We start from the raw sequence: 57,671 nt of genomic DNA, 5'->3' as shown, positions 1-57,671 counted from the left end.
TCTGGTGTTATGGCGCCAGTTAGCCGATTTGTAACCACCAAAAAAGTATATGGACCACAAGCGATTGGACGTTTTAACCTCTTTACTGCTGTTGGTGTTAACGGAACGCCGAATGCTGGTTACAGTTCTGGAGATGCGATTAATATCGTAAAAGAAGTTGCAGCAGAAACTTTGCCAACTGGTTACGGTTATGAGTTTTCTGGTTTAACACGTGAAGAAGTTAACTCAGGAAGTCAAACGGTTTACATCTTTATTTTATGTTGTGTATTCGTGTACTTCTTGCTTGCGGCGCAGTATGAAAGTTATATTTTGCCATTTGCGGTAATGCTGTCCTTGCCAGTAGGTCTTGCTGGTGCGATGATGTTCTCTAGCTGGATTGGTAAATCTAATAATATCTATACTCAGATTTCTTTAATTATGTTGATTGGTCTCTTGGCGAAAAATGCGATTTTGATTGTGGAATTTGCTTTGGATGCACGTAAGAAAGGCTTTACTATTGGTAGAGCTGCAATTTCTGGAGCTAAACAAAGAATTCGTCCGATTTTAATGACGTCATTTGCATTTATTTTCGGGTTAATACCTTTGGCAACAGCAAGTGGTGCAGGTGCTATCGGTAACCAATCTATTGGTATTGGTGCAATTGGAGGTATGTTGGTTGGGACTATTTTTGGTGTACTTTTCATACCAGTTTTGTTTGCGATTTTCCAATATTTACAAGAGCGTGTATCGAGCAAGAAAGTTTTCGAAGAAGATTATGGAAACAGACTTAGCGAATAATCTCAACAGAAAATCTATTACAATGAAAATTAAAACTTCACATATCGTTTCCGCAATTGCTTTGGCAGGACTAATGCAGTCTTGTAAAGTCACGGAAACCTATCAAAAGCCAAATGTAAAGTCGGATTGGGACAAATCTTTGTTTAGAAAACAAACCAATTCGGATTCACTTTCTATGGCGAAAGTAGCTTGGAATCAGATTTTTTCTGATGAAAAGCTACAAGCTGTTATTAAAAAAACAGTCGAAAATAATTATGACTTAAAAATAGCGCTGGCGAGAATTAACGAAGCAGATGCGGTTTTCAAACAATCGCAGCTTAATAATTTGCCAACGTTGGATGGAATAGCTTCTATTAAAGATACCAAAAACAGTGCAGCAGCGCAGGGAAGCAACTTCCGAATTCCTGATGTCACTAATTTTCAACTTGGCATTTCGGCAGGTTGGGAAGTTGATATTTGGGGAAAGATGGCTGCGATGAAGCGTTCTGCTTATGCCGGATTTTTGCAAACCGATGCTGCTAAAAGAGCGGTGCAAACGCAGTTGGTGGCGCAAGCTGCTAGTTTGTATTATCAATTGTTGTCTTTGGACAAGCAGTTAGAAATTACGCAGCAAACCATCGAAATTCGTAAAAAGAATGTCGAAGCTGTGCAGCTTTTAATGGATGCGGCGTACTTAACTGGTGCTGATGTTGAGCAGAGTAAAGCCAACTTGTATTCGACGCAGTTGATGGTTCCAGATTTGGAAATCCAAATCCAGCAAACCGAAAATGCTCTTAATACTTTAATGGGCGAAACGCCAAAATCAATTGATCGAAATAGCATTGATTCGCAAACAATTTCAGCTGATTTCAAAACGGGGCTTCCGGCTTCGTTGTTGCAAAATCGTCCCGATGTTTTGGCTGCAGAAATGGCATTTCGTCAAGCTTTTGAAAACAAAAATATTGCTTTAGCACAGGTTTATCCATCCCTTAATATTACGGGGACTTTAGGCTTGTCGTCGAAGAATATTTCGGACTTTTTCAAGGAGTCTTTGTTCTACACTATTGGTGGAACACTTACCCAAAATATCTTTCAGCAAGGCAATCGTAAGACGCAAGTCAAAATTATGGAAGCTAGAAAAGAGCAGGCTTATTTAGGTTTCGAAAAGTCATTGTTAACGGCAGGTTCGGAAGTTTCGAACGCTTTAGTAACTTACGAAAAAGCAAAATCCAAAGAAGCAACACGTCAATTGCAAATCGAATCTTTGCAAAAAGCTGTTGACTTCAGTAACGAGTTGTTGACTTATTCATCTAAAGTAAATTACGTTAACGTTTTGACGGCAGAGCAAGCCTTGCTACAAGCGCAGCTTTCCGCAGTTAATGACAAATTACAACAATTACAAGCTATGACCGAATTCTATCGTGCACTTGGTGGCGGACAATTCTAGAATTTGAAAATCAACATATTTAAAGCCTGACTTTTTGGTCAGGCTTTTTATTTGGAGCTATTGACTCCGTCGAAAAGCTTTTTAGTATTTTTTTTGGAAGCTTTTTCCCGCTATCCACTATATCTTTTGTAGTATCGCTCGGACGACTCCGCTACGCTCCGTCGCCTCGCTCCACCACAAAAGGATGCCGTTTCTATCGGGGCTAGGGACTACTAATTGTTTATTTGATATTTTAAATTCTTACAAAAATTTCTATTCCAATCCTAAAGAACCTGAGTTAGGAATAAGAAAATTGACGTCAGTTGGAGTGGTTTTCGAAGAAAACTGTATCGAAAACAAGTGAATTTTCTTATTATCAAATTTTCTCGATACAAAATCTTTCAAATTTATACTGCAAGTTATGCTTCGTATAAGTAAAAGTGCCTTATCCCGAACTGACGTTAAAATAAGTAAAGTTCTAGAAATAAGAACATCAAAATTTAGCGAAACTAAATTTGACAAGCATTTATAAAAATTAAGTGAAAATTTTCAAACACATTTTTCATTTTTTAACGAATTTTAGCAGTTTCAAAAGGCTTTGCCATACTTTCCTTTCAAATGATTTGTTTATATTTACGTACAGAATTTTTTAAATCAAAAAACACTTAAAACGTAAACATTTATGGCAATTAATTTACAGAAAGGTCAGAAGATCGATATTGGCTTAACGAAAATGACAATTGGATTAGGTTGGGATCCAAATGAGGGAACTGGTGCAGATTTCGATTTGGATGCATCTGCATTTATGATTGACGAAAACCGTTTAATTCCTGCCGAGCCTTTCTTTGTTTTTTATGGAAATACAGATTCTCCCGATGGTGCATTACATCATACAGGCGATGATCCAACAGGAGGAAACAGTGCAGATGGCGATGACGAAAGTATCGAGGTAGATTTGTCAAAAGTTGATGCACGTATTAACGAAATTCTTTTCGTAGTAACGATTCACGAAGCTTTGGACAGAAAACAAAATTATGGTCAGGTTCGTAATTCTTACATCCGTATTGTGGATGATTCTAACGGACAAGAAGTTGCAAAATACGAGTTGGGTGAAGATTTCTCTATTGAAACTGCCGTAGAATTTGGTCGTCTTTATAAAAGAAATGGCGCTTGGAAGTTCGAAGCATCAGGAATTGGTTATAGAGAAGATTTAGCATTTTTCTTGGCAAAATATTACAAAGGTCAAATCATTAAATAGTTGATATGGCAATTAACTTGCAAAAAGTAACAATTGAGAAAACTGGCGACACGCACTCGATTGATTTAACAAAAAGAGATAACTCTAACAAAGAGATTGTTATCAACCTTAATTGGTCACAAGGACAACAAGCTAAAAAAGGCGGTTTCTTGTCTAGCCTTTTTGGGGGGAATAAAGACATCGACTTGGATCTTGGTGTTTTTTATGAATTAACTGACGGAAGCAAAAACTGTATCGATGGTTTGCAATTTTCGAAAGGTCAAGGTGGGCCAAGAGATCGCAAAACAAGACAAGGTTGTTACACAGATGCGCCTTGGATTTGGCATACAGGTGATGATCGTGGTGCTGCTGCAGGTTCGGGAGAGAATATTATTGTGAATCCTCAATCTTTGGAGAAGATTAAGCGTATCATTGTTTATTGTTTTATTTATGATGGTGTTGCGAGATGGGCAGAAACAAATGCGGTTGTGACGATTAAAGTTCCAGGGAATCCTGATATCGAAGTGCAAATGGGACAACAAAATGATCCTAAAAAGTTTTGTGCAATTGCAGAAATCCTGATTTCGCCAACCAACATGCAAGTGAAAAAATTAGTAAGCTTCCACAATTCGCATGGCGATTGTGACAAAGCTTATAATTGGGGAATGAAGTGGGCTGCAGGTTCTAAATAAAAAACTGAGTGAAATTTAACAACAATTACGAGCATTATTCATTTGATTTGTGGATGACGATTATTCGGTCGAATCCCAATTTTAAACCTCAAAGAACCGAATTACTAAAAAATGTTTTCTCTTTGGACAAAACAACGGAGGAGATAGATTCGGTGATTCGATATTATGATAATTTGTTTAATACTATTTCGGAGAAAACAGGAAATCATATTGAAAGAGAAGAGGTTTTTATGTTGATTTTGGATAAACTCGGAATAGATATTCGAGATATTTCGATTGATGATTTAAAACTGTTTTTTGAAAAATCAGATGCGCTTTTCGTAGAAAATGTGCCATTAGTTATTTGGGAAGACATTCATGACTTTTTAGGAAAGATAAAGGACAATGGAAAAACGGCGAGTATTCTTAGTAATACCGCTTTTATTCATGGAGATTCTATCCGAAAAGTTCTGAAAAAATTGGAATTGGATAGCTATTTTTCGTTTATGATTTTTTCTGATGAAGTTGGAATTTCCAAACCAAATTTTGAAATATTTGAATATCTTTACAAAAACACTCAACAACTAAAAACTATAACCAAATCTCAAATTATTCATATCGGTGACAATCCTGTGGCAGATTACCAAGGAGCCAAATCTTTTGGAATTGCCGCAGAATTAGTGAAATTTAATTAATGATGAATAAAAGATATAGTTTACATAAAATCCATGATGAAGCCAATTGCCCCTTTGATGAAGCGGGATACAGTTGGTTCAAATTTGGAGATACACAATTCGCCCATATTTTTGCCGAAGATTTATTCAATGGATTTATAAAAGAATTTGGTGACGAAATACTGGAGCAGGAGGAGATTATCCTTTTTCCGAGTCCATACCATTCGATTCCAACGGCGTCCAATTTCTTGTGCGCTTTCTTCAAAGAGCATCTTAACTACTTCCTTTTCGAGCATGGTAAATCGGCTTGTGTAGAGGGGAAAATCCACAGAAAACAAACTTATGTCCAAGATTATGGTAACATGAGTTTTGAGGAAAGAATGACTTTGATTGCGGGCGATACTTATTATATTGACAAAAGCTTTGTGGATGGCAAGTTTTGCATTTTTATTGATGACATCAAAATTACAGGAAGCCACGAAAAAACGGTTGACAAAATATTGAAAGAATACGATGTTAATGGTGAATTTATCTTCGTGTATTTTGCTGAATTAATGAATCCTGACATCCATCCAAGAATCGAAAATCATTATAACTATTTTAAAATTAAAACGGCTAAAGATTTGGTAGAGGTGATGAACTCGGACCATTTTAGTTTTAATACAAGAATTACAAAGTATATTCTGTTGATGGAAGACGGCGATTTTGATTTTGTGTATCAAAATCTTTCCAAGAAAATGCTGTCGCAAATGTTGCTTTTGGCAATTAGTAACAACTACCATCAAGTCGAAGAATACAAACGAAATATTAATAAATTAAAAAATAATTTACAATGGCAATTAACTTACAAAAAGGACAACGACAAAATATTAACGCACCAAAATTCACAATCGGTTTAGGTTGGGATGCTAACGCTTCGTCAACGGGCGGTGCTTTCGATTTGGATGCTTCAGTTTTTGTTTTAAATGAAAATAAAAAATTAATCGCGGACGATTTCTTCGTGTTTTATAACAACCTACAATCTCCAGACAAAGCGGTGACACATACTGGTGATAACCTAACAGGTGACGGCGATGGCGATGATGAGCAAATCAAAATTGATTTAACAGGAATTGATTCTCGTGTTAAAGAAATTATCGTTGTAGTAACAATTCACGAGGCAGACGACAGAAAACAGAATTTTGGACAAGTTCGTAATTCGTTTATCAGAATTTTCAACACAGATACTAACGAAGAAATCTTGAAATACGAATTGGACGAGGATTTCTCAATCGAAACGGCAGTAGAATTCGGAAGAATCTACGAGCGTAACGGCGAGTGGAAATTCGAAGCGGTAGGAAATGGTCAAAGAGAAGGCCTTGCAAAATACGTAAGTTTATATCAATAAGTCATGGAAGGAGAAATTGTAAATGCAGCCATTGATAAAAATGGTAATGTAGATCTTGCGCAGATTAACACGTTAGATGTGCAAAAGTACGATGGAATGGCAAATTCTATCGACGAGCAAAACCCAAATTCGATTATTAATTTCGGTTCGGAGTTGCAGAACTCTTTGGCTAATCAAAGTGATTCTTTTTTAAATAATGTAAGAAAATCTAACTCAGGCGAAGTTGGTGATTTAATCAACAAACTTTTGGTAGAGCTTAACTACGTTGATGTTGATGAGTTGGAAGGCAATTCGGTAAAGAATTTTTTAAAGAAGATTCCTTTCCTTAAAAATATGGTGACTTCGGTAGAAACGATGTTTGTGAAGTATGACAAAATTGTCAACAATATTTCTGATATTTCCAACAAAGTAAATGCTGGGATTATCACTTCTACTAAAGATAATGCCGTTCTTCAGACGATTTTTACAAGCAATATCGAATCAGTAAAGAAGATTGAAGATTACATTATTGCGGGAACGATTAGACAACAAAAAGCGAGCGAAGAGTTGGCGCAGATGGAAACCAATCCAGCAAATTATCAGGATTATCAAATTTCGGATAAAAGAGATTTCGTTAACAGGTTAGACAGAAGATTGGCGGATCTTAAAGTGGTAAGATTTATCATTTTGCAATCGTTACCACAAATTCGTTTAATCCAAAATAACAATGTTTCTATTGCAGAAAAGGCGCAAACGATTCTTACGACAACACTTCCAGTTTGGAAGAACCAGTTGACCTTGGCAGTGGCGATGTACAGACAACAACAAAATATTGATGTTCAGAAAAAAGTGTCTTCCACAACAGAAGAAATCTTGAGAAAGAATGCACAAAGACTGCAACAGAATACCATCGATGTTGCCAAAGCTAACGAGCAAACAATTGTATCAATCGACACTTTGAGAGACACAACAAGTACGCTTATCAATACATTGAACGAGGTTAAACAAATCCAACAACAAGGAGCACAAAGCAGACAACAATTGGATGTTGAGCTGAAAAACCTTGAAGATACTTTGAAAAAGCAAATTCAAAATTCTTAATTAACAATTGGAGCAAGATAACGAGATATTAAAAAACAGTAAAAAAAGATTACAAAAACTAAAGCTTCTCAGTAAATTTTTTGATAAAGCAGATCTTATCAATATCATTATTAAAACTGAACTGATTCAGTCTTATTTTGACACCAATTCGCCCAACGGTTTGGATATCAATAAACTCGAATTATTTCATCTACAATACACCGATAGTTTGATTGTTTTGCTGGAAAAAATCAAAAAACAAAAAGAGGCTAATATTCTTGCGATTTATAAAGAAATTGATGCAAACGAAGATTACATAGAAAGTTATGCTGCTGCTAACGCCAATGTAAAGAATTTTGCATTAGACAAAAAATACCAAAATGCCCTTATGTCAGATTATTTAAGGGCATTTTATTATAATTTGACGGATAAAAGAGTCGAGCTGAAAATCAATTCTATCCGCGGTTTGTCCAACGATTACGCGATGGAATATTATCGGAAAACTTCAAAGATTGAATTTTTGTTAAGTCTTCCCGATACCAAATATTACGAGTACGAAAATGTCGTTATGGAGCGCAAACTGGTTGGTAAACTAAATGCTACCAACTTCAAAGTTCGCTTTGTTTGTGGATATAATGTCGACAATCAAATGTTCGAATTGTACAAAATCGTTGGCACCGAAGAAGACTTTATTTGGAATCTTCAAACCAACGAGTTTTATTTTTTAGCTTCTGATATCGAAAAGCTGTTGGATACTTCTCCCAATGTGTCGAATAATAAAAACATTATCGACGATCTTTTGAATAGAAACAAAGAACTGGAAGGAAAAGTAGAATCCATAAAAACGGAGCTTCCGGACGATATTATTGATCTGCTGAAAAAGTACCGCGAAACGCTGGAAAAGCAAGAAATGATTAATCAAGTAATCAATGTAGATGAGGAGATGAGTATTCTCAACTCGATGTTAAATTTAAACCTAAATAACAAAATAGAATAATATGGCAATTAACTTACAAAAAGGACAAAGAATAAATCTTCAGAAAGACAACGGAAGCACTTTACATAATGTTTGTGTTGGCGTTAACTGGGGCGCAATCGAGAAGAAAGGATTTTTTGGTACCAAAAAAGAAGCGGTTGACTTAGATGCAAGTTGTATTTTGTACGACGATGGCAAAAATGAGTTGGACGTAGTATACTTCGGACAATTGAAATCTAAAGATGGTGCTGTTAGACATAGTGGCGACGATTTGACTGGTGATATGTCTGGTGATGATGGTTTGGACAATGAAGTAATTACCTTGGATTTGTCAAAACTAAACCCGAATGTTAGTCATGTTGCTTTTGTACTGAATAGCTACAAAGGTCAGGATTTTGGAACGATACCATTTGCTTCTATCAGAATCTACGAAGGAACACCAACAAGAGTTTCAGAAGTTTTTGCAACTTACAATATTGCTAAAGGCGATAATTTCGCTGGACACGTTTCTATGGTTATGGGAATCTTTTACAAGAGAAACGGCGAGTGGAAATTCAATGCGATTGGCGAACCTACACGCGACAGAAAATTACAAGAAACTGTGGAAACAGTAAAACAAAACTACTTATAAAATTACTTAACTGAAAAATACAATTTACGATGGCGATTAGTTTACAAAAAGGTCAAAAGATTGACTTAAGAAAAAGTACAGGCGAAGCATTAACTAACTTTTGTGTTGGTGTTAACTGGGGTGCAATTGAAACAGTAAAATCAGGCTTTTTAGGCTTCGGTTCCAAAAAAGTTGTGGAAGATGTGGATTTGGATCTTAGCTGCATCATGCTTAATGCAAATGGCGATTTAATCGATTGGTTGTATTCTCCAGATTACAATGCTTGGTTGTCTCAAAATAATATTCCGTTAGGGAAGTTGACTTCTAAAGACGGTGGACTTCGTCACAGTGGTGATGACAGACAAGGTGATGTTGGTGGCGACGATGGTCTTGACAACGAAATTATTTCGGTGGATCTTAACAAAGTAAGTCCAGATGTTGATAAAATCTTTTTCTTTCTAAATATTTATCTTAATGAAGGTCAAAATTTTGATTTTGCACAAATTCCATTTGCTAAAATTAGAATGTATGAAGGAACGCCGACAAAGGTAAACAGTGTACATTCCAACTACGATATTGTTACTGATGCTAGTTATAGAGGCAAAGGTGCGCTTATCTTGGGTAAATTATACAGAAGAAACGGCGAATGGAAATTCGATGCTATTGGAGAACCTGCTGATGACAAAATCTTCGTACAAACCATCCAAAGGATTTTAGAAAATTACAAATAAAGCTTAGATACTATGAGAAGATTACCTGTATATCTTTTGTTAGATACATCTGGTTCTATGACTGGCGAGCCTATCGAAGCTGTGAAAAATGGTGTACAAATGATGTTGCATTCTCTTCGTCAAAATCCACAAGCGATCGAGACGGCGTATGTTAGTATCATTACATTTGATAACGAAGCAAAACAAATTGTTCCATTAACAGATTTGGCATCGTTCCAAATGGTGGATATCAAAGCGCAAAGTACAACGTCGATGGGCGCTGCGTTGTCTTTGTTAGCCGACAGAATGGAAACTGAAATCACAAAAACAACGACCGAACAAAAAGGCGATTGGAAACCTTTGACGTTTATCATGACAGACGGAATTCCGACCGACGACTGGCAGCTTGGATTTAACAAATTAAAGCAAGTGAATAAAGGTCTTATCGTTGGATGTGCAGCAGGATCAGGCGCTGATGACAAAATCCTAAAACAGATTACCAACTCGGTGGTTAGATTGGACAATGCAGATTCCGAAAGTATTTCTAAATTTTTCCAATGGGTAACAGCGTCCATTTCGACAACATCAACCAAAGTTGAAGAAACGGGAATTGAGTTATCAGGCTTGGATCAACTTCCACCACCACCATCGGAATTGGTAATAGTATCATAAATTATGAACAGAAGATTATTAGCATATTTCCTGCTGGACACTTCGGGATCAATGCGAGGTGAACCCATTGTTGCGCTTAATAACGGTTTCAATGGATTGATTAGCATGTTACGATCGGATCCACAAGCGATGGACTCTTTGCACATTAGTGTCATTACTTTTGATAGAGAAGTCAAGAATCTTATTCCGTTGACGGATTTGGCGAGTTTTCATCCTGTGGAAATCAAATGTCCCGATAGCGGACCGACGCACACAGGCGAAGCTTTAGAAATGGTTTATAATCTTGTGAATAAAGAAGTTATCAAAGGATCTACCGAAAGAAAGGGAGATTGGAAGCCTTTGTTGTTTGTTTTCACCGATGGCAAACCATCCGATTTACAAAAATACAGAGAGGTAATTCCTAAAATCAAATCTTTGGATTTTGGCGTTATTGTAGGTTGTGCTGCGGGACCAAAAGCCGAAGTTAACTTCTTACAAGATCTTACGGATAATGTGGTAAAGCTGGATACAACGGATGCCACAACTTTAACGACATTTTTTCAGTGGGTAAGTTCGTCCATTGAGATGGGAGGGAAGTCACAAGGAACGGGCGAGTCTATGACGCTTCCGCCACCGCCGACAGAACTCAACATTATTGTATAAAACACTAAGCTATGAGAAGACTACCTATTTATTTCCTTATTGACGTTTCCGAGTCAATGGTGGGAGAGCCTATAGAGCAAGTTCAGGATGGAATTGCAACAATTATCAAAGAGTTAAAAACCGATCCGTATGCGTTGGAAACGGTTTGGATTTCGATTATTGGTTTTGCGGGAAAAAGCAAAGTCATAACGCCTTTGCAAGATGTTATAACATTTTATCCACCAAAAATCCCAATTGGAAGTGGAACGTCTTTGTCTAAAGGTTTGGAAGAATTAATGAATTCTTTCGATAGAGACCTTGTAAAGACAACCTACGAAAGAAAAGGAGATTGGAAGCCAATTGTATTTTTATTTACAGATGGTATTCCGACGGATAATACCGATCAAGCGATCGACCGTTGGAACGCCAGTTACCGCAGCAAATGCAATTTGATTGTGATTTCAATTGGTGATAATACCAACTATAATCTTTTAGGAAAAATATCTGACCAAGTTTTGTTGTTTAACAATACAGATTCCAACGCTTACAAAGAGTTTTTCAAATGGATTACAGCGTCTATCAAAGCGACGAGCGAGAACATCAACAATACTAATGTTGAGGGAATTAATCTTAGCAAGTCCGATCCAGACGTTATTGAGAAAATTGATTTGTCCAAAAATCATTCTTTGCCCGATAATAATTTTGTGGTGCTTAGCGGAAAATGTTCTTCTAATGACAAATTGTATTTGTTGAAATTTAAGAAAACCACGCATGAATCAAGTATTCCCGGTTTTAGTACTCGCGTTTACAAAATAGATGGCGCTTACAAAATCGACGAAAATGCGTACCGAGAATATTCTGATGGCGCGGTTAATGCCAACAAAATCTTTAGTGACGAGCTTTACGGAAATCCAAGTTGTCCATCTTGTGGCAACAATTATGCGTTGGCAACTTGTCAATGTGGCGGCATCCATTGCATAAGTGGCGATGGTCCTGCGACTTGTCCGTGGTGCGGAAATACAGGTTATTACGGAATGTCCGAAGGCGGTTTTGATATTAACAGAACTTTAGGCTAAAATATGGAGAAAATTTTAAATGAAATCCTAAAAGAAAATAATATTGAAAGTTCTAAAGTCGTCAATGCTACGATTTCAAAATTAAGTGAGAACGTAAAAGTTAACGAAATTTCGAAGTCGATTTTAGATTTAAAACTTCAAATACTCCAAATTTTTAATATGTATAAAGAAAAGGAAGAATTTATCGAAGCGCAATTGTCCATTCCAAATGCGAATGTCAAAAAGGAATACAATTTTTGCTTTGATACCAGCATATTTCCCGCCATTAAAATCACGGATGTTAAAAATTTGGATCAAGTCGGTTTAGAATTTAATCCTGAAACCGTTTGTATATCTGGGATTCCGACAACTGCCAACCAAATCGAAATTCAAATTGAATTTTTTAGCACTAATGACGAAAACATGGAAATCGATTTTAAGACGATTCCTTTCATCGTGAATGCTGATCCCAAAGATTTATGGCTTAACAAACCAAGTCCGCAAGATGAAGTTTTCCCAAAAGAAGATAATGTAACTTTTAAATCTAAATTTTTAGATAAAAAGATTGTTGTAGCGTCTAAAAGAGGACGTTCTCATGCACATGAAGGAAGTTTTCGCGATGATGATTTTGTAGTAAAACAATTAGCTGATCATTGGAGTGTTGTTGCTGTTGCAGATGGCGCAGGTTCTGCAAAGTTGGCGCGCGCAGGTTCGAAATTTGCGACCGAAAATATTGTTAAAAGTTTAGAGGACGAAGCTTTTTTGCTTGCGCTGTCAAAGGAAGTTGAGAATTATTTTTCAGCAGAAAATAATGCTGAAACAAATGTAACTTCAAATATAGAATCTTCTGAAACCGAAAATCATTTAGAAGAAAATGCAATTGAAACCGAAGGCAAAAATTCTAAATTGGATAGTAAAAGGTTTATCATTAACTCTTTGTATACAAGGGTTAAAAAGCTGAATGCCGATTTGGATGCTTTTGCAACTTCCGAAGGTGCGACGCTTAAAGATATCCATACCACACTTATTTTTACTTTGCTAAAGAAATTTGAGTTTGGTTATGTCGTACTTTCCTTTGGTGTGGGCGATTGTCCAATTAATATTTTACAAAATAATGATACCGAAGTTAAGTTGCTCAACTTCCTCGATGTTGGCGATTTTGGAGGTGGAACACGTTTTATCACCATGCCCGAAATTTTTGGTAAACCAGATATGGTTAATCGTTTTGGAATCAATTGTTTTAAAGATTTTTCTAAACTTTTCCTAATGACAGACGGTATTTACGATCCAAAATTTGTCGTAGAAAGTAAGCTCGAAAATATGGAAAGCTGGAAGAACTTTTTAAGAGATTTAAACGGCGAAAATGAAGACGGAATTCGCGTAGATTTTGCCAACGATGCTGAGGTTGATAAGCAATTATCAGACTGGATGGATTTTTGGAGCAAAGGAAATCACGATGATAGAACTTTAGCAATTATATATTAATCGGATGAGTGTTATAAAAGTAAATTCTATTATAGATCCTACGAAATCCTACGAATATGTAGATGACGGCAATCCCAAAAGAGGAGGTGTTAAAGACGTTTATTTTGCGCCAAATCGACAATATGTGGTTGCTTTTTTCCGCGAACCTTTGGATTTTAATCAAAAGGAAAGGATTAAAAAAATTGTTTCGCTCTATTTAGAAAATATAAAAAAGGGAAATGCGGCCGATTATTTCTTAGACGAAATTTTTAGGTGGCCGTATGATGCAGTTGAGAAAGATGGAAAAACGGGTGTCGTTGTTCCGATTTATAATTCAAAATTCTTTTTTCAAAAAGGTTATGCTACCAATGAAACCATCAAAGGTGGCGAAAAAGTAGGGAAGTGGTTTACAACGCCGTCTTTCCGTAATAATCAATATCCTTTAGCTTTGGATAAAACCGAACTTGGCGATTGGCTTAGCTATTTCCAAATCGGAATTAATATCTCGCGCGGTGTCAAAAAAATGCATCAAATGGGATTGGCGCATTCTGATCTTTCGTACAATAATGTTTTGGTAGATCCAGTGTCTAAAGCTGCTGCCATTATTGATATCGATGGATTGGTGGTTCCAGGTTTGTTTCCGCCAGAAGTGATTGGTACAGCAGATTTTATCGCACCTGAGGTTTTAAAAACCAAACATTTGCCACTCAACGATCCGAATAGAATTTTGCCGAATCAAAAAACAGATTTGCATGCTTTGGCAGTTTTGATCTATATGTATCTTTTGCGCAGACATCCTTTGCGCGGAGGTAAAATTTGGGATTTGGATGCCGAAAAAGATGAGGTTTTATCCATGGGCGAAAAGGCTACTTTTATCGAAAGTCCTACAGATACCATCAACAGAGTAAAAGTTGATCAGTTAAGAAAGTGGGATGTTTTCTGGGGCGATCCTAGCAAAATTCCTTATTCGGCGACTGGCCCCTATTTGGAAGAATTATTCAAAAGAGCTTTTATCGATGGACTTCACAATCCAATGTTGCGACCCATTGCAAATGAGTGGGAAACGGCTTTGTTAAAAACAGTTGATCTGATCCAACCTTGTAGCAATCCGCAATGTAACGAGAAATGGTATGTTTTCGATAATACGTCGAAACCAAAATGTCCATTCTGTGGAACGCCACATCAAGGGACTTTGCCAGTTGTGGATTTGTATTATAAATTCAAAGAAGGGGTTTGGAAACCCGAAAATCATCGCTTGATGGTGTATCACAATCAATATCTTTTCAAATGGCATGTTTCCCGAAAAGTTATCCGTAATGAAAGTTTGACGGCGGCGGATAAAAAGCCTGTTGGATATTTTACATTTTATCAAAATAGATGGGTTTTGGTTAACCAAAGTTTGCCCAATATGAAGGATATAACCGAAGACAAAATGATCCCAATCAACTCGATGGTCGAGTTAACAGATGGGAAAAAAATAATGCTTTCCGACGAAGACGGAGGGCGATTAATGTATATAACTTTAACAAATAAATAAACTTAAAAAATGGATAAAAGTATTATCGATTTACATCCCGGCTTGATAATAGGATTTGCTGTCGTCGTGCTTGTAATGTTGATGTTGGATCTTGGTGTTTTCAATAAAAAAGCACACGAAGTGTCGTCAAAAGAAGCTACAATTTGGACAATTGTTTGGATATCATTAGCAATGGTATTTTCGGGCGTTGTCTATTGGGTTTTCAACCAAGATGCAGGTGGACACGAGCTTGCGATCGAAAAGTTTACGCAATTCCAAGCAGCATATTGGATAGAAAAAGCACTCTCCGTTGACAACTTGTTTGTCTTTATTCTCGTATTTGGATTCTTCAAAGTTCCGAGACATTTACACCACAAAGTTCTGTTTTGGGGAATTATTGGCGCCTTGATATTCCGTGCTATCTTCATTTTTGCAGGTGTCGGAATCATCAACCTAACTTATTTGCCAGAATGGGTAATCTTCGGAACGCCAGTTCGTATTAATGTTGTGATGACGTTATTCGGGTTGTTCTTAGTCTATGCCGGAATCAAATCTTGGGGCGGTGGTGACGATGATGAGGATGAAGATTTCAGCGAAACTGCAGGTGCACGTTTGGTTAAAAGATTCTACAAAGTTGCCGACAACTATGATGGTGACAAATTCTTCACAATCCAAAATGGCATTAAAATGGCGACGCCTCTATTGGTCGTTGTTGCCGTTATCGAGTTCACAGACGTATTGTTTGCAGTGGATTCTATCCCAGCGATTTTTGCAATTTCTAAAGATCCATTTATTCTTTATACTTCTAATATTTTTGCAATTTTAGGACTTCGATCATTGTATTTCTTGCTATCCAATTTCATTCATATGTTTAGCAAATTACCTTATGGATTGGCAATTATCCTAAGTTTTATCGGTGTAAAAATGTTGATTTCACCATGGTTCCATATTCCATCGCCAGTGTCTTTAGGAATCGTTGGTGGTATTTTGGTACTATCCGTAATCGCATCAATTATGTTCCCAGACAAAGATGACGACAAGGACGAGGCTGAAAAAGCTTAATTAATATCTTTAAACAAAAGCATTTACATTGTTGAATTTAACGGTGTAAATGCTTTTTGTTATTTTTAACTTCTACAAGATTATTTGCGTATGAATGAAAATTCTACTACTTCTCCAATTATAAATGATTCATCGATAATAGATGTTTCGGGACAAAATGTTGTGCCGTTGCCACGTTTTGATGAGAATGAATTTGAAAGTTCTAATTCAAATCAATATTGGAAATTAGGTCAAAAATTTTCAAAGAAATTAAGTTTAAATTCCAATCAAGTTGAATTGCTTAATAAGCTAAACTTTGCTGATAATGTCTTTAATGAAATTCCATTTTGCAGAATACAGATTTTAAAAGAATTTATTCGTGCTTATGATTTTTTTGTCGAGAAATGTAAACCAGTCAACAAAGCTTATGCAACGGTTTTTGATGAAATGGCAGAAATCATCATTTACAATAAATACAATTATCGGAAAGAAAGCCTCAACTACGTTTATGCAATAGATTCTATAAAATCCGAAATTTATAATCAAATTCTTAAATTTTGTGAAAATAATATTAGAGAAGTTTATGCGATAAAACGAAAAATCAATACAGATTTAGATTACAAACATCCAGATATTGAAAGGCTTTATGAGAAGAAAATCCTGTCAAAACTTCCGGATTTCTTACTTTATGATAGATCAAAAGTTTTGGATGCAGATTCCAGAACCAATTTAATTCTCAATGAAACCAATACCAATCGTTGGAAAATAAAGTTCGATGATGTTACAACGCATTATTCAAGCCTTATTGGATTCACTTGGGAAGTCGATCGTTTGGTTGCTGTTAATGAGAAAAATCCATCGGTTAGTCACATTTTTTTTGAAGCAGCGAAGTTTATCACAGATTTTGATAAAATAGTTGCTTTGGAATTGTATTTTAAATATTTGGATAAGGATATTGTTTCAACAAAATTTGAAAATAAACAATTTCCAAAATTAACCCAGAAACAGTTATTTAAAAATCAAAATGAAGTTGACAATTTTGTCGTGTTGATTAAGAATTTTATAAACGACAGAAATTTAACAGAAGCACTTGGAAACATTCCGAGAATATTTGAACCGAAGCGAAAGAAAATTAGTATTGATAGAAGCGCAATTGCAGATATACAAAAGCAAGATTCGTTAACAGTCGAATTGTTAGAGGAATATCTAAATGACGAAGAACCAATAGACATTATTGAAACAGAACAAACGTTAACCGAAGAATTTATAATTCCGGAAGTTGAAACCATTTCAGAAATTAAATTTAAACCTGAACTTCAATTATCAAATATTCAAGTAAGTATTTTGGAAATGTTTGAAAAATCTAGTTTTTCAATGCTTCAAAACGAGCTCGAAGATTATATTAAATCTAAAAATTTGTTTCTCAATTCTGCCATTGAAGCAATCAATGATAAATGTTTCGAAATGCTCGATGATGTTTTGATTGAGGAAGATGATGATTATTACACTATTTACCCAGATTATTATAAAAAACTATTACTAAATGATTGACAATATTAAACCTAAAGAAGTAACTTCCATCGTTAATTCGCTTGTGAGCGGTGTTGTTCCTAAAATTGGTGTGCAACATATTACTGTTGGACGTTCCGAAGAAATTAACGCTTTTATCAGCTCTTTAGAAGATGTTAAAAATGGTCACAGCCTTGCGAAATTTTGGATTGGAGATTTCGGAAGCGGAAAATCCTTTATGCTACATTTGCTAAATACGGTTGCGTTAAAACAAAAATTTGTCGTTGCCAATGCAGATTTTACTCCAGAAAATAGAATATATTCCAATGATGGAAAAAGTGTTTTGTTGTACGCGGCAATTATGGATAATATCGCCATCCAAACAAAGCCAGAAGGCGGAGCTTTACCAACGCTTTTAGAAAAATGGATTGAGCAAGTTATCACAAAGGTAAGTGAGAAACAAAATATTGCGTTAACAGATATCAGAAATGATGAGTATTTGCCCTTAGTTCAAAACGCAATTTTGAGAACCGTTAACGAGATTACAGAAGTTGGTGGATTCGATTTTGCTTCCGTAATTATCAAATATTACGAAGGTTATATCAAAGGTGACGAATATCTTCGCCGAAATGCGCTAAAATGGTTGAAAGGCGAGTACAAAACTAAAACGGAAGCACGACAAGATCTTGGTGTTCGAGAGATTATTAACGATGCCAATTATTACGATATGCTCAAAAACTTTTGCAAATTGTTCGTGAGCATGGGCTATAGCGGATTTATGATCAATCTGGACGAAGCGATTAATTTGTATAAAATCACAACTTCGGCAGCACGTGAGAAGAATTATGAGAAAATTCTTTCTATTTACAACGACTGCTACCAAGGGAAAGTTTCAAATTTCTTTGTGAATTTTGCAGGAACAGGAGATTTTCTTGAAAATGAAAGACGTGGTTTGTTCAGTTATCAGGCATTAAAATCTCGTTTGGAACCTAATAAATTTGAAAGTTTAGAAATAAGGGATTTTGCACAACCTGTCATTAAATTAAAACCTTTAAATCATAACGAGATTTTTGTTTTGTTGAAGAAACTGAAAGCCATTTTTGATATGAATTATAAAACAGAATTAAATGTTTCAGATGAAGATATTACTTCGTTTATGGAAGAAATGTTTAATAAACCTGGCGCTTCCGAGTTTTTGACACCTCGCGAAGTGATTAGAGATTTTCTAAATATTCTCAACATTATTCGTCAAAACCCTGAAATTGATAAAAGAAAATTGTTTGGCGAAATCGAGATTTCTGATGAAAGACCAAATGACCTTGTTGCTTTAGATTCTATCGAAGAAATATGACGACCTATGAAATGCTTTCCGAACCAATCCGAAGGTACATAAGAGATAAGCGTTGGGATAGTTTTCGACCGATTCAGGAGACTGCTATTCAGAGAATTACTTCTACGGATAACAATTATGTTCTTATTTCGAGGACTGCTTCTGGAAAGACGGAAGCAGCTTTTTTACCGATTTTATCAAAAGTGAATTTTAAAGAACCTGGAGTGAAAGTACTTTACATTTCACCACTAATAGCTTTAATTAATGACCAATTTTTGCGAGTAGAACAACTTTGCAATTATTTGGATGTTTCGGTCACAAAATGGCATGGCGAGGCAAATAAAAGCGGGAAAGATCGGCTTTTGAAAGATCCTAATGGAATTGTTCTCATTACGCCAGAATCTATTGAGGCAATGTTTTGTAATAAACCTTACAATGTTGTTCAGCTTTTTTCCTCATTAGAATATGTTGTTATCGACGAAATACATAATTTTTTAGGTTCAGATAGAGGACTACAATTACAATCTTTGATTCACAGATTACAACAGAAAAGTTCTAAAAAAGTATCTGTAGTAGGACTTTCTGCAACGGTAAGCGATGTTAATCAATATGAAGAATTAAAAACTTTTTTTGGTGATCCAATCAACACCAAAATTATTAGAGATATTACACCAAAACCTATCAATGCAGATTTTAGATATTTTGACTCGCAATCCACGGAACTGCCTTTAGATCTTTTAAAAGATTTGTATAAGGAGACAAGAGATTGCAAAGCATTGGTCTTTCCAAACGCAAGAGGACGAGTAGAGGAAGTTGCTGTGAAGCTAAAAAAAATATCCGAAAAAATTGGTGGACATCAGAATTATTTTTCTCATCATTCGGCAGTTGATAAGGAAACTCGAGAATATGTAGAATTTTTTGCGAAAAATACAAATCAGCAAAATTTCACTATTTCTTGTACATCTACTTTAGAATTAGGAATTGATATTGGCAACGTCGATAAAGTTGTTCAGATTGATGCTACGCACAGCATTGCGTCATTAATACAACGAATTGGAAGAAGCGGAAGAAGAGAAGGGAAATCAAGTAATTTGGTTCTTTACTCAACAGATTCTTGGAGTTTTTTACAATCTTTGGCATCTTGGCTTTTGTATCAAGAACATTTTATAGAACCAGTTTTTATTACAGAAAAACCTTATGATGTTCTTTTACACCAAATTTTATCTATTGTTAAAAGTTCTTCAGGAATTGAAATTGAGAAGATATATTTACAAATTTCAAATAATCCAGCTTTTTTAAAGATTAGCAAAGACGAGATTTTATCTTTAATTAGTCACCTAATTGGTTTAAATTTTTTAGAAAAAATCGGAAACGAAATTATTCTTGGTATCGACGCCGAACCCTTGGTAAACTCTAAAGATTTTTATTCGCTTTTTAAAACAGATACTTTTTTAAAAGTTGTAAACTCGGGTAATAAAATTGGAGAATTGCCATTATCTTCTCAATTAATTGTTAACGAAAATGTCTTTCTCTCAGCACGTATTTGGAAAATAATAGACATCGATTTTAAATCAAAAAAAATTGAAGTCATTCCCGCAAACGACGGTAAGAAGCCTTTATTTTTCGGAAGTAGTGCTGATGTTGCAGCCAAAATTAGAGAAAAGATGTTTGTAGTTCTTCTTTCAAAAGATGGTTATGATTTTTTAGATGAAAAAAGTCAATTTGCTTTATCCGAATTACGAAAAGAGTTTTCTTTTTTCAAAATTGAAAATATCAAACAGCAACGACCAGTTTTGGTAAAGGATAAATCGCAAATTTTCTACACATTTTCAAGCACAAAAGTGAATAGTACAATTTCCTTTCTTCTTAGCATGAAAAATATTGATAACCATATTGAAGATAATAGTTCTGCTATTATCGTAAACAATATTGAGTTATCAATGGAAGAGTTTTCCCGTATTTTAGCAAATATCGACATGCTGGAAATAGATAGACGACTTCAAATGCTATTAGCTTTTGATGAAGGTTTAGATATGTTAGAGTTTTCAAAATGGGCTGCATATCTACCACTTGAAATGCAAATTGATTTAATTAAAACTAAATACTTTGATTTTGATAGTGTAAAAGTTTTTGGAGAGGAGATTGATTTTGTAGTATAATAATTCTAAAACATAATTAGAAAACCCACAAAAAATATATTTGTGGGTTTTTGTTACTTTTAAACCTTACTACTAACTGTTTATTCCTTTCTTCTAGCTTTCCATTTTTTCCAAAGGAAAATTAACACTGGAATAATCAATAAGAATGGCCAGAATGAAACCAAGCCTAAAATAAAATCTACAAAATTATTCCAACCTTGAGATATAGAATCCACGAACTTGGTTCCGAATCCTATTTTGGAAGTTACCGAGTTTTGAGGTTTTATTTTCGCAATCGTCATGTTGATAGTGCTGTATTTAACACGATCATCAATAAATTTTAGTCGACCTTCCGCCGAGTCGATTTCTTCTTCCAAGCCTCTTATTTTCTCCTGAATCTCAAGAATGTCTTTTGTGGAGTTGGTTTGTTTCAGAAGATCTCGATACTTGTCAAGGAAAGCCATTTTGTTTTTTAGCCTTATTGCAACATCTGTATATTCCTCAGTAACATCATCAGTTTTTACATTTTTAGAAATCAAATCTCCCAAACCTGTCGAAAACGAATTAATCAACACATCAAAGTTTTCGTTCGGAACTTTTATAAAAAACGAAACCACATCTCTGTCAGTTTGTGAGCTAAAAGTTTCACTTTGGATATAGCTGTTATTCTTTTTCAGGTTTTCCTGAATATTTTGCTTCGCTTTTTCAATATTAGAAACCTCAATATCGAGGTCGGCACTTTTAATAATCTTTTTCTCAATATTTATGTCAGGACTTTCTGATGCGTTTGGCGGTGGTGGTGGTGTGCTATCACTTGCCGGATTTTCGGCTTTTGCTGCAGACATAACTTGTGTTACTGCTTCGTCTGCACTCATTATTTCGTGCGAACTTTGTCCACAAGAGAGAAGTAATGATAATATGAAAAGTAAATAGATTTGGCGCATTTTTGTTTTTATTTAAAAGTAGTGTTTTTTTTCTTGATATGATCGTAAAAATATTTCAAACTACTTCTAGTTATTTTCTCCATAAATAAGAATCTTAGCGATGTTTTTGATATTTAAATTATTTTCATCATTTACTAATTCAAGTTTTTGTGAGAATGTTTTAAGCTCTGTTTTGGCAGTTGCTACTGCATCTTTGAGATCTGAAATTAGGATTACTACACTACTGTGCAAAATTGGGGGACAAAAGCTTTCATTTGTTTCTGTGTTTTCAAAATCAAAAAGTAAACTATTTTCCATTTTGCTAATCTGTGGAGAAGGGTGACCAGAATAAAAAGAAATCGTCTCAGAAGTAGTAAGATTTTCCCATTCTTGTATGTCTGCTAAATTTGAGCAACATTGCGGAAATAAAATGTTTTCACCCTCTATTTTAAGGATATAACCTCCCTCAAATGAACATACCAAATCACATATTTCTTTTTCTTCTTCAGTTTGTTGCTTTTCAATTTCTAGCAAGATCAATTTTAATAGATCGCTCTGATTAATTTTATTTATTTCATAAAATGAGGATCCTACCAAATATGGCGTCATATTTTCAGAGAGTCCGACTCTTCTTAAACATTCAGTATTATAGTTATTCCAATCTTTTTGATACTCCCAATATGGTCCATGAGAAGGAGATTTGACCTCCGCATTAGAAATAAAAATATCTATAACAGGAATTAGTTGTATAATTTTTGACTCCATTAATTATAATTTATTTTTCGAGTTTTAAATTGTCTGGTACCAAAATATCGATTTCATAACCTAAGTCTTTTAAGTAATCGAGTCCATTTTGCTTGTCAAGTTTGACACTAGCGTTCCAAGATTTTTTTTGACCGAGCAGAATAAGTTCTTTTATAAATTTTGGCTCGTTAAGGTTAACCACTTCTTCGACTGACTTTATGCAGTTTTTTAGTTTTATCCCCGAATTAAGAAGTTGTCCCATGTAGTAATCGTCGCGTGTCAGAAATTCGATAATCAGCGGTGTTTGTTTATGACCACTTAGAAAGACCTTAACTGTTAAAGTATTGGTTTCGGTTCCCAAATGATATTTATCGGTGACCAAATACAAATACTCTAGCTTATCGATTGTAATTTTTCGTAGTTTGTTTTTCATCTTTCTAGTTGCATTTCTAAATGCTAGTAATCTTTAAGCCATTTTATGCAAATTCAATATGACGAATTCTAATTTTTAAATACTTAAAAATTTTCGATTGTTGTAAAGCGCTAGATATTACTCAATTCTATAGATCTCGACTTTATATTGTTTATCCTTAACTTTTACTGGTTTTTCAAGGTAATAAAGCTCGTTATTTGCGTTGATAATGTTGTTTATAAATTTATTTTTAAGCTTTGTTAATCCAACTTTGCCACGTGTTCGGACTTGGTAATAATACATGAAAAGCGGAACTGTTTTAATAACAAAAAGCGGACTGTTTTGTGCACCATCAACTTTATAGTCTTTGTCAACAATTGCTTTGTCAAAGAGGTAGGGTTTATAAAAAACAGTGTCGTCATACTCGAAACTTGCAACTTTATCGACAAAATTTTCTTCCTTGAGATTCGGAATTGAATCAAACTTTAGATAATCTGATTTTGCAAAATATTTGGTTTTGCCAATCGTGATATCATTGTTAAGAGAATCAATTTTAAAGTTAAATGCAAAATCATCATCATTGCGTTGTTTGCTCATAATCTTGTCACCTTTAATGACCGTGAGGTTGACAACAAAGGGATCTTTTTTGGTAGGATGTTCCATCATTCCTGTGTTTGATGTGAAAATGACAATTCCCAATACTGAGTCCTTAACGATATATCTCGTGTTGAAATGTTGACCAAATTCATCATCATCGAAGTCAAAAACAACTTCGTCGATTTTCGTCATTTTGAGCTGATCATTTTTAAATTTTGGAAATTCGGGAATGTCAGGATATTTGTCTTTTTCAACCTTGAAGTTCTTGCCACAAGAGTGAAGTATAAAAAGTACAGGAATTAATAATAAAATCTTTTTCAATTTGTGTTGTTTTAGTTAGAATTTCTAAGACAATAAGCGCGAAATGAATGTCATATAAATCGGTACAAATAATATGCAGATTATAAAGATGCTTTGTCTTTGATAATACCGACTAACATACAGTCCCAAAAGAATCATAAGTTGGTCATTATCTTTATAATTAATGTCGCCCGAGCTAAAATTAGCTTTGTATTCGGCTTTGTTTCCGTTACTGCTTTCGATGTTCCATTTGTTATTAAGGAGGTTGTTGTAACGCCAAATATAACGCTGATTATCAATGCGAATATTGGCTTTGTTACTCCAAATATTGAAATTAATATTCCCTAAAGGTCCTGAATCTTTGGTCTTTCTAAAAGTAATTGAGTTGTCAACGATGTTCTTTTTGTAGAAGACATATTCTTCACCGTTAATGTTTCCGATAACTTTTCCAGAAAAGAAATTTTCTTTTTTTAAACTTCCGATTTTTTGTCCTCCATCATATATTGAATAGTCACTTGACATATTTTTTTTCCAAGTTAGCTTCATAGTTTTTAATTTCGATTATAATTTTTTTAGTTTAGCAACAATAGCTTCAGTTTCTTTATCCTCAATGGCGTTGATATCTAATTTTTCATCCCAAAAATAGTAGCCTTTTTTATCCTTTGCAAAACATCCACAATCATCGCAAGTGCGGAAGCTGTGATAATCAAAGATTGTGTCTGCTTCCATATTTCGTTCTGTAAAGATTTTGTTTTTGTCTTTTGCGTAACAATTTCCCAAAACCTGAAAAGTCTTAACATCTGCATTGTCAACGGTCCAAAAATTACCACCATCCGCCATCGCATAATGCGTGTAGACATGGTTTTTGTCTTTATAGAATGAACTACCAAGATAGGAAAAAGTTGCAGAATCGATTACAGATTTTAACGCTTGACCATCAGCCATTTCTGTGATATATTTTTCTATGATAATGCCTTCTTCGGTACCTTCACTAGTTTTTAAACCCAAATCCCCATTTTTTGATTTATAAAGTCCAAAACTGGTTTTGGTCCATCCGAGATTCTTGTTGATGCTATCAAGTGATTTTTTATAAGCTTTTATATTTTCGATTCTTGCGGTTTCTTCTTTGTCAGGCTTCTCTTTTTTGTCAGGTAATTTGCAGCTTAACAATAATATGGCAATTGCAAAGAAGTATAATAAATTAAAACTTTTCATTTTATTTCTTTTTATAAAATTGATAGAATCTGTTCTCGGAGTAATAGAGTAGTGTATCTTGGTCAGTCTTTGGCGAGTTAAGTTCATCAAAATAGGTGAATGAATTGTAATATAAATTGGTTTTAAATTCTACTTCTTCATTTTTTAATTTCATTTTAAAGAAATAATTTCGACTTTGTGTGAAAATACCTTTGCTTTTTTCGAAAACGACTGGACGTCCTTCGACACCCGAAGATGGTGTAAATCCATCTGCGAGCGCGAACATTCGATGGTGATAACATCTGCGTCCATATCTGCAATGTTTTGGATAATATCATTAAACTCGGAATAGCACATATGTGTGTGAATCTGAGTAGAATCTTCAACACCACTTGCCGAAATTCGGAAACACTCGATTGCCCACTTCAAATATTGGTTCCAATCTTCTTTGCGAAGTGGTAATCCTTCTCTAATAGCAGGTTCGTCGATTTGAATAATTTTAATCCCTGCCTCTTCCAAATCCTGAACTTCATCACGAATTGCAAAGGCAATTTGCTTGCAAGTTTCGGATCTCGGTTGGTCATCACGTACAAATGACCATTGCAAAATAGTTACAGGACCTGTCAACATTCCTTTCACCCATTTTGAGGTTTGCGATTGCGCATATTTTGACCAATAAACCGTCATTGGCGTTGGTCGCGAAACATCACCAAAAATAATGGGAGGCTTCACACAACGGCTTCCGTAGCTTTGTACCCAAGCGTTTTTGGTAAACGTAAAACCATTTAGTTGTTCGCCAAAATACTCGACCATGTCATTTCTTTCGTATTCGCCATGGACAAGGACGTCGATGCCAATTTTTTCTTGCCATTCGATTGTACGTTTTGTTTCTTCTTTTAATAAAGTGTCATATTCCTGCTCGCTAATTTCTTTTTTCTTGAATTTCGAACGCCAATTTCTAACTTCTGTAGTTTGCGGAAACGATCCAATCGTAGTTGTGGGAAATAATGGAAGATTTAGAAGCTCTTGTTGCGCAACTTTACGAACGTCAAAATTGTTTTTCCTTTCAGCATCTTGTTTCGTGTAATTTCCGACACGATGTTTTACAGATTCGTCATGAATCAATCGAGAGCTACGTTTTAGTTCGGCTGCTTTTTTATTTTCATTAAATTCTAAAAGCAATTTTTCGTCATCACTTCCAATAGCCAAAGCTTTTAGGCTTGCAAGTTCTTTAACCTTTTGTTTGGCAAAAGCCATCCAATTTTTAATTTCAGGATTTAACTCGGTTTCAAAATCCAAATCGCATGGTGAATGCAATAACGAGCAAGATGGTGCTAAAAAGATTCTTTCGCCACCGATTTTTTGGACGGCTTTGTCAATCAATTTTAACGAAGCTTCATAATTATTTTTCCAAATATTTCGTCCATCGATAATTCCTAATGAAAGCTGAAGCGAATCTGGAATAACTTCCAAAACATCTTCCAACTGCTCGGGATTTCGTACAAGGTCAATATGCAAAATATCGATTGGTAGGGAAGTAGCCAACGAAAGATTATCTTTTAATCCGTCAAAATAAGTGGCGACAATCAATTTAAGTTTTGGGAATTTTTTGCGAAGTTCAGTATAAACCAATTGGAAAGCCGCTTTTGCCTTTTCTGATAAATCCAAAGCCAAGAAAGCTTCATCAAACTGAATGTATTCCGCGCCTTGCTCCTGAAGTTTGGATAAAATTTCTGTATAAACAGGAAGTAAATTTTGGACTAAATCCAATTTGTCAAAACCTTCTTCTTTTTCCTTACCCAACAAAAGATAAGATACCAATCCGATAATTACTGGTTTAGCGTTAATCCCAGCTTGTTTTGCACCAGCAAATTCATTTACGATTTTGTTAGAAAATAGTTGGAATTTTTGATTTTTATAAAATTCGGGAACAATGTAATGATAGTTAGTATCAAACCATTTTGTCATTTCCATTGCGGTGATGTCGAGGTCGTCTTTTTGGTAGCCACGCGCCATTGCAAAATAAAGATCCAGTTCTGTATTGGATTTGTTTAGCAATATTTGTTGGTAGCGTTTTGGGATTGCGCCAAGCGTCAAAGTCATGTCCAAAACCTGATCGTAATACGAAAAATCATTACACGGAATTAGGTCTATGCCTGCTTCCTGTTGGATTTTCCAATTGTCGTTGCATATTTTTCGACCAACATTAAGAAGTTCCTGAAGAATAATCTTGCCGGACCAATATTGTTCGCAAGCTTTTTTTAGTTCACGTTTGCTACCAATACGCGGATAGCCAAGGATGTGTGTTTGCATTGTATTTAACTTTAATTATTTATTTTTAAATTTTAAATAATGCTACACGAAGAGTCTATTGAATTGCAAAGCACAATCTGACATTCGATTTCTGTAAAGAAACCAAGAGAGATTGCATCTTAAAGGATCAAAAGCTTCTAATCGCGAAAGCATTGACATTGCAATAAAGGCAGGTCTCCTGGCTTGTAACCGTTTTATTTTCCTTCCCATTTCTTTGCCGAAACAGTGGATTTATTTAATAAAACGTTCGCATTACTTACAGTTGCGCGACAGCTCGTGATTTGCACACGATTCCCTATTAATTTACTTTACGTAAAACCAATATTGTTTAGATGCGGTTGATAAAATTGATCAATTTTATTAACAGTATTTAAGTCTTTGTAAAAATAGATAAACAGAATTTTAAATTGAATAAAATGTAATTTTTAAGCAAATAAAACTTTTATTATGTATTTTTAAAGTTTAATATACTTTATATTTGTTTAAAATTATTAACCAAAAGAATATTATTCTATGGATCAATTGGATGACAAGGATCTTAACATCTTACGATTGTTGCAAAATGATGCAAAACTCACCATAAAAGAGCTTGCTAAGGAAGTTAATCTTTCCGCTTCACCCGTTTTCGAAAGGGTAAAAAGATTGGAGCATGAGGGATTTATCAACCGATATGCGGCGGTTTTGGATGCCGAAAAACTCAATCGAGGTTTCACTGTTTTCTGCCAAGTAAAACTAAAAATCCATGACAAATCTGTTGGAAACGATTTTGTCAACGAAATACGAGAAATCAACGAAGTCGCCGAATGTTACAATATTTCTGGCGATTATGATTTCTTGCTAAAAGTCCAAGTCAGAGACATGAAGCATTACCAAGATTTTGTATTTAACAAGCTGGGTTCGGTGGATTCGATTGGCAGCACGCACAGCACTTTCGTGATGGCCGAAGTCAAAAACATCCACGGATTAATGATATAATTTTTCTGGTAAGTTGATTGAATCAAAAGCTTGTTTTTTAGGAGCTTTTTGACTATGTCGATTGCTTTTTAGGAGCAATTAATTTCGCCGAAAGCCTTTTTAGTTTTTTAGAAGCTTTTTCCCGCTATCCGCTATATCTTTTGTTGAATCGGGTTGCTGAGTGGAGCCGAAGTATCCGCATCAACAAAAGGATGCCGCTTCTATCGGGGCTAAAAAGAGATGATCAGAAAAGAATTTAATAAGGAATATTCAGCTTTTTCAGGATAAAACTCAAAAGCCAAGCTGGACCAACCAATAAGAATTGTAAATCTTTCAGAAAGCTTGGTTTTTTACCTTCAATTTTATGACCGTAGAATTGACCAATCCACGACAAAACGAAAACAGACAAAAACACGATCCACGATTTTGACAAAAAATGAATGTTCACTTGATAGCATAAATATTCCATAATCAACATCAAAACGACCATAAAAAGCATGATAACAGGTGATAATCTCAAGTAAAATAAACATACTAAAACCATAGCGACCATACTTACAACACTAACACAACCTAAATAATTTGAACAAATATGAGGTGATGGAATAATCGAAATAAAACCCAAAATACTCCAGAATATCAATGGCACACAAATCCAATGTATCGTTTTGTTGGTGTGGTTTTGGTGACTTTCACTATATTCTGCAAAGAGTTGGTCGATTTTTCTCATGTTGTTTAATTTTCGAAGTTTTAAAATTAATAAAAAAGTTCCCAAAACAAATTGTCATGAGAACTTTTAATTATTTTGATTGAAAAAAGGGATTCTGTAAATTTTACAAGTTTAGAAATTTTTCTAAAACGAGTCCATACTATCCCATTCCATATTTTCAGCTTTTACGTAAGCTAATTTTCCTTTCACTTTTATTTTATACCATCCATTTTCTAAACCTAAACAATTAAAAGTTTCAGGTAATTCACCTTCGGCATAATTAATTTTAGCAATGATGGGAGAAGAAGTATTTGGCTCTTTTCTGACATTTACAGCTCCAAAGTTCTTAGGAAAAACAATACCTTGACCTTTGCTTGCGCTATACAAAACAACCTTAAGCCCTTTTTTAGGCTCCCAAGCTTCATCTTGCACGGAAATGTGATATTGCGTTTTATTTTCTCCAATATATCGTCCAACCACCTCGCCATTTGTATCAACAACAACTTTTCCAGAAGTTTTTTGTCCGAAACTTAATATTGAAACAAAAGCAATAAGGGATATAAAAATTTTCTTCATTTTTTATGTTTTTAAATTTGATAAAATTGTGATAAATCTAATTGAATCACAAATTTAAAACAAATTCTTACCCTACGTCAATCCCGTTTTCTACGGAATCGTCAGGAGTCACAAAAGAAAGCTTTCCATCGGGTTTTGATGTCAACAATAACATTCCTTGAGATTCGATACCGCGGATTTTTCTTGGTGCTAAGTTTACCAAAACCATCACTTGTTTTCCAATTAATTCTTCTGGTGAAAAACTTTCTGCAATTCCTGAAACAACCGTTCTTACATCGATTCCTGTATCTACTTTGAACTTTAAAAGTTTGTCGGCTTTTTCTACTTTTTCAGCTTCCAAAATAGTTCCGATTCTTAAATCTATTTTACCGAAATCGTCAAAAGAAATCTCCTCTTTCATAGGTTTTGCGTTAGGATTTGTTTTTTTATTGTTTTGTTTTGTACTCTCTAATTTTTGGATTTGCGCTTCAATCACATCATCTTCAATTTTTGAGAAAAGAAGAGAAGCTTCATTGATTCTGTGTCCGCTTTCGATTAATATAGGTTTTGTTATCAACTCATTCCAATTTAACTTATCAATGTTAAACATTTTCAACAGTTTTTCAGAGCTAAAAGGCATAAAAGGTTCACACAATTGCGCTAAACCAACTGCAATTTGAGCGCCTACAAATAAAGATTGAGCTGCTTTTTCTGGATTATCTTTAATGGTTTTCCAAGGTTCTTCGGTTTGAAGATATTGATTCCCGAAACGAGCTAAATTCATTAACGCCGTCAATGCATTTCTAAACTCAAATTTTTCTAAAAATTCATGAATTTCTTTTGCAGATTTCGAAACTTCATTTAACTCAGGAGCGTTTACATCACCATTCGGAACAACACCATCGTAATATTTATGAATTAATACCGCAACTCTATTGATAAAGTTTCCGAAAATCCCCACCAATTCTGAATTGTTTTTGGTTTGGAAATCTTTCCAAGTAAAGTTGTTATCCTTAGTTTCTGGAGCCGAAGAAAGCAATGCATAACGCAAAACATCTTGCTGACCCGGGAATTCTTCAACATATTCATTTGCCCAAACTGCCCAATTTCTTGACGTTGAAATCTTATCGTTTTCAAGATTTAAAAATTCAAAAGCAGGAACGTTGGTTGGCATAATGTAATCGCCGTGAGCCTTCATCATTGCTGGGAAAATAATGCAATGGAATACAATATTATCCTTTCCGATAAAGTGAATTAAATCTGATTCTGGGTTTTGCCAATAATCTTTCCAATCTTTTCCGTTTTTCTCCGCCCATTGTTGCGTGAAAGAAATATATCCAATTGGTGCATCAAACCAAACGTAAAGTACCTTTCCATCAGCATCTGGAAGTGGAACAGGAACGCCCCAATTCAAATCTCTTGTCATGGCACGAGGTTTCAAACCATCATTTAACCAAGATTTTACTTGTCCATAAACATTGGGTTTCCAGTCGTTTTTATGACCTTCGATAATCCATTCATTTAGGAAGTTTTCATAGTCATTTAAAGGTAAATACCAGTTTTTTGTTGGTTTAAGAACGGGAACATTTCCACTCAACATTGATTTTGGATTAATCAATTCTGATGGCGAAAGTGTAGAACCACATTTCTCGCATTGGTCACCGTAAGCATTGTCGTTGCCACAATTTGGGCAAGTTCCAACGATGTAACGGTCTGCTAAAAATTCGTTTGCTTGTTCATCATAATATTGCTCTGAAACTTCTTCTGTAAACTTTCCGTTTTCGTACAAAGTTTTAAAGAAATCTTGACTAACTTCATAATGTTTTTTGTCCGTTGTTCTTGAATATTCATCAAAAGAAATCCCTAAATCTGAGAACGATTTTTTAATGATTTCATGGTATTTATCAACGATATCTTGAGGTGTAACACCTTCTTTTTTTGCACGAATCGTGATAGGAATTCCGTGTTCATCGGAACCACAAATAAAAGCAACATCGTTACCTAATCTTCTCTCGAATCTTGCGTAGACATCCGCAGGAATGTAAACTCCCGCCAAATGCCCTATATGAACGGGTCCGTTTGCATAAGGCAAAGCCGCCGTAATCAGTTTTTTGTTTGACATTTATTTAAAAATAATTTTAAGATGCAAAGATATGATTATTTAAAGAAAAATACTTTGTAAAACGAAGCCTATTATTGTGTTTTTGAAGATTTTATCTTTTGTTTTTTACCTCTCTTTAAGAGAATTGTAAAAAAAATAAACTGTCATATAAATGATTACCAATGGTATTTTAAATTGAGAAATGATATTTGAGAGTAATGATAGTTTTTTTGGAAAAAATAAAAGTCGGAAGATTGTCCTTCCGACTTAAATAAGAGATAACTTTAAGTTAAGTTGTTTGAATTAAAAAATATTACTATTGTTTAATTATTTTTGTAGTTTCTCCATTGACATTAAAATAATATACGCCTGATGGGAAAGAAGAAATATCAACTATGTTAGCCTTATCTTCTTTTATTTTTTTACCAGATATGTCATAAATTTTAATATCCACCTTCTCTTTTGTGTTTATTTTAACAATCCCATTCGTTGGGTTAGGATAAAGTTGTAATCGGTTGTGGTTAGTTTCGGAAACAGCTAGCATGTTACAAATAAGACTATAAACTACCTCTACAGAACCAAAACTTTCTTCCATTATTTTCCATTCCTGATTAGTGTCAGGACCTTTCATAGCGGATGCTCTCCCTAAAGATTTATCGACAACGGCATTCCAGGTATATACATCTGATTTTAATTCCAACCAATATCGTTTATTTGAGTCTAGGTTTAAAGCGCTATTAAATCCAATTTTATAATTGTAAAATTTATTTCCAAGAATTTCAGCAAAAAGAGTCTTCTCTAAAACTGTACCTGTAACACTTTTTATTATATTGCCTGGAAGTTCATTCTGCTCATCGTATAAATTGAAATTGAAATTATTTCCATCTTGTGCAACAATATTGATTCCGTAAAAAGTGAAAGCACTTTCTCCTACAGGAATATCAAAAGCAATAGATCTAGCATTGTTTAGTACAACGGGCATATCAATGCTTTGTGATTCAACCTTCATGTCAGAACAAGAGCCTGTAAACGTATCAGGGTTACTCCATATTTTCATAGTAAAATCACCAGCATTAAAGTAATATCCATCAACTTTAATATAATATGTCGATTGGCCATCTGCTTTGAAAGTTACCTGAGGCTGCTCTCCACAATATCCTGAATTTTTAGCAATTAAATTTTTAAATGAGCAATCTTTAGCAATAAATAAAGTCGAAGGTAATGAAGATCCACATAGAGAGATTGTGACAAAATCTCCGGCCTTCGCACCTGTTAATTTATAATAAACATCATTTCCTAATTCGTTACTTTCTGGATCTCCGCCACTATCAGTCGCGTAAGTGGTGCTACCATTAATTTCGTCACCTACATGTACTTCAATTGATTTATCGCATGTATCATTTATGGGTGTTAAATCTGGATTGAAACATTCGATTTTTTTTGTTCTAATATTTGAATCAGTTTCGCATGCTTCATTTTTGTGGATGTAATATCGAATAGTTTCATTTGCTTTAGCTGTCCAAATTACATTTCCAGTACCAGATGTATATACTTGTGAGGCATTTTCATTGGTTATAGTTATGAAATCTGAAGCTATAGATGTGGAAAATTTATATGTTTTCCCTTTAGTTGTATTGACGAAAGAATACTGGCTGGCTTTTGCGTCAGAGGTAATTATTTCTGGATTATATGAGCAAGCAGGAGTAAAGATGGATGATGGAAACTGGCCATTACTAGATGTTGTACAACCTGATCCAGTTTCTTGGATATCTAAAGTGTAATCTTCCGCTTGTCCATAGCCATGAGCAGAACATGCTATTCCTAATGCGAAATCCCAGTGTTTAACAATTCTTAATCGAGTTTTTCCCAGCTTAGCATCGTACGGTATTTGAATATAATTTATGTACTTAACACCATCTTCTCCATTAGATCCTTGAAAAGCAGTTCTATACATATATATTTCACCTTCATCGTCGTCTAAAACACCATTTTGATTCCAATCTATAAAAACACTTGCATTAGCAAAATCATTATTTGTATTTCCTTCTAAATAAATTGGATATACTGTTCCTCTAGTTACTTTTCCTACAATTGATGTAAAATCTTCATGTGCAGGAGAATTATTGACTACCGGATCTGATGAGTTGTCAATGTTACTAAAACGAACTCTTGTAATTGGTTCTACATCATATAGGATGTCAACTTTGCAATAAGGAAAAGGAAATGGTTCGGATTGTTTTGATGAAAGACTAAATGAATCAATTCCGATATAATATCCATTTTCAGCTGAAAATAATCCTGCATCTTGAACATAATGTATCATTGCAAAATTAACTGGCTTTTTGACAGGACCTACACCCGAAATGGTTAGCGAGATTTTTGTCCATACTTTAGGGTAGCCGTTAATATTTTGAAAAGGATTTATTTCATGTAGAAGATTCGTGAAAGACCCAAAATTAGTGCCATTAGTGGGAGGTGTGTAAGAATTACCAACACTCATCCGTACTTGCAGTCTGTCTGCCTTATCGGAATCGGCGGGTGTTCTAGTATAGAAACTAAGAACATCCCCATCTTTAACCATATAATTAGGAGTGATAAGCCAATTGCTTAATAAACCGATCATGTTGACACTTTGATGTGGTGACGCAATATATGATGTTGCATTACCTTCTTGTGAGGACATATAAGATACTTTCCCTTGCTCCCAAGTTCTCGTGCCTGCGCTCTCACTAACGTTTAGAATTTTCCAACCTTTTTCTGATAAGGTTGTAACATCGTCGAAATTTTCAGATACTACTGAATCTTGAGCTGTGATCGCAATTGAGAACAGGCTCAAGCTTAAAAAAGATAAAATTTTCTTCATAAAAAACTTATTATATAATTAAATTTGGAAATGCAAAATTACGTAAAAAATAACAAAACAGCAATTTTGATGTTTATTGTTTATTTTTTTGTGCTTTTTTATGTTTTTATAGTCTTTGTTTTTGGTTTTTTATTACCTTTGTTTTAAAGAGAAATTTTAGATAAGAATACCAATTACGTATTAGTTTATAATTATTTTTAAACAAAAAAATTATGAAGTTTAGAAACTTAATCAGTTTGTGTTTTGTTGTATTGTTTTCGCTTGGACTTTCTGCTCAGAAAGTCAAGTTTTCAAGTGATGTCGAGCGTCAGAAAATTGACGACTTGTTATTGACTTTTAATACTTCGGCAGCAAAAGCAGATTTCAAAACTTACTTTGATTGTTTTGCGAAAGAATCTACTTTTATTGGAACGGATGCTACTGAAGTTTGGAACAAGAAAGCTTTCATGGATTGGGCGAAACCTTTTTTTGAGGCTAAGAAAACTTGGGATTTCACATCTCTAAAACGAAATGTTTATTTTAGCAAAGATGGGAAGTATGCTTGGTTTGATGAGCTTCTTGATACACAAATGAAAATCTGTCGTGGCTCTGGTGTTTTAGAAAAGATAAATGGACAATGGAAAGTGAAACAATATGTACTGTCAATGACCATTCCAAATGATGTCGTTACTGAAGTTGTTAAAGTTAAATCTCCTATTGAAGATGGATTACTTAAATCTTTAAAATAGTATCGATTACAATGTTTATCTTAAAACTACTTTAAATTTGTTCTGATGCAATTTTCTTTATATAATAAAAAAATAAGCTGAGATAATTTAAGTTTATTTTTTATCATCGAAGTAAAAATTTTAAATAGAAAGTCGCTTTACAAAGGCGACTTTTTTTATTTCATTTTAATAAAATATAATTAATGTTAATTTTGATTGTTGACTTTCGAAAAAAGCTAAATTAGTTTTATAAAATTATTTTATGTACGACATCATCATTATCGGAAGTGGCGCTGGAGGCTCAACAATGGCTTACAAATTGGCGGACTCTGGAAAGAAAATTTTAGTTATCGAAAGAGGCGATTTTGTTCCCGTCGAAAAAGAAAACTGGGAATCCGAAGAAGTTTTTGTAAAGAATCGATACACCACAACCGAAACTTGGTTGGACGAACATAATAAAGAGTTTCGTCCAGGGATGCATTACAAGGTTGGTGGCAATACCAAATTTTATGGTGCTGCTTTGTTCCGATTGCGAGAAGATGATTTTAACGAAATCAAACATTATGGTGGTGTTTCTCCAGCGTGGCCAATTAAATATAATGATCTTCAAAAGTATTATCTAGAAGCGGAAAAGCTTTATTCTGTGCACGGTTGGCGCGGAAGTGATCCTACAGAGCCGCCAGAAGCTGAAGCTTATCCTTTGATGCCGTTACCTCACGAACCAAGAATTCAAGAGATTTTTGATGAGTTGACAAATTACGGTTTACATCCTTTTGAGTTGCCAATTGGGGTTAATTTTAATCCGCATTCTGCGGCAAATGCACCTTATACTTTGGATAGATTTGACGGATTTCCAGATGCGGCAGAGCGGAAAGCTGATGCGCATATTTGTGCTTTAAGCAAAGCTTTGCAATATCCAAATGTAGAATTGCTAACCAATGCAAAAGTGATTCAGTTGTTAACGGATGAAAATGGTGTTAAAGTTTCGGAAGTCGTGATTGAGCAAAATGGAGAACAGCAAAAACTACAAGCGGATTTATTTATTTTATCAGCTGGTGCCGTTAACTCTGCAGCTTTGCTTTTGAACAGTGCTAATGTTCACTTTACACGAGGTTTAGCAAATCGATCGGATCAGGTTGGGCGCAATTATATGTTTCACCAAAATACTGCTTTAATTGCACTTTACACAGAACCGAATCCAACTAAATTTGGAAAAACCTTTGGTATAAATGATTTCTATCGTGCGACAAAAGACTACGAATTTCCGCTTGGGCACATCCAAATGTTAGGAAAGTCCGACGAAAAGCAGATTGCTGCCGACAGTCCTGTGCCTGCTCCTGGATTTACATTCGAAATGATGGCACAACACGCAGTCGATTTTTGGTTAACCTCTGAGGATTTACCTGACGAAAATAATCGCGTTACTGTCGAAAACGGCAAAATAAAAATTACATACAAACCAAATAATCAAAAGGGACACGAACTTCTAAAAGACGAGCTAATAAAGGCTCTTAAAGCTTCTGGAAAGTTTGATAGCTTTTTGTTCAAAGGATTTTATTTTAGCAAAGGGATGAGCATTGCATCGCCAGCGCACCAAAACGGAACAACCAGAATGGGCACCGATCCGTTGACTTCTGTTGTCGATACCAATTGCAAAGCCCACGATTTGGATAATTTGTACATTGTTGATGGTGGATTTTTTGTGTCGAGTGGTGCGGTTAATCCTGCGCTGACGATTATCGCAATGGCACTTCGCGTTGGTGAGTATCTTAAAAATTCTGTTTTAAAGTGATTTCTGATAACCGATTCAAAATAGGGATTGTCTTTGCCTTGGCTTTTTTGACGGGACTTAACTTTGTTATGTTTCCTGCTTTATCGCCTGTGTTAATGAGTCCTACTTATTTTGGCTTAAAAGCGTCGGCATTTGGATTTCTATTTGCGCCCCAAGTTATTTTTATTGCTTTGGGTTGTTTGTTTGCGCCATTTTTAGCAAACAAATTTGGAGCAAAATTGATGTTGATTAGTGGACTCATTTTAATGCTATTGGTGACATTTGTTCTTGGCTTTCTAGGTTTTCGAGATTCGGTTTTTCAAAATTTCCCAAAGGACAGTTTGTACAAAATATTGCTGTGTTTGGTTGCATTAATGGGATTCGGGTTTGGTACAAGTGTTACCATTCTCAATCCATTGGCTGCAAGCTTTTTCCAAAATAACAAAGCGTCAGCAATTTTGATGTTGCAGTTTTTGGTCGGCTTGGGAACTTCTGTTGCGCCTTTCTTAATGTTTCTATTAAAAGACTTAAGCGATTGGTACTGGATTCCGAGTTGTATCGCTGTAGTAATGTTTGTTCTGATTTTCGCATTGGCTTTAACCAAAATTGAAGAAGGTGACTTTTTCAAACTACCAAACAGTATCCAGATTCCGCACAAGCTTTGGATGTTTATCATCATCATTATTATGTATGGTTTTTTGGAAGGTAGTTTTGGAAGTTTTGGCATTCCTATTTTAATAGGCAAAGGATTAACAAGTCAAGAAGCTTCATTGGGATTATCTTTATTTTGGGCGGGAATTGCACTTAACAGATTGTTGTTTGGCATTTTTGCACCTTTAAAAGATTTGTCCAAAATTTTTATTTTCTCACCTTTAGTAGTGGCGCTGGGCTTAGTATTATTTCTTTTAGTAAATGCCAATCTTGCAATTATAGTTAGTTTCTTTTTAATTGGATTCTTTATGGGAAGTATTTTTCCAGGATCCATTGGTTGGGCAACCGTCGAATTTCCGAATCTCGCTGTTTTGGTTTCTGGTGTTTTGATGGCGGCGAATCAAACAGGAACAGGAATTGTTACCAATCTTTTAGGCGTTTTTCAAAATGAAATTATTGGAAGTCCAATTATTTTTGGTCTGATCTTGGTTTGCGTTTTGATATTCATTTTAATATTTAAAATAAGTTTAAAATCAAAAATTAAAGAAGCTTTTTAGTTTCGAAAACGAGAATTATCGTTCTTATCACACATCAATGCAAAGGCTGATTTTTTTGCGGAAATTTGTCCTAACAAAAAGAAATTATTATGAAAACAACATTTTATAAAGCAGATAGCAGAGGTTTAGCAAATCATGGTTGGTTAAAAAGTAACCACACTTTTAGTTTTGCAAATTATTATAATCCAGAACGTATGAACTTTGGTGTTCTTCGTGTTATCAATGACGATTTCGTAGAAGGTGGAATGGGCTTTGGTCGTCATCCACACCGTGATATGGAGATTATCTCAATTCCATTGGAAGGTCGTTTAAAACATGGCGATAATATGGGAAATCTTGGTTTTATCGAAAAAGGTGACATCCAAGTAATGTCGGCTGGGACTGGTGTTATGCACTCCGAAGAGAATGGTAACGATACCGATCCAGTTAAGTTTTTACAAATATGGGTTATCCCTAACAAGCAAGATGTTACACCGCGTTACGACCAACAAAACTTCGAAGACAAGTTAGTTCCTAACCAATTTTTGCAAATTTTATCACCTAATGCTGATGACGAAGGCGTTTGGATTCACCAAGATGCTTGGTTCAATTGGGGAAGATTTACAGAAGATACTGTTGTTGATTACAAAATGCATAAAGAAGGAAATGGACTTTACGTTTTCGTTTTGGAAGGTGGCGCAACAGTTGGAGAACAAGTTTTGGAACGCAGAGACGCCATCGGTGTTTGGGAAACCAATAATGTCGATTTAAAAATTAATAAAGGTTCCGAAATTTTGTTAATGGAAGTTCCAATGCAGCTTCCGCAGTAGTTTTAAGAAATATTTAAGCCTTGTAATTTTAGAATTTTAGAGCTTGTTTTAATTTTATTGCTAAAATTTTCGTAGCTATTTTGAGATTATTTTTCTGCTTCGTATTTGAAGATTTAGCGGGCTAAATCAAAAATATGAAGTGGAAAATTGGCTTAAAAGAGAATTAGAATTTAGCAAAGAATGTTTCGAAGTGCGATTATAAAAAACTTCGCTAAAATTTTTAAACAGGCTCTAAGGCTTTTTTGCCGAAAAATTATTATTTTTGGCAGAATAAATTTATAATAGTAAAATAACAACATAACACAATGAGAGTACTTATCGTTGGAAACGGAGGTCGTGAATCTGCAATTGCACAAAAACTTAGTGAAGATCAACGTATTACACAAATGTATTTTGCGCATGGTAATGCTACAACAGAACAATTAGGAGAGAACATTTACGAAAAAGATATTAACAAACTTAAGCAGTTTGCTATCCAACATAAAGTAGACATGACAATTGTAGGGCCAGAGGCTCCTCTTGTTGAAGGTCTTGTTGATGAGTTCAAAAAAGCCGATTTGTGCGTATTTGGTCCATCAAAAAAAGCAGCTTCTTTGGAAGGTTCAAAAGCTTTTTCTAAAAAGTTCATGCAGACATATAACATCAAAACTGCAAGAGCCAAAATCTTTGATTCTTACACAGATGCTGTAGATTATGTTAAGGATGAAAAATATCCTTTGGTAATCAAAGCTAGCGGACTTGCTGGTGGCAAAGGGGTTGTAATTTGCGAAAATGAAGAAGAAGCAGAAGCAACTTTGCACGATTTTATGATCAAAAGAATCTTTGGTGATGCAGGAATCCAAGTTGTTGTAGAAGAGCATCTTAAAGGTTTCGAAGCTTCTATCATTGCATTTTCTAATGGCGAAAAATTATTCCCTTGCATCTCTGCAAAAGATTACAAAAAAGTAGGAAACGGAGACAAAGGTGCTAACACAGGCGGTATGGGATCTGTGGCGCCAAGTCCAGAATATACAGCTGAGCACGAAGCAGACTTCGAAAAAAATATCCTTGCACCAACTGTGGAAGGTCTTAAGAAGGAAGGTCTTAGCTTCAAAGGATTTATTTTCTTTGGGTTGATGGTGACCAAAAACGGAACTTATCTGTTAGAGTACAACATGAGATTGGGTGATCCAGAAACGCAAGTGTTGTTGCCTCTTTTGGAGAACAACCTATTGGACGTTATCCAAGATTGTATCGATGGCAAAAACATCGACCTAAAATTCAAAAACCAAAAAGCAGTTTGTCTAGTGATGTGTTCTGGTGGTTATCCTAAAAATTTCGAAACTGGTTTCGAAATCCGTGGTACCGAAAAAGTTAAACACAGCCAAGTGCTTTTCGCTGGTGCAAGATTGCAAGGCGACAAGGTGCTTTCGGATGGTGGACGTGTCCTTAACATCATCGCGACGGGTGACACTTACGACGAAGCTCGAAAGAAAGTATACGACGACGCTGTGCCAGTGGACTTCGACTACGGCTTCTACAGAGACGATATTGGCAAATTCTAAATACAGAATAAGAGATGTTGGGCAACCAATGTCTCTTTTTATTTGGAGCTAATCCCGCTTTCCATTACAATCTTTTTGGATGCCAAAGCTGCAAGCCATGTCATCCAAAAAGGATTTTCATTGCAATCGGGGCTAGTTTACAAAATACCGCTAAACTAAATTTTTAGTTTGATGAGCAATTGCAAATTAATTTTGAATATGACAAAGTTTAAGCTCTTAATTTTAAAAACGAAGTTTATTCTTTTGATCATAGTTTTAAAAATCTTAATTGCTTAATGTTAAAAATTAGCACCAAAGAAAAAAAAGTTTAGTTTACAAAAACCTAAAAATAAAATTATTTCAAAACAATTATAAAACCTATGCAAAACGGAATTATCATATTGGACTTCGGTTCGCAGTACAATCAACTTATTGGACGTCGTATTCGCGAGATGGAGGTTTATTCAGAAATCATCCCATTCAACACACCTTTAGAAGAAATCTTAGCCAAACAACCAAAAGGAATTATCCTTTCTGGAGGACCGAGTTCTGTTAACGCAGAAGACGCAAATCTAGTGGAGAAAGCTTTGTTCGAGCAAGGTATTCCAGTTTTTGGGATTTGTTACGGCATGCAGTTAACAGCGCATCTTTTAGGAGGTAAAGTTGACAAAGGTCAAAAAGGCGAATACGGAAAAGCAAATTTAGAAATCGTAAAAGAAAATGCCTTGCTTAATGGCGTTTCTCAAAATTCTGTTGTGTGGATGAGCCACTTCGACGAAGTTTCAGCTTTGCCAGAAGGTTTTGAACTTAACGCTAAATCTGGTGTTATCGCAGGAATTTCAAATCCTGAAAAAAATATTTACGGTGTACAATTCCATCCAGAAGTTTCGCACAGCGAAGAAGGAGGAAAGATGTTAGAGAATTTCGTTTTCGACATTTGTAAAGCCGACAAAAATTGGAAATTAACCAGTTATATTGACACGACCGTTGCTGCAATTAAAGAAAAAGTTGGTGACCAAAAAGTAATTCTTGGTTTATCAGGTGGTGTCGATTCTTCGGTTGCTGCGGTTTTAATTCAAAAAGCGATTGGCGATCAATTGACATGTATTTTTGTAGATACAGGACTTTTGAGAAAAGACGAAGCCAAAAAAGTAATGGAAAACTATGGCGAGCATTTTAACATGAACATCAAGTTGGTTGATGCTGCTGATCGTTTCCTTTCAAAATTAGCTGGTGTTGACGACCCAGAGCAAAAACGAAAAATCATCGGTAACGAGTTTATCGCCGTTTTCGATGAAGAGTCTCACAAAATAGAAGGTGCAAAATTCTTAGCACAAGGAACAATCTATCCTGACGTTATCGAATCGCAATCTGTAAAAGGACCATCTGCGGTTATCAAATCGCATCACAATGTTGGTGGTCTTCCAGAAGATATGGACTTCGAATTGTTGGAGCCACTTCGTGAGCTTTTCAAAGACGAAGTTAGAAAAGTAGGCGAGGAGCTTGGTATTCCGCATCATTTGGTGTACCGTCATCCTTTCCCAGGTCCAGGTTTAGGAATCCGAGTTTTGGGTGCCGTAGATGCTGAGAAAGTAAGAATCCTACAAGAAGCGGACGATATTTTTATTGAAGAACTTTACAAAAATGATCTTTACGAAAAAGTATCACAAGCTTTTGTTGTATTACTTCCTGTAAAATCTGTTGGTGTAATGGGCGACGAGAGAACTTACGAATACACGGCAGTTGTAAGATCAGCGAACACCATCGACTTTATGACGGCAACTTGGAGTCGACTTCCTTATGAGTTTTTAGATACAGTGTCTAGCCGAATTATCAACGAAGTGCGTGGGATCAACCGTGTGGCTTATGATATTTCAAGCAAACCACCTGCAACCATCGAATGGGAATAAAAAATATTAAATCCGACTCAGTTAACTGAGTCGGATTTTTGTTTTATGGATATTTGATAGCTGTTACTAGATCCACTGGATTATTCTTTCTTTTTATCCTTTCTTGATACTCTTTGGCATATTGATCGAGCTGAGAAATCGTATTTATTGTCCGATCTCCATCTAGTCCGATACTCCAAGTACCGGCTTTCATACTTCTGTATTCAGCATAAGGATTTTTATAGTCATTTATTTTTAGTTCATCGTATTTTTTTCGTGAAATGCTGATTGGTTTTTTTCCGAAATGGGTTTCGATAATGTTGGAAGTATCATAAGCTTTATCCAATTTTTTAACTTCAATCAGTTCATAGACAAAATTATCTTTACTGTCTTTAACTTCATAAATCAAACCAGGAAGTCCACGGAATTTGTAAGGTCCTTCCATCACTGGAATATCAGGGATAAACCAAGCTTCCCATTGACGTCCAATAAAATTGCTTGTCGCTTTTTGAAGTTTATAGCCGTTTTCCGTTTTAGTATCTTTTGCGATGCTCCAGATTATTGGATTTGATGATGGATAACTGTAATAATCTCTAAAAATAATATCATAATTGAGATAGTCATCTGTGTTTCGTTTGTGCTGGATTATTTGTTCTATAGGCAAATCGAAAGCCATTGTTGTACCTGGAGGTAAAATTTTATTGTTTTCAATCAAATCTTTTAAGATAAATTTTGATTGATCTTTTTCGATTTGCAAAACAAAATTGTCATTAGAATAATTGGTCGAAAGCGAATCTTCTTTGTACCTCAAATTATATGTGATTTGATAATCTTGCGAAAAGAAAAATTGAACAAAAAGACTTGAGGTAACAAGGATAATTTTTTTCATAGTTTTTATTTTAATTAAATATATAAAAAAACCGATTAACAAATGAATGTCAATCGGTTTTAATATTTTTAATAACAAATTCTTAAACAAAAGGCGTTTTCACAACTTTTGCAGGAATGTTTTTGTTTCTAACTTGGATGAAAATCTCTGTGCCAACTTTGTTGTGCGATTTGTCAACATAAGCAAGACCAATTCCGATTTTCTTCATTGGCGATTGCGTACCAGAAGTTACTTTTCCGATAACATTTCCTTCTGCGTCAACTACTGGATAATCGTGTCTTGGTACACCTTTGTCTGTTAGTTCGAAACCAACTAATTTTCTGCTAACACCTTCTTCTTTTTGTTTTGCAAAAATCTCTTTTGATACAAAATCTTTGTCAAATTTAGTAATCCAACCAAGACCTGCTTCTAGTGGAGAAGTTGTGTCGTCGATGTCGTTACCGTAAAGACAGAAACCTTTTTCTAGTCTCAAAGTATCTCTAGCAGCCAATCCACAAGGGATAATTCCGAATGCTTCACCAGCTTCGATAACAGCATTCCAAAGTGTTTCGGCATTATCATTTTTAAAATAAATTTCGAAACCTCCAGATCCTGTGTAACCTGTGTTAGAAATAATCACATCGCTAACGCCAGCAACTGTACCAACAGTAAAGTGATAATAAGGAATCTCCGAAAGATTAACCTCTGTCAATTTTTGTAAAGTTTCAACAGCTTTTGGACCTTGGATTGCTAACAAAGACATATCGTCAGAAGCGTTAGTCATCGTTGCACCAATCTCCGCATTGTATTTAGAAATATGATTCCAGTCTTTGTCGATGTTAGAAGCATTAACCACAACGAAGTACTTTTCGTCATTCATTTTGTAGATAATAAGGTCGTCAACAATACCACCAGTTTCGTTGGGAAGACAAGTATATTGTGCTTTTCCGTCTTCTAAAGTGTCAAGATTGTTGGTTGTAACCTTTTGTAAAAGTGCTTTTGCCTGAGGACCTTCCACAAAAAATTGTCCCATGTGTGACACATCAAAAAGTCCCACTTTTTCGCGCACTGCGAAATGTTCTTCTGTAACGCCAGAATATTGTACAGGCATATCAAATCCTGCGAACGGAACCATCTTTGCACCCAAGGCTACATGCTTGTCGTATAATGCTGTTTTTTTCATTTTTAAGTTCTAAAATTCGTGATAGGCAAAGCTAATGAATTGTATGCTGAAAATAAAGTTTTTCTAAGAGCCTGTTTAAAAATTTTACCGAAATATATATTTCTAAACTATTCAGATCTTCTTTGCTAAATTTTAATGCTCTTTTAGGCCAATTTTCTGTTTCTCATTTTTGATTTAGCCCGCTAAATCTTCAAATATGAAATAAAAAATTCATCTCAAAATAGCTATGAAAATTTTATCAATAAAATTTAAACGGGCTCTAAGATTTAAAAGTTGTTTACAGAAAGTTTCGCCAATTCTGATTTAGAATTAATTTTAAGTCGAATTAAAAAAATTAAATACTGCTTCGGATTCTGCTCAATGTTTCTGGAGAAATACCAAGATAAGTGGCAATCATTCCCAAAGGGGCACGAAGAATGATGTCTTTATTTTCTTCCATCAAATCTTCATACTTCTGTTTTGCCGTCATATATTGTAAAGAGGTCATTCGGTTCGACATTTGCGCCATTAGATTACCTAAAATATATCTGCTAAAATTAGCTGCGGGAAGCGATTCTTTACACAAGGCTTCTAAGTTTTGATAATCGCAATACAGCATCGTAGAGTTTTCTAAAGCTTCGATGTTAAAGCGCGTTGGTGTATTTTGAAAAAGCGTGTCAATGTTTGAAACAAGTTTTCCTTCAGAATAAAAATTGGTGGTAATGTCCTTTCCGTTTTCTAAATAAAATGAGCGTACCAAACCATCTTCGACAAAATAAATATTACGGTTATAACTGCCGTTTCTGCTTATAAGTTCTCCTTTTTTGACTTCAAGACTTTTGGTATGTTCTTGCATAAAGTCGATGATTTCTTTATCATTTGGGAAAAAAACTTTTATTGTGTCGAATAATTTCATTAATCTAATTTTAAAATTTGATGCATTTTTTTCGTTTAATTAAAACTAAACATTTCGTTTAAGTCCTATTAGAAAAACGATTGAAAGCCAATTCGGTTTTAAAAATACAGATTTTATTCAATTACAAAAAAAGGATTTTCCGAAAACTCGGAAAATCCTTATCAACAAACACAAAAATGAAATACTGAATTACTCAGTAATTCCATCTTTTTCTATAGATTTCTCTTCGGCTTTATTCTTTTTGAAGAGAAAATGAATTTTAATTTTAAAAGCAATCCAACCTAAAATAAAATAGGCAATCGCTTGGATTAATAAGTGCCAGAAGTATTTGTCTGTCAAATAATCGGAACCATGTTGGATTAGCATAATCTTAAGCGCTTCCAAATAAGGTGTCAACGGAATAATATCTGTTAATGCTCTTATCGCTGTTGGCATCGCATAAGTTGGCCAAGTAAATCCACTGATGATGAATGCTGGTGAAGCAATAACCATTAATATCTGTGTTGCCTTCAACGAATCTGGCAAAATAATACTGAACAACACGCCAAGATTGGTTGCTGCAAGGACAAAGAATCCTGTTATCCAAAGGAAATTCATCACGTTGTCTGGTGCTGGAACTTTGAAGTAAATACTCAATGCATAAAACATCAACACGTTAAAAAATGAGAAAACCCAAATCGGTAAACATTTAATCGCCATTACCAAAGCTGCATATTTTTCTTTTCCAGCAAAGTCTATTTTGAAGCTTTCTCTTTTAAATTCTTCTGCAAATGTTACCGCCATCGCTAACAAGATAACCTGCTGAAGAACAACCGCCATTAATGCTGGCCACATAAAAATAAGATAATTACTGGTCGTGTTAAATAACGTGATGTAATTAGCTTTGAAAGGCTCGAACTGCTTGCTTGCTTCACTCGCCGAAAGACCTTTTTTCTGCAAAGCCTTTATTTCGGCACCTGCCGCAAAAGTTCCCAAAGTTGTTTGGATGGCTTTGCTGGCAAAGTTGGCTGTCAAGACATTGGATGTATTGATAAATACATTGACTTCTGGATATTTTTTCTGAAGCATCATCGCCTCAAAACGATCCGGAATAATAACCACCGCTGCCGCTTCTTTTTTGATAACTTCATCCTTTAGGTCTACAGGTTCTTCTAGATAATTGAGAATCTTAAGAGACGAGTTATCGGACAACATATCCACAACTTGCTGTGATAAAGGCGTTTTGTCCTGATTAACAACAATAACTGGGATGTCTGTAACTTTTCCCTTTTGATATGTGAAACCCATCAAAAGCGCATAGACAAGTGGTGCCAAAAAGAAAACAGAGCGTAAAGTACTATTAGAAAGGAAGAGCTTGAACTCCCTTTTTATTAAAAACATTATTTGTTTCATGGCCTTGTTTTTATTGTAAAACAACACTTGAATTCACCAACAGCGAAGCAATTTTTGACTTGTCTGTTGGGATAACTTTTAGCTCATAGATGGCGTCTTGCGGATTGTAATCGGGGAAAGCTGTTGTAACATCGGCATATTTTGTTAATTGTTTGATGCCTACTATTTTTCCTGAAAACTCGTTATTACCGTAAGTTGTTTTCATCTGTACCGTCATGCCTTTTTGATATTTTGACATTTGACTTTCAGGAATGGTAAAACGGAAATATGTGGATTCTGGAACATAACCATTAAATAACGCAAATCCAGCCGTTGCCAATTCGCCTTTTTGTAAAGAAATGGTTTCGATTTCCATATCGTTGGTCGCAATAACATAGCGCTCAGAATAAGCGACATTGGCTTCTTGCAAAGCGCCCATTGCTTGGTTGGCTTGACCTTCTGCCATGTCGATTTTTTCGTAACGTGTGCCTCTTTCGACATCGTTTAGTTCTGCGTTAACAGCGTCTAGTTGTGCTTTGGCGCCTTGGTATTTTGCAAAAACTTCATCATAATTTTGTGGTGACATTAGGCTGTCACGGAACATATTTCTTGCTCTTGTATAAGATTTAGATGCAAAATCATATTGCTCTCTTAATCCTTTTTGTTTGGCTTTCAATTGACGCAATTGATCAGCAGTAGCACCGTTTTTTGCCATTTGTGCTTGTGCTTTTGCAGCTTCGGTTGCACCTTTTGCTTGTGCGATTTTTGCAGAAACTTCTGGCACGTCAAGTTTTGCCAAGGTATCACCAGCTTTCACGGTCTGTCCTTCTTCTACATAGATGTCAAGGATTCTGCCTGTTACTTTTGGTGAAAAAGAAATAACATCTTTTTTGGTTTTTCCTTCAAAGCCTTTTAGTGGTTTGTTATCGCTACATGCGACTAAAGTGAGAACGGATGTTATTGTAAATATTTTTGATAGCGTATTCATTTTTGTGTGTTGTTTAAAGTTTGTTGATGTCTAAATTGTGTGTAGCCTTCATCAGCTCAATAGCGCTGCGTCTTTGGTTGTAGATCGCTGTTTCATATTCCAATTCGGCGGTCTGCAAATCATTTTCCGCATCGATAAGATCGGAAGATTTTTTAGTTCCGTAGCGGAATTCTTTTTCGACATTTTCCAAAGCAATTTTTGCAATGCTTTTAGCCTTAGCTTTCAGCGTAATTTGCGCATCAGCAATATCATAATTGGTTTGGTTGTTTGCCAAATTCAATTTTAGTTTCTTTTGGGCATCTCGTTTTTTGTTTTCGAGAATTTCCTTATTTATTTTCGCGCCTTCAACAGCGACTTTACCTTCGTTACCATCAAAAACGTCCCACTTGAAGCCAACACCAGCTTGGAAGATTGGCAACACATTAAGATTGGATGGGCTAATGTCAAGTTTTGTATTTAAACCTTGAATTAAATCTTTAGAAGTAGAAATATGGTTGTTGTAAAGTCCAAAATAGGAGAGTGATGTCTGCGCTTGCACTTTTGGAACCCACCATTTTTTCTCCGCTTCAATTTTGTATTCAGAAGCTTTTATGCCGTGATCTAAAGCTTGGATTTCAGCTCTGTTATCAATACTTTCTTCGCTTACAGCGTAAGAAATCGGTTGCAATACAGGTTGTATTTTCGAAATACGATCGCGTTCAATTCCTGTAAGGACTTCTAGTTGGGTAATAAGAAGTTGTTTTTTACCTTCATATTCCACAATTTTAGAATCCAAAGTTGCTTGCGCTAACTCAATTTTTTTATGATCATAAGGTGTGATAAGTCCATAACCAAGCGCTTTGTCTGCGGTTTTCTTGTTGATGTCAAGACGTTTTTTACTTTCGTCCAAAACTTTTCTAGACTCGTCCAAAAGCGCGAATTGGTCATATGCCTGAGAAATGGCAGACACGATATCATCTTTTGTTTTATCCATTAATTTTTCCTCAGAAAGTCCTTTTTCACGATTCGCTTCTTTCAGATATTTTACTTTTCCACCAGAATAGAGTAATACGGAGGCTTCCGCTTTTGCCATTGCCGAAAGTCCAGAAATATTAAGACTATTGCCTCGTTCTGGAATGGTCAAGCCTGGGAAAATGTTTGGTATAGCAGGCAAACTCAAAGCTGGCGTGTCAAAATTCGCAAATGTATAAAGATAGCCTGCTTTCCCCGAAATATCGACTTTCGGTAAGAAAACATCTTTCAGCTTTTCATCGTCGAGATGCGTAATTTTATTATTGAGAACCTGCTCGGTAAGAGTGCCGTCACTAGCAAGTGCACTGTCAATCAGTTCTTGCAAAGTAGGCGCAGAAGTTTGTGAAAAAACAAGCGTGGGAAGCAAAAGCAGAATCCCCGCCCATGTCTTATTTCTGTTTTTCATTTTGTTTTGTTGTTTGTTGATGCCGCAAAGTTGAGACAATTTTCAAAGCACTCCTTTGACAAATGTCAAAAAGCAAAAACAACTACATAATCTTCTAGCATATAGCTTTTTGTAAAGTTAAAAATTTAAGCTTCAATTTTCAATTTATTTTTTCTGTTTTTAGAAATGAAAAGTAAGTGAAAGGATATATGTTTGTAGTTTGTTAAAGTGAAATTTTTGTTGTTCGGAATCGTATCATTATCAATTTAAGTATAATCAATCTCTTTTCAATTGAAATAGGTCTTGATCTTACTTTCCAATTTTTTCATCAATAATTTTTTTTAGGTTTTCGTATTCACTGTCAGTCATTGATTTTTTTGGAATGAAATACTCATAATTTCCTTTTAGACTAATGTAGTCAGCTTGCATTTTGGTGGCTTTTATTTCACTCCATTTTTCTTTTGTAATATTTTCATCAAGTATTATTGCAAACGCATTTTCATCAGCTATCAATTTATATGTGCTATGATTTTCAATAGAATCTAAATATTTTCTGATACTATTTTTCCACTTCAGAATATTGAAAACTCTTGCAGCTAAATTTAAAAACACAAGAATATCAATAAACACAAGAAAGTAAAAAAGTGGCCAATTTGCTGAATAAAATGTAAAGTTTGACCTTATTAAAATCAGGAAAACGCTTAGAATAATAAAGGCAATAGAAAAGCTTTTTGTCTGTGGTCCGAAAAAAATATTCCCATTATTATTTTTAAAATATATTTCTTCAAAGAATTTTCGATTAAAATTTAATTCGATTTCAAGTGGTAGTATTTCCATAAATGATATTAATATGAGAATTCTTGTAAAGTTAAAATTTAAGTCTTCATTGTTTCCATATTTAATAAAATTTCATTTAAATAATATTGAAACAAAAGTCATATACTTTCGCCGTTTTTGAAAACGATAGAAACTCTTTTTTAATTAATTTAGCAATACAAAAATCTAGCTTATGAACTGGAATAATCAAATCACAGAACTTTTACAAATCAAATATCCCTTTATACAAGCGCCAATGCTCGTTGTATCGACACCTGAAATGCTGGTTGCTGCTGGCGAAGCTGGATGTTTGGGAAGTTTGGCTTTGGGCGATTTGGATGCCGAAACTTGTCTTAAAAGCATTCATCAAGTTCAAAAAATGACCGATCGAAGTTTTGCTGCGAATATCTTTGTTCATCAACTTCCAAAAGTAACAGACGAGTTAAAATTACAGTATAATAAGACGAAATCATTTCTTGAAAGTTTTGCCAATGAACATCATTTAGAAGTTGTATTTCCAGATTTTGAATTGATTAAACTTCATCCTTATCAAGAACAAATTGATGCCATAATTGATGCAAAAGCTAAGGTTTTTAGTTTTACTTTTGGAAATATCGATGATGAAAGTGTGGAAAAGCTAAAATCGAAAAACATTAAAATAATTGGTACTTGCACCTCACTTCATGAAGCTGTGGAGTTAGAAAAAATCGATGTTGACCTCATTTGTGTTCAAGGGCTTGAAGCGGGTGGTCATCGTGGAAGTTTTGGTGATGAGAACATTCCGAAAATTGGTGGTTTATCTTTATTAAATAGTGTTTTTGAAAATGTTAAAAAACCAATTGTCTATGCTGGTGGACTTTCTAATTCACAAACTATTTTGGCTGCAAAAGCTTTGGGCGCGCAAGCTTTTCAGATTGGTACAATGTTGCTTTGTTCAAAAGAGAGTCAATTAAAAGAGGTTGAAAAACAAAAATTAAAATCAGCATCAGAAGAGGATATTATTTTAATAAAAAGCTTTTCTGGACGCTATGCGCGAGGTTTAAAAAATACTTTTACAGATTTTGTTGAAAATTCAGATTTTGTACTTCCTTATCCATATCAAAATAAATTAACCGCAGAATTGCGAAAAGTAGCGAAATCCCAATCTAATCCTAATTTTGTAAATATCTGGACAGGACAATCGATTGGACATTTTAGCGAAGAAAGCACTAAGGATATTCTTCAAAATTTGATTGTTTCAGTTGAGAAACTTTTAAAAGTATAATATTTAATACAATATCAAAATATGAATTTGGAAGAAATAAGAGATTATTGTTTGCTTAAAAAAGGTGTTGAAGAAAGCTTTCCTTTTGGCGCAGAGACTTTGGTTTTTAAAGTTGGAAATAAAATGTTTGCGCTGATGTCTTTGGACCGACAACCAACGAGTGTTAATCTAAAAGCTGATCCCGATTGGAGTTTGGAACTTCGTGAGGAATATGTGCAAATTGTACCTGGTTATCACATGAACAAAGTGCATTGGAATACAGTGAATGTCGATGGTTTGAAACCCGATCTCATCAAAAAACTAATCGATCATTCTTATGATTTGATTTTTGCCTCATTAACTAAAAAAGTGCGCGAAGAAATTTTACTTTAAAAACCTTTGAAAGGTTCGTAAAAGCCATCTTGTCCCAGTAAAAAATTAAGCCCAAGTGCAAAACCTTGGAAGTCTTTACTTTTTTCATAACCAAAACTGTAACCCAAGTCCAAATGCAGAAAATTGAAAATATTAATGCCAAGGCTGGGTTTTAGATTTTTGGAACTTACAGATACTTGATACATAAAAGCTGATTCTTTGCCTAGAACTTGGTTAAAATGAACTTCTGGAACAACGCCAAATTTATGATTGACAGAAGTGAGATAAGTCCCAGCACCAACATTAATCGCTGGTTTTCGTGAGTCCGAAATTCGGTAATCGGCGCCTACAAACCCAGCATTTTTGCCCATATAATTGTAACCAACATTAAGGGCAAAACCTTGAGCTTTGCAAAAGTTTCCCACAAAAACTAAAATTAAAATAACAAGGTAATTATTGATTTTCATGTTTTTTTGTTACAAAGAAAAACAATTGAAATTAAATGACTTATGTGAAGATTTAAAACTGAAATTCCTCTGTCAGTTTTTTATCCAAATCCAGCTTTTCGATTAACTTTTCTAAACCTTCGAATTTAATTTCGTCGTGCAAAAAGTCACGGAATTTAACCGTAATTATTTTGTCATAAATATCTTGATCGAAATCGAGAATGTAAACTTCGGTACTTAGCTTATCTCCGTTAACAGTAGGATTGGTGCCAATACTCAACATACCTTTGTGGAATTGTCCATCAACATAGACTTCAACAATATAAGCACCTTTCTTAGGAAGAAGTTTTCCCTCGGCAACTTCAATATTTGCGGTAGGATAACCAATGGTTCTGCCAATTTTTTTTCCATGAACAACTTTGCCAGATAACATATAAGGATAACCAAGCATTTCGTTAGCTTCTTTAATGCTAGCTTCCGCTAAAGCCGTTCTTATTTTGGTTGAACTAATATGTTGGTGATGAAAATCGACTGGTCCCAATTGCTCCACTTCAAAACCTAATTCGGTGGAGAGTTTTTTTAATAAATCAAAATTTCCGCTTTTGTTTTTGCCAAACGTATGATCGTAACCAATGATTAAGTGTTTGACATTTAGTTTTTTAATTAAAATTTCTCGACAGAAATCTTCGCCAGTTAAATTTCGGAAATCTTCATCAAAGGTTTTTAAAAACAAATTTTGGATACCTGCTTTATTTAGAAGTTCAATTTTTTCATCCAAAGTATTTAACAATAAAACTTCATCTTGTGGATTAATCACTTTGCGTGGATGAGGCCAAAAAGTGAGAATGCCAGATTCCAAATTCTTTTCGGAAGCAATTTTATTAAGCTTTTCGATGATCGAAAAATGACCACGATGCACACCATCGAACATTCCCAACGATAGTGCTAGAGGTGTATTACTATTATAATGATCTAAATCTTGGTTGATTTTCAAAACTAAATAATTTTGGATAAGACTTTTAATAAAAACTTCGAGGAAGTTAATTTTTTGGACTTTCAAAAATAGAATTTTAAGCAGTCAATCTTATTTTTTGCAAATATGATAAAAATCTTTATTTGTGACAATGCAGATTTACAAACTTTTATTATCTTTGTGCGCAAGAAAAAATTTAGTAATGGCAAACCAAATTAAAGGAAAGATTTCACAAATTATTGGACCAGTTATCGACGTGGTTTTTAATGATGTTGAAGAATTACCAAGAATATATGACGCTCTAGAAGTTGTTAAAACTGATGGGCCTAACCTAGTACTCGAAGTTGAGCAACACGTTGGAGAAGATACAGTAAGATGTATCGCAATGGATGCTACTGACGGTCTACAAAGAGGACAAGATGTTGTAGGTACAGGAAAACAAATCACAATGCCAGTTGGTGAGGCTATTAACGGTAGAGTATTCAACGTTGTTGGTGATGCTATCGATGGTCTTTCTAATCTTTCTAAAGATGGTGGATTGCCAATTCACAGAGAAGCTCCGAAGTTTGATCAATTATCAACTTCATCAGAAGTTTTATTTACAGGTATCAAAGTAATCGACCTTATCGAGCCTTATGCAAAAGGTGGTAAAATTGGATTATTCGGTGGTGCTGGTGTAGGTAAAACGGTATTGATTCAGGAATTAATTAACAATATCGCTAAAGGGCACGGTGGTCTTTCTGTATTCGCAGGAGTAGGAGAAAGAACAAGAGAAGGTAATGACCTTGTACGTGAGATGCTAGAGTCTGGTATTATTAAATATGGTGACGATTTCATGCATTCTATGGAAAATGGAGGATGGGATTTGTCAAAAGTAGATACAGAATTAATGAAAGATTCTAAAGCTGCTTTCGTATTCGGACAGATGAACGAGCCACCAGGAGCAAGAGCTAGAGTAGCACTTTCTGGTCTTACATTAGCAGAATATTATAGAGATGGTGGAGAAACTGGACAAGGTAGAGATGTACTTTTCTTCGTAGATAATATCTTCCGTTTTACACAGGCTGGTTCTGAGGTGTCTGCACTTCTTGGTCGTATGCCATCTGCGGTAGGTTACCAACCAACGCTAGCATCTGAAATGGGTGCGATGCAGGAAAGAATTACATCAACTAAAAACGGATCTATTACATCTGTACAGGCGGTTTACGTACCTGCGGATGACTTAACTGACCCGGCGCCGGCTACAACTTTCGCGCACTTAGATGCAACAACGGTACTAGATAGAAAGATTGCTTCATTAGGTATCTATCCAGCGGTAGACCCATTGGCTTCTACTTCTAGAATCTTGGCTCCAGAAATTATTGGTGAAGAGCACTACAACTGTGCACAAAGAGTAAAAGAAATCTTACAAAGATATAAAGCATTACAAGATATCATCGCGATTCTTGGTATGGAAGAACTTTCTGAAGAAGATAAATTGTCAGTATACCGTGCTAGAAAAGTGCAAAGATTCTTGTCTCAGCCTTTCCACGTTGCAGAGCAGTTTACAGGTATCCCAGGTGTATTAGTTGATATCAAAAATACAATCAAAGGATTTAACATGATCATCGATGGTGAGTTAGACCATATTCCAGAAGCGGCTTTCAACCTAAAAGGTTCTATCGAAGAAGCTATCGAAGCTGGTGAAAAAATGTTAGCTGAAAATTAATAATATTGCGGATTGCTGATAGCCAATAACTATTAGCTAGTTGCTAAAAGCGATAAATAATGACAATTAAAATTATAACTCCAGAATATGTAGTATTTGAAGGTCAAGTTGACTCGATCTTGCTACCAGGTAAACAAGGTGAGTTTCAGATTTTCAAAAACCACGCGGCTATTGTTTCGGCTTTAGTTAATGGTCAAGTAAAAATCTACACTGATAATGTTCCAGAAAAATATTCTAAATATTTCACGAAGGAGAACGAAGCAAGACCTGCATACTCGTTCGCGATTAAAAGTGGTGTTATTGAATTCAATAACGATAAAGGAATTATCTTAGCAGAATAAGATTAATTTTTACAGATATTAAAAAAGCTTTCCAAGAAATTGGAAAGCTTTTTTTGTGTTGAGTCCTTTTATAGAGAATTGACTTTGGATAAAATTAACAATAATATAGAGTTCTCTTACTTTTAATCTTTAGCAAAAGCTTGTTACTTGAGAATAATTAATTGTCTAACTTTTTTAGTTTGATTTGATTTTTATTTTAGAAAAGACTTAAAATTTCACATTAAATCTCAATCTACTTTGTAATTCCCTTGTCAAATAACTGAAAAAAACACTAAATTTGTACTTTAATTTTTTATATCATTATGCTTAAAATTACGCTTCCTGATGGCAGCATCAGAGAATTTGAAGGAGCAGTATCTCCACTTCAAGTTGCACAAAGTATCAGTGATGGGTTAGCTAGAAATACCATCTCTGCGGTCGTTAACGGCAAACAGACAGAAGTCGACACGCCTATAACCGAGGATTCTACCGTGCAATTGTTGACGTGGAATGATGATATGGGAAAAAAAGCTTTTTGGCATTCATCAGCACACCTTTTGGCACAAGCAATTATGGAATATTATCCAGATGCAAAGTTGACAATTGGTCCTGCGATTGCTAACGGATTCTATTATGATGTAGATTTCGGTGATCATCCACTTTCTGAAAAGGATTTCGAAAGACTTGAAAAAAAGATTTTAGAAAACGCTAAAAAGAATTCGACTTTTAACTTAAGAGAAGTTTCAAAAGCAGATGCGCTTAAAGAATATGCGGACAATCCTTTCAAAACTGAATTGATTGAAAACTTAGAAGACGGCGAAATCACTTTTGTAACACACGATAACTTTACAGACCTTTGTCGTGGTGGACATATCCCGTCAACTGGGATTGTAAAAGCTGTTAAAATTCTTAATGCTGCTGGTGCATACTGGAGAGGCGATGAGAAGAACAAGCAGTTGACAAGAGTTTATGGTATTTCGTTTCCGAAGCAAAAAGAACTTACAGAATACCTTGAAAGATTAGAAGAAGCAAAACGTCGTGACCACAGAAAATTAGGTAAAGAGATGGGGATTTTCACATTCTCAGAAAAAGTAGGAGCAGGTCTTCCACTTTGGTTACCAAAAGGTGCGATGCTTAGAAAGAAATTAGAATATTTCTTATCTGTTGCTCAAAAGAAACAAGGTTACGAATTTGTAATTTCGCCACATATTGGACACAAAGATTTATATGTAACTTCTGGACATTACGAAAAATACGGTGCAGACAGTTTCCAGCCAATCAAAACGCCAAACGAAGGCGAAGAGTTTTTATTAAAACCAATGAACTGCCCTCATCACTGTGAGATTTACAAAGCGCAACAATGGTCTTATAGAGATCTTCCAAAGCGTTATGCAGAGTTCGGTACGGTATATCGTTATGAGCAATCTGGCGAGCTTCACGGTTTGACAAGAGTGCGTGGATTTACTCAAGATGATGCGCATTTATTCTGTATGCCAGACCAATTGAATGAGGAATTCGAGAAAGTAATCGATTTGGTGTTGTATGTTTTCGGTTCTTTAGGATTTGAAGATTTCACAGCTCAGATTTCATTAAGAGATCCAGAGAACAAGCAAAAGTATATCGGTAGCGATGAGAATTGGGACAAAGCAGAAAGCGCAATTATCAATGCAGCAAAAGCTAAAGGTCTTAAAACTGTAACCGAATATGGTGAAGCGGCTTTCTATGGTCCTAAGCTTGACTTTATGGTGAAAGATGCTTTAGGTAGAAGCTGGCAGTTGGGTACAATCCAAGTGGATTATAACTTGCCAGAAAGATTCGATCTTTGGTATACAGGTAGCGATAACGAAAAGCACAGACCAGTGATGATCCACAGAGCGCCATTTGGTTCTATGGAGCGTTTTATCGCGATTTTGTTGGAAAATACAGCTGGAGATTTCCCATTGTGGTTGGCGCCAGATCAATTTATCATTCTTCCAATTAGTGAAAAATATGTAGACTATGCTAAAAAAGTTTCACAATTGTTAGAAAATCACGATATTAGCGGTCTAATTGACGAAAGAAACGAAAAGACTGGTAAAAAGATTCGTGATGCTGAATTAAACAAGATTCCATTCATGTTAGTCGTTGGTGAAAACGAAGCAGGAAACAACACAGTTTCAGTTAGAAGAAGAGGCGAGGGTGACCTTGGCGAAATGAAGATTGACGATTTTATCAGTTATTTTAAAACTGAAAGCCAAAAAGGTATTAAATCTTTTGATTAATTTTTAAATTTCAAAAGATTAAAAATAAATAATATTAACTTAAAATTTTAAGACAATAGCACTAAGAAGAAACAACAGTAGAGGCCCGATGCGTCGTCCAGTACAGGAGGACTTGCATCAGATTAATGGTAAAATCCGCGCAAAAGAAGTTCGTCTAGTTGGCGATAACGTAGAGCCGGGTGTATATCCTTTAGCTAAAGCCCAACAGATTGCTGATGATCAAGAATTAGATCTTGTAGTAATCTCAGACAAGTCAGAACCTTATATTGCAAGAGTTCTGGAGTATAAAAAATTCCTTTACGAACAAAAGAAAAAACAAAAAGAACTTAAAGCTAAGCAAGTTAAAGTTGTTGTTAAAGAAATTCGTTTTGGTCCTCAAACCGATGAGCACGATTACGAATTCAAGA

The 57,671-nt window shown here is 35.0% G+C and carries 54 protein-coding genes and 1 riboswitch (1 of these 55 running past the window's edge); of the genes, 33 read left to right on the top strand and 21 right to left on the bottom strand.

Features of this window, described 5'->3' with window-relative positions:
* The 20 genes from Q1V95_RS05105 to Q1V95_RS05010 form a co-directional block, all read left to right on the top strand.
* Positions 1–777: the final stretch of an efflux RND transporter permease subunit gene (locus Q1V95_RS05105; RefSeq protein WP_300671115.1), read on the top strand. 2,373 nt of this gene lie to the left of the window's left edge; 777 of the gene's 3,150 nt are visible here — the last part of the coding sequence; its start codon lies beyond the left edge, outside the window; its stop codon occupies positions 775–777.
* Positions 755–2,203: a TolC family protein gene (locus Q1V95_RS05100; RefSeq protein WP_300671112.1), complete on the top strand. Its 1,449-nt coding sequence runs from the start codon at positions 755–757 to the stop codon at positions 2,201–2,203. The genes Q1V95_RS05105 and Q1V95_RS05100 overlap by 23 nt, the downstream gene beginning before the upstream one ends.
* 661 nt (positions 2,204–2,864) lie before the next feature.
* A complete protein-coding gene (locus Q1V95_RS05095) occupies positions 2,865–3,440 on the top strand; it encodes a TerD family protein (protein WP_300671109.1) in 576 nt (191 codons plus the stop codon).
* A 5-nt stretch (positions 3,441–3,445) separates the two neighbouring features.
* Positions 3,446–4,111: a hypothetical protein gene (locus tag Q1V95_RS05090; protein ID WP_300671106.1), complete on the top strand. Its 666-nt coding sequence runs from the start codon at positions 3,446–3,448 to the stop codon at positions 4,109–4,111.
* A gap of 8 nt (positions 4,112–4,119) precedes the next feature.
* Positions 4,120–4,785 carry an HAD family hydrolase gene (locus tag Q1V95_RS05085; protein WP_300671103.1) on the top strand — a complete coding sequence of 222 codons (666 nt, stop codon included), beginning with the start codon at positions 4,120–4,122 and terminating at the stop codon, positions 4,783–4,785.
* Entirely contained in the window at positions 4,785–5,663 is an 879-nt protein-coding gene (locus Q1V95_RS05080; RefSeq protein ID WP_366143270.1) for a phosphoribosyltransferase family protein, read from the top strand. Before Q1V95_RS05085 ends, Q1V95_RS05080 begins: the two co-directional genes overlap by 1 nt.
* Positions 5,597–6,151, top strand: a complete 555-nt coding sequence (locus tag Q1V95_RS05075; RefSeq protein WP_300671100.1) for a TerD family protein — start codon at positions 5,597–5,599, stop codon at positions 6,149–6,151. Before Q1V95_RS05080 ends, Q1V95_RS05075 begins: the two co-directional genes overlap by 67 nt.
* Before the next feature lie 3 nt (positions 6,152–6,154).
* Entirely contained in the window at positions 6,155–7,231 is a 1,077-nt protein-coding gene (locus Q1V95_RS05070) for a toxic anion resistance protein (protein WP_300671097.1), read from the top strand.
* 7 nt (positions 7,232–7,238) lie between these two features.
* Positions 7,239–8,207: a hypothetical protein gene (locus Q1V95_RS05065; protein WP_300671094.1), complete on the top strand. Its 969-nt coding sequence runs from the start codon at positions 7,239–7,241 to the stop codon at positions 8,205–8,207.
* Position 8,208: 1 nt separating this feature from the next.
* Complete coding sequence (locus Q1V95_RS05060; protein ID WP_300671092.1) at positions 8,209–8,817, top strand: TerD family protein; 609 nt, start codon at positions 8,209–8,211, stop codon at positions 8,815–8,817.
* A gap of 29 nt (positions 8,818–8,846) precedes the next feature.
* Complete coding sequence (locus tag Q1V95_RS05055) at positions 8,847–9,527, top strand: TerD family protein (protein WP_300671089.1); 681 nt, start codon at positions 8,847–8,849, stop codon at positions 9,525–9,527.
* A gap of 12 nt (positions 9,528–9,539) precedes the next feature.
* Positions 9,540–10,178, top strand: a complete 639-nt coding sequence (locus tag Q1V95_RS05050; RefSeq protein WP_300671086.1) for a VWA domain-containing protein — start codon at positions 9,540–9,542, stop codon at positions 10,176–10,178.
* A gap of 3 nt (positions 10,179–10,181) precedes the next feature.
* A complete protein-coding gene (locus Q1V95_RS05045) occupies positions 10,182–10,820 on the top strand; it encodes a VWA domain-containing protein (RefSeq protein WP_300671084.1) in 639 nt (212 codons plus the stop codon).
* An 11-nt stretch (positions 10,821–10,831) separates the two neighbouring features.
* A complete protein-coding gene (locus tag Q1V95_RS05040) occupies positions 10,832–11,875 on the top strand; it encodes a TerY-C metal binding domain-containing protein (protein WP_300671081.1) in 1,044 nt (347 codons plus the stop codon).
* 3 nt (positions 11,876–11,878) lie between these two features.
* Positions 11,879–13,339, top strand: coding sequence for a protein phosphatase 2C domain-containing protein (locus Q1V95_RS05035; protein ID WP_300671078.1), 1,461 nt, complete (start codon positions 11,879–11,881; stop codon positions 13,337–13,339).
* A 4-nt stretch (positions 13,340–13,343) separates the two neighbouring features.
* Positions 13,344–14,855 carry a kinase gene (locus Q1V95_RS05030; RefSeq protein WP_300671075.1) on the top strand — a complete coding sequence of 504 codons (1,512 nt, stop codon included), beginning with the start codon at positions 13,344–13,346 and terminating at the stop codon, positions 14,853–14,855.
* A gap of 9 nt (positions 14,856–14,864) precedes the next feature.
* Positions 14,865–15,896: a TerC/Alx family metal homeostasis membrane protein gene (locus Q1V95_RS05025; RefSeq protein ID WP_300671072.1), complete on the top strand. Its 1,032-nt coding sequence runs from the start codon at positions 14,865–14,867 to the stop codon at positions 15,894–15,896.
* 90 nt (positions 15,897–15,986) lie between these two features.
* Complete coding sequence (locus Q1V95_RS05020; RefSeq protein WP_300671069.1) at positions 15,987–17,426, top strand: tellurite resistance TerB C-terminal domain-containing protein; 1,440 nt, start codon at positions 15,987–15,989, stop codon at positions 17,424–17,426.
* Entirely contained in the window at positions 17,419–18,735 is a 1,317-nt protein-coding gene (locus tag Q1V95_RS05015; protein WP_300671067.1) for an ATP-binding protein, read from the top strand. Before Q1V95_RS05020 ends, Q1V95_RS05015 begins: the two co-directional genes overlap by 8 nt.
* Positions 18,732–20,873: a DEAD/DEAH box helicase gene (locus Q1V95_RS05010; RefSeq protein ID WP_300671064.1), complete on the top strand. Its 2,142-nt coding sequence runs from the start codon at positions 18,732–18,734 to the stop codon at positions 20,871–20,873. Before Q1V95_RS05015 ends, Q1V95_RS05010 begins: the two co-directional genes overlap by 4 nt.
* Positions 20,874–20,953: 80 nt before the next feature.
* Here Q1V95_RS05010 and Q1V95_RS05005 read toward each other — a convergent pair whose 3' ends face one another.
* The 8 genes from Q1V95_RS05005 to metE form a co-directional block, all read right to left on the bottom strand.
* On the bottom strand, positions 20,954–21,796 hold the full coding sequence (locus Q1V95_RS05005) for a DUF4349 domain-containing protein (protein WP_300671061.1): 843 nt from the start codon (positions 21,794–21,796) through the stop codon (positions 20,954–20,956).
* A 66-nt stretch (positions 21,797–21,862) separates the two neighbouring features.
* A complete protein-coding gene (locus tag Q1V95_RS05000) occupies positions 21,863–22,540 on the bottom strand; it encodes a hypothetical protein (protein ID WP_300671060.1) in 678 nt (225 codons plus the stop codon).
* A 10-nt stretch (positions 22,541–22,550) separates the two neighbouring features.
* Positions 22,551–22,952 (bottom strand): hypothetical protein, encoded by a 402-nt coding sequence (locus Q1V95_RS04995; RefSeq protein WP_300671057.1) that lies wholly within the window; start codon positions 22,950–22,952, stop codon positions 22,551–22,553.
* A 117-nt stretch (positions 22,953–23,069) separates the two neighbouring features.
* Positions 23,070–23,849, bottom strand: coding sequence for a hypothetical protein (locus Q1V95_RS04990; protein WP_300671054.1), 780 nt, complete (start codon positions 23,847–23,849; stop codon positions 23,070–23,072).
* A gap of 24 nt (positions 23,850–23,873) precedes the next feature.
* Positions 23,874–24,374: a hypothetical protein gene (locus tag Q1V95_RS04985; protein ID WP_300671052.1), complete on the bottom strand. Its 501-nt coding sequence runs from the start codon at positions 24,372–24,374 to the stop codon at positions 23,874–23,876.
* 15 nt (positions 24,375–24,389) lie between these two features.
* Positions 24,390–25,043, bottom strand: a complete 654-nt coding sequence (locus Q1V95_RS04980) for a DKNYY domain-containing protein (RefSeq protein ID WP_300671049.1) — start codon at positions 25,041–25,043, stop codon at positions 24,390–24,392.
* A 1-nt stretch (position 25,044) separates the two neighbouring features.
* The gene (locus Q1V95_RS04975) at positions 25,045–25,197 is read right to left on the bottom strand and encodes a hypothetical protein (RefSeq protein WP_300671046.1); all 153 of its coding nucleotides are present in this window, start codon (positions 25,195–25,197) and stop codon (positions 25,045–25,047) included.
* Complete coding sequence (metE, locus tag Q1V95_RS04970; RefSeq protein ID WP_300671043.1) at positions 25,194–27,335, bottom strand: 5-methyltetrahydropteroyltriglutamate--homocysteine S-methyltransferase; 2,142 nt, start codon at positions 27,333–27,335, stop codon at positions 25,194–25,196. The genes Q1V95_RS04975 and metE overlap by 4 nt, the downstream gene beginning before the upstream one ends.
* 150 nt (positions 27,336–27,485) lie before the next feature.
* Positions 27,486–27,673, bottom strand: a riboswitch (cobalamin riboswitch).
* 175 nt (positions 27,674–27,848) lie between these two features.
* Here metE and Q1V95_RS04965 point away from each other — a divergent pair.
* Positions 27,849–28,310, top strand: coding sequence for an Lrp/AsnC family transcriptional regulator (locus Q1V95_RS04965; RefSeq protein WP_300671041.1), 462 nt, complete (start codon positions 27,849–27,851; stop codon positions 28,308–28,310).
* A gap of 235 nt (positions 28,311–28,545) precedes the next feature.
* Here Q1V95_RS04965 and Q1V95_RS04960 read toward each other — a convergent pair whose 3' ends face one another.
* From Q1V95_RS04960 to Q1V95_RS04945, 4 genes are all read right to left on the bottom strand, one after another.
* Positions 28,546–29,019, bottom strand: a complete 474-nt coding sequence (locus Q1V95_RS04960; RefSeq protein WP_300671038.1) for an Mpo1-like protein — start codon at positions 29,017–29,019, stop codon at positions 28,546–28,548.
* Positions 29,020–29,142: 123 nt separating this feature from the next.
* Complete coding sequence (locus Q1V95_RS04955; RefSeq protein ID WP_300671035.1) at positions 29,143–29,574, bottom strand: SH3 domain-containing protein; 432 nt, start codon at positions 29,572–29,574, stop codon at positions 29,143–29,145.
* A gap of 67 nt (positions 29,575–29,641) precedes the next feature.
* The gene (gene metG, locus Q1V95_RS04950) at positions 29,642–31,675 is read right to left on the bottom strand and encodes a methionine--tRNA ligase (RefSeq protein ID WP_300671033.1); all 2,034 of its coding nucleotides are present in this window, start codon (positions 31,673–31,675) and stop codon (positions 29,642–29,644) included.
* 295 nt (positions 31,676–31,970) lie between these two features.
* A complete protein-coding gene (locus Q1V95_RS04945; RefSeq protein WP_300671032.1) occupies positions 31,971–34,517 on the bottom strand; it encodes a choice-of-anchor J domain-containing protein in 2,547 nt (848 codons plus the stop codon).
* Between the two features lie 212 nt (positions 34,518–34,729).
* On the opposite strand from Q1V95_RS04945, the gene Q1V95_RS04940 reads away from it, so the two are divergent.
* From Q1V95_RS04940 to guaA, 6 genes are all read left to right on the top strand, one after another.
* Positions 34,730–35,245: a nuclear transport factor 2 family protein gene (locus Q1V95_RS04940; RefSeq protein ID WP_300671030.1), complete on the top strand. Its 516-nt coding sequence runs from the start codon at positions 34,730–34,732 to the stop codon at positions 35,243–35,245.
* A gap of 241 nt (positions 35,246–35,486) precedes the next feature.
* On the top strand, positions 35,487–37,016 hold the full coding sequence (locus tag Q1V95_RS04935; protein ID WP_300671028.1) for a GMC family oxidoreductase: 1,530 nt from the start codon (positions 35,487–35,489) through the stop codon (positions 37,014–37,016).
* Positions 37,013–38,203 (top strand): MFS transporter, encoded by a 1,191-nt coding sequence (locus tag Q1V95_RS04930; protein ID WP_300671026.1) that lies wholly within the window; start codon positions 37,013–37,015, stop codon positions 38,201–38,203. The genes Q1V95_RS04935 and Q1V95_RS04930 overlap by 4 nt, the downstream gene beginning before the upstream one ends.
* A gap of 89 nt (positions 38,204–38,292) precedes the next feature.
* Positions 38,293–39,012: a pirin family protein gene (locus Q1V95_RS04925; RefSeq protein WP_300671025.1), complete on the top strand. Its 720-nt coding sequence runs from the start codon at positions 38,293–38,295 to the stop codon at positions 39,010–39,012.
* 305 nt (positions 39,013–39,317) lie between these two features.
* On the top strand, positions 39,318–40,556 hold the full coding sequence (purD, locus tag Q1V95_RS04920; RefSeq protein WP_300671022.1) for a phosphoribosylamine--glycine ligase: 1,239 nt from the start codon (positions 39,318–39,320) through the stop codon (positions 40,554–40,556).
* 359 nt (positions 40,557–40,915) lie between these two features.
* A complete protein-coding gene (guaA, locus tag Q1V95_RS04915; protein WP_300671019.1) occupies positions 40,916–42,445 on the top strand; it encodes a glutamine-hydrolyzing GMP synthase in 1,530 nt (509 codons plus the stop codon).
* 43 nt (positions 42,446–42,488) lie between these two features.
* Here the strand turns inward: guaA and Q1V95_RS04910 are convergent, their stop codons facing one another.
* The 7 genes from Q1V95_RS04910 to Q1V95_RS04880 form a co-directional block, all read right to left on the bottom strand.
* On the bottom strand, positions 42,489–43,313 hold the full coding sequence (locus tag Q1V95_RS04910) for a GLPGLI family protein (RefSeq protein ID WP_300671016.1): 825 nt from the start codon (positions 43,311–43,313) through the stop codon (positions 42,489–42,491).
* 82 nt (positions 43,314–43,395) lie between these two features.
* Positions 43,396–44,475, bottom strand: coding sequence for a glycine cleavage system aminomethyltransferase GcvT (gene gcvT / locus Q1V95_RS04905; RefSeq protein ID WP_300671014.1), 1,080 nt, complete (start codon positions 44,473–44,475; stop codon positions 43,396–43,398).
* Between the two features lie 334 nt (positions 44,476–44,809).
* Positions 44,810–45,370, bottom strand: a complete 561-nt coding sequence (locus Q1V95_RS04900; protein WP_300671012.1) for a Crp/Fnr family transcriptional regulator — start codon at positions 45,368–45,370, stop codon at positions 44,810–44,812.
* A gap of 189 nt (positions 45,371–45,559) precedes the next feature.
* On the bottom strand, positions 45,560–46,762 hold the full coding sequence (locus Q1V95_RS04895; protein WP_300671010.1) for an ABC transporter permease: 1,203 nt from the start codon (positions 46,760–46,762) through the stop codon (positions 45,560–45,562).
* A gap of 10 nt (positions 46,763–46,772) precedes the next feature.
* On the bottom strand, positions 46,773–47,729 hold the full coding sequence (locus Q1V95_RS04890) for a biotin/lipoyl-binding protein (protein WP_300671008.1): 957 nt from the start codon (positions 47,727–47,729) through the stop codon (positions 46,773–46,775).
* A gap of 13 nt (positions 47,730–47,742) precedes the next feature.
* Positions 47,743–49,146, bottom strand: a complete 1,404-nt coding sequence (locus Q1V95_RS04885) for a TolC family protein (protein ID WP_300671005.1) — start codon at positions 49,144–49,146, stop codon at positions 47,743–47,745.
* 288 nt (positions 49,147–49,434) lie between these two features.
* A complete protein-coding gene (locus Q1V95_RS04880; protein ID WP_300671004.1) occupies positions 49,435–49,962 on the bottom strand; it encodes a hypothetical protein in 528 nt (175 codons plus the stop codon).
* Positions 49,963–50,134: 172 nt separating this feature from the next.
* Here Q1V95_RS04880 and Q1V95_RS04875 point away from each other — a divergent pair, with 172 nt between their 5' ends.
* Positions 50,135–51,205: a nitronate monooxygenase family protein gene (locus Q1V95_RS04875; RefSeq protein WP_300671002.1), complete on the top strand. Its 1,071-nt coding sequence runs from the start codon at positions 50,135–50,137 to the stop codon at positions 51,203–51,205.
* 21 nt (positions 51,206–51,226) lie between these two features.
* Positions 51,227–51,577 (top strand): MmcQ/YjbR family DNA-binding protein, encoded by a 351-nt coding sequence (locus Q1V95_RS04870; RefSeq protein ID WP_300671000.1) that lies wholly within the window; start codon positions 51,227–51,229, stop codon positions 51,575–51,577.
* On the opposite strand, the gene Q1V95_RS04865 is transcribed toward Q1V95_RS04870, so the two are convergent.
* Both Q1V95_RS04865 and Q1V95_RS04860 read right to left on the bottom strand, forming a co-directional pair.
* Positions 51,574–52,023 carry a hypothetical protein gene (locus Q1V95_RS04865; RefSeq protein WP_300670997.1) on the bottom strand — a complete coding sequence of 150 codons (450 nt, stop codon included), beginning with the start codon at positions 52,021–52,023 and terminating at the stop codon, positions 51,574–51,576. The two genes, Q1V95_RS04870 and Q1V95_RS04865, sit on opposite strands and share 4 nt — an antisense overlap.
* A gap of 52 nt (positions 52,024–52,075) precedes the next feature.
* Positions 52,076–52,996: a bifunctional riboflavin kinase/FAD synthetase gene (locus tag Q1V95_RS04860; RefSeq protein ID WP_300671368.1), complete on the bottom strand. Its 921-nt coding sequence runs from the start codon at positions 52,994–52,996 to the stop codon at positions 52,076–52,078.
* Between the two features lie 181 nt (positions 52,997–53,177).
* Here Q1V95_RS04860 and atpD point away from each other — a divergent pair, with 181 nt between their 5' ends.
* From atpD to infC, 4 genes are all read left to right on the top strand, one after another.
* A complete protein-coding gene (gene atpD / locus Q1V95_RS04855) occupies positions 53,178–54,683 on the top strand; it encodes a F0F1 ATP synthase subunit beta (RefSeq protein WP_300670994.1) in 1,506 nt (501 codons plus the stop codon).
* Positions 54,684–54,742: 59 nt separating this feature from the next.
* Complete coding sequence (locus tag Q1V95_RS04850) at positions 54,743–55,024, top strand: F0F1 ATP synthase subunit epsilon (RefSeq protein WP_300670991.1); 282 nt, start codon at positions 54,743–54,745, stop codon at positions 55,022–55,024.
* Positions 55,025–55,326: 302 nt separating this feature from the next.
* Positions 55,327–57,264 carry a threonine--tRNA ligase gene (gene thrS, locus Q1V95_RS04845; protein ID WP_300670989.1) on the top strand — a complete coding sequence of 646 codons (1,938 nt, stop codon included), beginning with the start codon at positions 55,327–55,329 and terminating at the stop codon, positions 57,262–57,264.
* Positions 57,265–57,352: 88 nt separating this feature from the next.
* A partial coding sequence (gene infC / locus Q1V95_RS04840) for a translation initiation factor IF-3 (protein WP_300670986.1) occupies positions 57,353–57,671 on the top strand: 319 nt, incomplete at its 3' end.

Origin of the sequence: Soonwooa sp., from assembly GCF_030151385.1 — a bacterium.
In the GTDB taxonomy this organism is placed as follows: Bacteria; Bacteroidota; Bacteroidia; order Flavobacteriales; family Weeksellaceae; genus Soonwooa.
Note: the sequence above shows the minus strand (reverse complement) of the source record. Positions and strands in the feature narration are given on the sequence as shown.

Excerpts from the sequence above, each read along its gene's own strand:
- Q1V95_RS05100 (WP_300671112.1), top strand. The coding sequence starts at position 755 with ATGGAAACAGACTTAGCGAATAATCTCAACAGAAAATCTATTACAATG.
- Q1V95_RS05095 (WP_300671109.1), top strand. The coding sequence starts at position 2,865 with ATGGCAATTAATTTACAGAAAGGTCAGAAGATCGATATTGGCTTAACG.
- Q1V95_RS05090 (WP_300671106.1), top strand. The coding sequence starts at position 3,446 with ATGGCAATTAACTTGCAAAAAGTAACAATTGAGAAAACTGGCGACACG.
- Q1V95_RS05080 (WP_366143270.1), top strand. The coding sequence starts at position 4,785 with ATGATGAATAAAAGATATAGTTTACATAAAATCCATGATGAAGCCAAT.
- Q1V95_RS05075 (WP_300671100.1), top strand. The coding sequence starts at position 5,597 with ATGGCAATTAACTTACAAAAAGGACAACGACAAAATATTAACGCACCA.
- Q1V95_RS05070 (WP_300671097.1), top strand. The coding sequence starts at position 6,155 with ATGGAAGGAGAAATTGTAAATGCAGCCATTGATAAAAATGGTAATGTA.
- Q1V95_RS05060 (WP_300671092.1), top strand. The coding sequence starts at position 8,209 with ATGGCAATTAACTTACAAAAAGGACAAAGAATAAATCTTCAGAAAGAC.
- Q1V95_RS05055 (WP_300671089.1), top strand. The coding sequence starts at position 8,847 with ATGGCGATTAGTTTACAAAAAGGTCAAAAGATTGACTTAAGAAAAAGT.
- Q1V95_RS05050 (WP_300671086.1), top strand. The coding sequence starts at position 9,540 with ATGAGAAGATTACCTGTATATCTTTTGTTAGATACATCTGGTTCTATG.
- Q1V95_RS05045 (WP_300671084.1), top strand. The coding sequence starts at position 10,182 with ATGAACAGAAGATTATTAGCATATTTCCTGCTGGACACTTCGGGATCA.
- Q1V95_RS05040 (WP_300671081.1), top strand. The coding sequence starts at position 10,832 with ATGAGAAGACTACCTATTTATTTCCTTATTGACGTTTCCGAGTCAATG.
- Q1V95_RS05035 (WP_300671078.1), top strand. The coding sequence starts at position 11,879 with ATGGAGAAAATTTTAAATGAAATCCTAAAAGAAAATAATATTGAAAGT.
- Q1V95_RS05030 (WP_300671075.1), top strand. The coding sequence starts at position 13,344 with ATGAGTGTTATAAAAGTAAATTCTATTATAGATCCTACGAAATCCTAC.
- Q1V95_RS05025 (WP_300671072.1), top strand. The coding sequence starts at position 14,865 with ATGGATAAAAGTATTATCGATTTACATCCCGGCTTGATAATAGGATTT.
- Q1V95_RS05020 (WP_300671069.1), top strand. The coding sequence starts at position 15,987 with ATGAATGAAAATTCTACTACTTCTCCAATTATAAATGATTCATCGATA.
- Q1V95_RS05015 (WP_300671067.1), top strand. The coding sequence starts at position 17,419 with ATGATTGACAATATTAAACCTAAAGAAGTAACTTCCATCGTTAATTCG.
- Q1V95_RS05010 (WP_300671064.1), top strand. The coding sequence starts at position 18,732 with ATGACGACCTATGAAATGCTTTCCGAACCAATCCGAAGGTACATAAGA.
- Q1V95_RS05005 (WP_300671061.1), bottom strand. The coding sequence starts at position 21,796 with ATGCGCCAAATCTATTTACTTTTCATATTATCATTACTTCTCTCTTGT.
- Q1V95_RS05000 (WP_300671060.1), bottom strand. The coding sequence starts at position 22,540 with ATGGAGTCAAAAATTATACAACTAATTCCTGTTATAGATATTTTTATT.
- Q1V95_RS04995 (WP_300671057.1), bottom strand. The coding sequence starts at position 22,952 with ATGAAAAACAAACTACGAAAAATTACAATCGATAAGCTAGAGTATTTG.
- Q1V95_RS04985 (WP_300671052.1), bottom strand. The coding sequence starts at position 24,374 with ATGAAGCTAACTTGGAAAAAAAATATGTCAAGTGACTATTCAATATAT.
- Q1V95_RS04980 (WP_300671049.1), bottom strand. The coding sequence starts at position 25,043 with ATGAAAAGTTTTAATTTATTATACTTCTTTGCAATTGCCATATTATTG.
- Q1V95_RS04975 (WP_300671046.1), bottom strand. The coding sequence starts at position 25,197 with ATGAAATTAAAAAATGAAGAAGTAGAATTTAAAACCAATTTATATTAC.
- metE (WP_300671043.1), bottom strand. The coding sequence starts at position 27,335 with ATGCAAACACACATCCTTGGCTATCCGCGTATTGGTAGCAAACGTGAA.
- Q1V95_RS04965 (WP_300671041.1), top strand. The coding sequence starts at position 27,849 with ATGGATCAATTGGATGACAAGGATCTTAACATCTTACGATTGTTGCAA.
- Q1V95_RS04960 (WP_300671038.1), bottom strand. The coding sequence starts at position 29,019 with ATGAGAAAAATCGACCAACTCTTTGCAGAATATAGTGAAAGTCACCAA.
- Q1V95_RS04955 (WP_300671035.1), bottom strand. The coding sequence starts at position 29,574 with ATGAAGAAAATTTTTATATCCCTTATTGCTTTTGTTTCAATATTAAGT.
- metG (WP_300671033.1), bottom strand. The coding sequence starts at position 31,675 with ATGTCAAACAAAAAACTGATTACGGCGGCTTTGCCTTATGCAAACGGA.
- Q1V95_RS04945 (WP_300671032.1), bottom strand. The coding sequence starts at position 34,517 with ATGAAGAAAATTTTATCTTTTTTAAGCTTGAGCCTGTTCTCAATTGCG.
- Q1V95_RS04940 (WP_300671030.1), top strand. The coding sequence starts at position 34,730 with ATGAAGTTTAGAAACTTAATCAGTTTGTGTTTTGTTGTATTGTTTTCG.
- Q1V95_RS04935 (WP_300671028.1), top strand. The coding sequence starts at position 35,487 with ATGTACGACATCATCATTATCGGAAGTGGCGCTGGAGGCTCAACAATG.
- Q1V95_RS04925 (WP_300671025.1), top strand. The coding sequence starts at position 38,293 with ATGAAAACAACATTTTATAAAGCAGATAGCAGAGGTTTAGCAAATCAT.
- purD (WP_300671022.1), top strand. The coding sequence starts at position 39,318 with ATGAGAGTACTTATCGTTGGAAACGGAGGTCGTGAATCTGCAATTGCA.
- guaA (WP_300671019.1), top strand. The coding sequence starts at position 40,916 with ATGCAAAACGGAATTATCATATTGGACTTCGGTTCGCAGTACAATCAA.
- Q1V95_RS04910 (WP_300671016.1), bottom strand. The coding sequence starts at position 43,313 with ATGAAAAAAATTATCCTTGTTACCTCAAGTCTTTTTGTTCAATTTTTC.
- gcvT (WP_300671014.1), bottom strand. The coding sequence starts at position 44,475 with ATGAAAAAAACAGCATTATACGACAAGCATGTAGCCTTGGGTGCAAAG.
- Q1V95_RS04900 (WP_300671012.1), bottom strand. The coding sequence starts at position 45,370 with ATGAAATTATTCGACACAATAAAAGTTTTTTTCCCAAATGATAAAGAA.
- Q1V95_RS04895 (WP_300671010.1), bottom strand. The coding sequence starts at position 46,762 with ATGAAACAAATAATGTTTTTAATAAAAAGGGAGTTCAAGCTCTTCCTT.
- Q1V95_RS04890 (WP_300671008.1), bottom strand. The coding sequence starts at position 47,729 with ATGAATACGCTATCAAAAATATTTACAATAACATCCGTTCTCACTTTA.
- Q1V95_RS04885 (WP_300671005.1), bottom strand. The coding sequence starts at position 49,146 with ATGAAAAACAGAAATAAGACATGGGCGGGGATTCTGCTTTTGCTTCCC.
- Q1V95_RS04880 (WP_300671004.1), bottom strand. The coding sequence starts at position 49,962 with ATGGAAATACTACCACTTGAAATCGAATTAAATTTTAATCGAAAATTC.
- Q1V95_RS04875 (WP_300671002.1), top strand. The coding sequence starts at position 50,135 with ATGAACTGGAATAATCAAATCACAGAACTTTTACAAATCAAATATCCC.
- Q1V95_RS04870 (WP_300671000.1), top strand. The coding sequence starts at position 51,227 with ATGAATTTGGAAGAAATAAGAGATTATTGTTTGCTTAAAAAAGGTGTT.
- Q1V95_RS04865 (WP_300670997.1), bottom strand. The coding sequence starts at position 52,023 with ATGAAAATCAATAATTACCTTGTTATTTTAATTTTAGTTTTTGTGGGA.
- atpD (WP_300670994.1), top strand. The coding sequence starts at position 53,178 with ATGGCAAACCAAATTAAAGGAAAGATTTCACAAATTATTGGACCAGTT.
- Q1V95_RS04850 (WP_300670991.1), top strand. The coding sequence starts at position 54,743 with ATGACAATTAAAATTATAACTCCAGAATATGTAGTATTTGAAGGTCAA.
- thrS (WP_300670989.1), top strand. The coding sequence starts at position 55,327 with ATGCTTAAAATTACGCTTCCTGATGGCAGCATCAGAGAATTTGAAGGA.